This window comes from Silvibacterium bohemicum, assembly GCF_001006305.1.
GTDB lineage: Bacteria > Acidobacteriota > Terriglobia > Terriglobales > Acidobacteriaceae > Silvibacterium > Silvibacterium bohemicum.
In genome coordinates this window covers 56,299-113,969 of record NZ_LBHJ01000007.1, presented here as the reverse complement: position 1 = coordinate 113,969, position 57,671 = coordinate 56,299, and the positions used below count along the sequence as shown (strand labels likewise).

The following is a 57,671-nucleotide window of genomic DNA, read 5'->3' as shown; positions in this document are numbered from 1 at the left end:
CCTGAGCCCTGCACCCTAGCTTTTTGCTATTCTCAAGCGAGTGAACCCCGAGTTTGTCCGTTGGTTTGAAGAGGAGTATCGCGCCCTGCGGCCCCGGGCCCCGATGCCTGCCTTCGAGGTCCGCTTTTACCGCTTCACCAGTCTGAACACCACTATCCGGCTGCGCGAGGGCGGGATCAAGGTGCGGCTCTCCGATCTGCTGGAGGGCGCGCCGGAGAGTGTCATTCGCGCCATCGCGCACATCCTCATCGCCAAGCTGTATCGCAAACCCATTGAGACGGGGCACGCTACGCGCTACCGGCGTTTTGCCGCGAGCGAAGCAGTGATGCGTCAGACTGAGCGCATCCGCCAATCGCGCGGACGGAAACGAATCTCCACGGCGAAGGGCGAGCACTACGATCTCGATGAGGTCTTTGAGGCACTGAACATCCGCTTCTTCCACGGACTGCTTGGCCGTCCGCAGCTCACCTGGAGCGAGCACCGCGCCAAGCGTCTACTCGGCCACTACGATGCCGCGCACAACACCATCATGGTCAGCAGGGTCTTCGACCGGCGCGGCACGCCGCGGTACGCCATCGAATACCTGATGTACCACGAGATGCTGCACCTCAAGCATCCGGTAAAGACGCGCAACGGACGGCGCTGCGTACACTCGCGGGAGTTCCAGGCGGAAGAAAATCTCTTTCCCGAACTCTATCAAGCCAAAGCTTATTTGAAGACTTTGTGACCGCGGCTTCGGCTCTCGCTCAGACTGTTAGACTCAAAGAAATTCGTATTCGAAATTCGTATTCTAAGGAGCAAGTGTGGCAGAGAACGAAGTGAAAATTACAGTGCGTCCCAACGGGCCGTTTCGCGTGGAAGGCTCCATCAAGCTGGTCGACGCCCAGGGTGGCGAGTGGGACCTGACCGGTAAGCCAGCCATCTCTCTTTGTCGCTGCGGCGCATCTGCGAACAAGCCTTTCTGCGACGGAGCCCACAGCAAGATCGGATTCCAGGCGCAGGACTCCGCACCGCCGCCGGTCGTTCCGCAGACTGCTACCGAGAACACTTAGAGCGCGAGGCTTCCTCGTTAGGTACTCGCTACCCTTCACCGTCATCCTAAGCGCAGCGAAGGATCTTAGCGCGTCTTTCGAATCCAAGACTGCCGAGATTCTTCGCTGCGCTCGGAATGACGAATCGGAAATTTGTATCGTAACCGTCATCCCGCCTGTCGCGCCTTTCAACCCCTGGTTTCCACAAAGCTCAGCACCACATCCCGCTCCCGCGGGCCGTCGAGTTCAACCACGATCACCCTCTGCCAGGTTCCCAGCACAAGTGAGTTGTCCTTCATCGGAATCGTCAGCGCTGTTCCCAGGATCGATGACAGGATGTGATCCGGAGCATGCGCCGGATTGTGGGGATGGCGGTACTTCAGCTTGGGCATCATGGCCTCGAAGGCATCGAGCATGTCGAGATCGGTGCCGGGGTCGAGGTCGGCGGTGGTCAGGGCGGCTGTCGTGTGCAGGATATTGAGGTAGCAAATTCCCTCACGCGCGCTGATATCGCTAAGGTTCTGTTCAACGATTTCGGTGATGTCGAGTATCTCGCGCTTTCGGGTGGTTTTGATCTTAAGACGTTTCATTGGCAATCCTTTTCATCTCCCATCATTCCTCATTATGGATGCGGAGATTCTGAACCCTCGCTTTCCATTCAGCATCCATCATGATGCGGTAGAGGGGATTCTTTCTCATTGCCAGATAAGCGTTCAAGTCCTGGATTGAAGTTCGCGTTCAATCTCATTGCAAAATCAGCACTTCAACCGATGCAGGGCGTGCCGCAGAAGCCTCTTCTGGCCAAGCCTGAAGAGCTGGCGGTCACCTTCATCGGACACGCCTCGTTCCTGATCCAGATCGGCGGCCTCAAGCTGCTGGTGGATCCGGTATTTGCCACGCGGCTGGTGGTGATCCGGCGCGTGCGCCGACCCGGCGTGCTGATCCGCGACCTTCCGCCGATCGATGCCGTCCTCTTGACGCACGCTCACATGGATCACCTCAATCTGCCTTCGTTGCGGAAGATCGTCCGTCACACCTTTCGCATGTCGGGTCGATCGCCGGTTGCGGTGGTGCCGGAGGGCGTTGCCGATCTGGTCGACAAGATCGGATTTGAAAGCGTGCGTAGCCTGCGCCCATGGTCTACGTGCAAGCTGCGCCAGGTGGAGGTGACGATGACTCCCGCGCAGCACTGGGGTGCGCGCATGCTGCGGGATTCGCACCGCGGCTTTGGCGGATATCTGCTACGCAGCGGATCGCACTCCGTCTACCACTCCGGCGACAGCGGCTACTTCGAGGGCTTCCGCGAGATCGGCGAGCGCCTTGCGCCACGGGTTGCACTGCTGCCCATCGGGGCCTATAAGCCGGATAGCTTCCGGCGCGTTCACACCAGTCCTGAAGATGCGCTGCAGGCCTTCCAGGATCTGCGCGCGGAGTTCATGGTCCCCATGCACTATGGCACCTTCCGGCTCTCTGAAGAAGAGATGGACGAGCCGCTACCTCGCCTGATGAAAGCCGCAACCGAGGTTGGACTGCAACAGCGCATTCAGGCACTGCGCGAAGGCGACACCACGATTTTTCCCTGACCGGCACCGCAGCTAAAACTCTTTCCTTCAGTAATTCACGCCGATAACGATAACATTACCCATCTTTTGCTACTTTGATGAGAGCGGCAACATTACGCTTGCCCAAAATGGAGGAGAAGTTTCGGTGGAGAGCTATAGCATTGGCGTCGATCTCGGGGGAACGAATCTGCGGATCGCCGCTTATACGCGCGACAAAGGTCTTCTGGAAACCATCCTGCTGCCGACTCGTCTCGAAGCCGGACGGGATGCGGTTGCCGAGGATCTGTGCAGCGCTGTCGAGACATTGGAAGGCCGCTACTCTTCCCAATTGGCGCTGGCCGGCGTGGGTGTTGGGACTCCGGGTCCGCTGGAGCTGCCCGCCGGACGCCTGCATCACCTGCCCAACTTTCCGGGGTGGGATGGCTTCGAGCTCAAGTCCCATCTGGAAGCGCGCTTGAATCGACCGATCATTGTTGAATCGGATGCGAACCTGGCCGCTCTTGCGGAGTGCAAGCTGGGCCGCGGACGCACGCTGGGCTTGGATTCGCTGTGCATGCTGACTCTGGGCACCGGAGTCGGCAACGGCATCATTCTCTGCGGAAGGGTCTGGGACGGCGCGCACGGCATGGCGGGCGAGGCCGGCCATGCGACGGTCTATCCCTACGGACCCGCCTGCCCGTGCGGCAGTAACGGATGTCTCGAACTCTATGCCTCGGCTACAGCAGTGGTACGCGCCGCCAAGGAGCGCGCCGCGGCAGGAAATGCGCCCTCCCTGGTTCAGCCGGAAGATGCTACGCCATGGACCGCTCGCGCACTGGCGCACGCCGCCGACGCAGGCAACGCGGATGCCGCAAAGATCTTCGCGGATGCCGGACGCGCGCTGGGGATCGGACTGGCCGCGCTGGTCAATACGCTGAATCTGCCTCTGTATGTTGTCGGCGGAGGCCTGGTGCAGGCCTGGCACCTGATGCAGGCTGCCCTCTTCGCCGAACTCAACCACCGCAGCTACGTTTATCGGCTTACCGCTCCGGGCAGCACCATTGCCAAGGGGCATCCACGGGGAGCGACCCAGGTGCTTCCGGCCGAACTCGGGCCCGACGCGGGATTACTCGGTGCGTGTATCCTTCCCTTTCTGGATTCGACGCAGCTCAACGGCTACTGCTGATCGGGCAGAACGTGGAAGGAATGCAACTCGAATGCGATTGAATTACTACCTGGCCAAGGGCACTCTAGTCGGCGCGCTCGGCGGCCTGCTCTTCGGCTTCGACACCGCGGTCATCTCCGGCACCACGCAGCAGCTGAGCGATGTCTTCCACCTCAGCCCCTTCAATCTGGGCTTGACCGTCTCGACCGCGCTCTTTGGCACGGTGATCGGCGCCATGACCTCGGGCGAGCTGGGGCAGAAGATCGGCGGCCGCGAAGCTCTGCGGATCATGGCCTTCCTTTACGTGATCTCGGCCATCGGCTGCGCTTTCTCGTGGAGCTGGCCGGCGCTCATCTGCTTCCGTTTTATCGGCGGCCTGGGCATCGGCGGTTCGTCGGTCCTGGGACCGGTCTATATTGCCGAGCTCGCACCGGCAAAATTGCGCGGGCGGTTGGTGGGGCTCTTCCAGATCAATGTCGTGCTGGGCATCATGCTGGCCTACGCGTCGAATTATCTTATCGCCGGAATGAAGCTGGGCGCGGCCGAATGGCGGTGGGAGCTGGGTGTCGCCGGAGCGCCGGCGCTGCTCTTCCTCATCCTGCTCTTTACCATTCCGCGCAGCTCGCGCTGGCTGGTGACGCAAAGCCGCATCGACGAGGCCCGCGAAGTTCTGCGCATGATGGGCTCGCCCAATTCCGAAGAGGAGTTGAAGGAGATCGTCGACTCCATTCACCTGGAGCGGGCGTCACGCTCCGAACCGCTTTTCAGGAAGAAATACTGGCTGCCTATTTTTCTAGCCGTCACCATCGGCAGCTTCAATCAGCTATCGGGCATCAACGCCATCCTTTACTACCTGCCCTCGATCTTCAACTACGCGGGCTACAGCAAACTTTCCGGCGACAAGCAGGCGGTGTTGGTGGGCCTGATGAACCTGCTGGCGACCATGCTGGCCATGACGGTGATCGACAAGCTCGGACGAAAGACTCTGCTGTTGGTGGGATCGGTTGGCACTTCGGCCGCACTGGCCGGAGTTGCGGCTGTGTTCTATACGCAGCAACATCAGGCATATCTGCTCTGGCTGCTGGTCGGATTTATCTTCTTTTTCTCCATCTCACAGGGCGCGGTGATCTGGGTCTACATCAGCGAGATCTTCCCGACACGCGTCCGCGCCAAGGGTCAGAGCCTGGGCAGTTCTTCGCACTGGATCATGAACGCCATCATCTCTCTGGCCTTCCCCTGGGTGGCGAAACATTCCACGGCCACGCCGTTCGTCTTCTTCGCGGCCATGATGGCGCTGCAATTCTTCGTGGTGCTGTTCATGTATCCCGAGACCAAGGGCGTGACTCTGGAGCAGATGCAGAAGAAGCTCGGCATCGACTGAGAAATAGCCTCTCGATCGCTCGAGAGGCTATTTCTTCTTCGCCTCAGTAGGTTTCATATCAGCCTCATCGGGCAGACTTTCTTCCTCCAACGTCTGCTTCTGCGACTTCCCAGGCAGTGAAGACGGTTCGGACAAAGCATCTTTGTCCGCTGCTTTTGACGAAGCGACCTCAACCTTTTCCGACATGGTTTTGTCTGCCTTTGCAGGGACGCCCAGATAATCCTGAAGCTTGTAGCCCGCCTGTTTGGCTTTTGCGAGCTGGGCCTCGTAGAGCTTTCGCACGCCGGAGAGAGTTTTCGGGTCGACAGCTCCGCTCTCCAGCTGCGTAGTCAGAGCGGGAAGCTGCAGCCACCAGAACATCTCTTCCAGGCATTCTTTATTGAAGTAGAGAACGCCTTCCGATTCATTGACGCCGAGCAGCCAGCGAATGTCGGGCTCCTGCCAGAATCCGAGTGCGGCCTTTCCTGGCTCGATCAGTAATCCGGACCCTTTGTAGCTTCCCGAGAGCAGGATGCGAATGCGTGCAGCAGCACGCCACGCTCCTTCGCCTTCGAGGCCCAGCTTCGAGAAGGCCTCCGCCAGGGCGGTGCGGAGTTGAAGCCGGTCGAAGATCTCCAGCACCTCTTCGCTGTCGGAAGAGAGAGAGTGCAAGACGCTCCATGCGATCACCGGCGCCCAGAGCGCACTCGCGCGCTTGAGCGGATGACTGTTGGGCAGAACGGCGCGCGCGGTTGGCGGCCAATCCAGCTGCGAGCTGCTTACCAGGCGGGGCAGATTGGCCACAGCTTCGAGCGACCTCGTCAGACGCTCGGGTGCGGACTCGGCGAGGGTGCGGAGAGCAGGAGCATCCGGCGACAATTCCGCAATGCTGCGGTAGAGCTCCTCCGCATCCTCGGCAATGGCGGCTACGGCACCCTCGATGCCCCGGCCGTCATGGATGAGCTTCCGATGATCGTCCTTGGCGGTGGGGTGGTCGTGCTTATCCTCCGCGGCTTCGATCAGCGGCTCCAATACAACCGGGCTGAGAACTTTCCTCAGAGCTTCGTGGACAGGGCGCAGGCGCAGCCGTTCCAGCGCCTCATCGAGGTTGTACACACCTACGCCATCGAGGATGTCGCACAGCTTGTCCCACGGCTTTTCGGCGGTGCAGATCATCTCGCGCCAATACTGAAGCACCGCATATCGATAGGCATGAAGCTCGATGGTGAATCCGCGTTCCCGGATCGTTTCGGCGCGGTGAAGATACTTGAGGCCGGTCGCGGTGTCTTCGTAAGCCAGCACCGCTCCGCCATCATGCGGCAGAGCCAGCGCATCCGGCAGGGCGATCTGCACCTGTTGGCCGCTTCGCTTGTCCATCATTGCTGCGGAGTGATGCACGGTCCCGCGCGTCTGCCCGTAGCGGTTATTGAAGAGAATCAGCGCACGCTCCTCACCCAGGCGATTTGAATAAGCAAAGACGTTTTCGTCCACGCTGCCGTCGCTGGTCCAAAAATCGTAGAGCGCAAAGTGCGCGCTTTCGGCAAAGACGGCGCGCCGCTTCAGCAGCGGAGCGATCTCGCGCATGTGCCGGGCGACGAGATCCTCGTTGGGAGATTCGTCGTAGCGGGCGCGCTTGTACTCCATGCCGTACTTCTCGGTGAAGGCTTCAATCTGGCCGTGGCCGAACATGGGCAGGCCTGGGATGGTCGCCATCATGCTGCAGACGCCGAAATATTTGTCCCCTGTTCCGAATTGATCAATCGCCGTTCGTTCATCGGGATTGCTCATGAAGTTCACGTAACGCTTGAGGATTTCTGGATCGAATTCGATGGTCTTTTTGAGGTAGGAACGGTACTTCGCGTTCTCCTCATCTCGCAGCATGTTCATGAAGGCGCTGTTGTAGACGCGGTGCATGCCCAGGGTGCGGACGAAGTATCCCTCGAGCAGCCAAAAGGCTTCGGCGAGGAGCAGCGTACCTGGCACTTCTGCCGCGACACGGTCGACAACCTCGCGCCAGAATTCGTTCGGCATCAGCGCATCGAATTCTTCCTGGGTCATGCTGAACTCGGCGCGGGATGGAATCGAGCCACCCGAGCCGGGCAGCGGAAACCACAGCCGCTGCACGTGAGTCTTGGCCAGGGTCATCGCGGCGTCGAAGCGGATGATGGGAAACTGCCGCGCCACACTCAGAATGGTCTGAATCACCTGCTCGCGAACGTGGGCCTTGGAGTAGTCGAGCTGCGCGGTGTCGTTCCAGGCGAAGGTCGTGCCGTCGTTGCCGTGATAAACGTAGGCGGTGTGCCCCGAGGCGCGGTCGCGGCGGCGAAAGACTACGGCGGCATCGGTCTGATCGTAATAGTGATCTTCGATCTTGATCTCGACGCGGCTGTCGCTGGAGACGTCCGGCCCCTCGAAGGAATACACCGGATAGGGGCTGTCGGAGCGCGAGAGAAACCAGTCGGGATGCTCGATGACCCAGTTTGAATCGATGCCCATGTGGTTCGGAACCATGTCGCTGGCCAGCCGGATGCCGAAGCGCGCGGCGCGGTCGCGGAGGTTGGTGTAGGAGAGATAGCCGCCGATGTCCTCGGCGATGGCGTAGTCGCGCAGCGAGTAGGCCGAGGCTACAGCATCGCCTTGTCCACGCAGACGCTTGATGGTTTGCGAGGCGTCGCTGCGCTCCCACAGGCCGATGAGCCACAGGCCGTTGAGGCCGCGGCGGGCCAGCAGCTCCAGTTCTTCGTCGGGGATCTGATCCAGCCGCTCGATGTGCCGTCCGAATTTCTTCGAAAGCTGTTCGAGCCAGACATAGGTGCTCTTGGCGATGAGCACCACATTCGGCATCCAGTCCGTATCGGGGCTAAAGGCCTCATATTCGTGGACCACTGGACCTGACGGCGCAGTAGCCGACCGGCCGTGGCCGAGCCCGACGAACTCGTTGCCCTGGAAGCCTTCGGAGCCCCATCCCTTTTCGCGCGGTTGATGCCACTTCGAAGCGGAGGGGGGATGGAAGCGCATCCAGATGGCGATATCTTCTTCTTTCAGGACATCGATGGCGAGCAACACCTGGCGCAGATGTTCGCCGAGGTAGGGCGCCCACTTTTCCCGTATGTATGCGAGCTGCCCGGTCAGCGAATCGGGCGAAGCCAGCATCGGTTCCTGCAGGGCCTCCAGCAGCGATCCCCCGTCGGGAACGAAAGGCGGCCGGGTTGCGAAGTAGGCTCCGAAGTCAGGCGTGATCCGCGAGTAGACCGTCTTCTCGCGCAGCTCCTGGTCGTCGAAGAATTCGCGGAAGGGTTTGAATGCGGGATTGATGTTGGCCAGCCACGCGAGGATCAACTCCTCGAAGGCGGCTTCGCGATTGGGCAGGTTCGCAGTAACGGCGTTGAGCCATTGTTCGACGGTCTGTTCGCCGCGGTAGATGGCGACATTGGGAAAGAGATCGGTAAAGGTGCGGAGCAGCTTCTCGAGTTCTGTCTGATTCTGCCGCTCTCCGAACCAGCGCAGCGCTTCGGCCAACACGCCCGGGTCGCGCGTTTCGCGGTAGCGGGCGATCATGGCGTGGCTTAGCTCGTCTATCAGCCCCATGGCAAAGAGTGCCGCTGCGTGCATGACGCGCTCGGGTGCGAGGTCCGCGCCACGGACCGCGTTCACGCGGTTCGCCAGCTCGCGGCTGGCGGCCACATTCGCGAAGACGACATTTCCCGTGTAGCTGAACAGCAGCTCGTTGATGCCGTATTTCTTGCGCGAGGCGCGGGAGATATGGAATTCCATGCTCGGATGCCTTTTCACTCGTACCTTAACCCGTTTTGAATTCCTGTAAGTCGATCGTCCGTCCATCGCAAACGCACGCAGTCAAGCAGACGCTACCCTAACAGATGTCTGCACGCTCTTGGCAACTAGCAATTCAAGCATGCGCTCTCCATCTTTTGGAAACCTCATGCGACTTTCGCCGCTTCTTTACATAGATGCGCGCCGGACGATTTCCAGTGCCCCGATGCGCACCAGAAGCGAAGCTGCAAAGCGATGCGCCACGCAGCTAGAACTTGCGCGAGTGATCGCTGGCCCAGCGCTCGACAACGATTTTTTTGTCGGTATAAAACTCGATGCTGTCGCGCCCCTGAGCGTGAAGATCGCCGAAGAAGCTTCCTTTCCAACCGCTGAAGGGAAAATAGGCCATGGGAGCGGCGACACCTATATTGATGCCGATATTTCCGGCAGGCGCCTCGTAACGGAAACGCCGTGCCGCGGCACCGCTCGAGGTGAAGAGCGAGGCCTGGTTTCCATAGGCGCTGCGTTCGAGGAAGGCCAGCGCTTCGTCCATATCGTGGGCATGGACCAGGCTCAGAACGGGTCCGAAGATTTCCGTGTCGGTCAGCTCGCTGGCTGCTGGAACGCCGTCGAGGATGGTGGGCTTCACGAAGTTTCCTGTCAAACCCTTGGGATTGCGCCCATCAAGCACCACCTTTGCGCCCTCCTTTTCGCCGGCCGCAACAAGGGATTCGATGCGCGACTTGCTCTGCGGCGTGATGACCGGACCCATCTGAACGCCGTCTTCCAATCCGTTGCCAACCTTGAGTGCGGCGGCGGCCTCGACGATGGAGTCGCGGAAGGACTTCTGCGCGTCTCCGATGGTCACAGCCACGGAGACCGCGAGGCAACGCTGTCCGGCGCAGCCAAAGGCGCTGTCATTGATGATCTGGGTCGCCATCTTCATCTCCGCGTCGGGGAGCACGATGACGTGGTTCTTCGCGCCGCCCTGGCATTGCGCCCGTTTGCCGTTCGCCGCGGCACGCGCATAGACGTATTTCGCGATGGCCGTCGATCCTACAAAGCTGATGGCACGAATCTTCGGATGGTCGAGCAGCGCGTCGACCGCGGCTTTGCCGCCATTCACCAGATTGACGACGCCTTTGGGCAGGCCGGTCTGCTCGATCAGCTCCATGGCGCGGGCCATGGTCAGCGGGACGCGCTCGGAGGGCTTGAGGACAATGGTGTTGCCCGTGGCGATGGCATAGGGCAGAAACCAGAATGGAATCATGCCCGGAAAATTGAAGGGAGTGATGGCGGCGACCACGCCGAGCGGCTGGCGGATCATCATCTCGTCGATGCCGCGGGCCACGTCTTCAAGGTTCGAACCCTGCATCATCATGGGGATGCCGCAGGCGACCTCGACGTTTTCGATGGCGCGGCGCAATTCGGCCTTGGCCTCGATGAAGGTCTTGCCGTTTTCCCGCGAGATGAGCCGGGCCAGCTCGTCGATGTGATCTTCGAGCAACATCTTGAGTTTGAAGAGCGGCTGGATGCGGTCTTCCGCCGGAGTGCGGCGCCACGCGGGAAACGCGGCGGCGGCAGCCTCAACGGCTGCGTTGACCTCCGCAGCTCCGGATGAGGGAGCACGCGCAATCAGCTCATGGGTGGCGGGGTTCACGACATCCAGCCAATCCGAGGTGCTCGATTCAACCCATTTGCCATTCACATAATTGCTGACTGTGACGGGCGACACCGCGCTCGTTGACATGACATTTCCTCCCGGCTTGAAGTTCCCGATCATAAACGCCGGCACGGCACGCTAGCCATCGTCCGGAGATCCGTTCCCTATCATAGGCCGTCCGGTAAGGAGGCTGACAGTGCCGGTCGGAACGGTCAGCCCATGTTAGCCTTGGTGCGTCTGCAAAACAGGCTTTTTCGAGATGCGTTCCTATCCGAAGCTGGGATTTGTTGAAAAGTCGAGACGGAAACCTTTCATGACGAAAATGCGATTTGTAAGCCTTGGCCTTTTTTTCCTCGGGCTGGTTCCAGCCCATGCGCAGCAACCCTCCCACCCATTCAATGATCCGACAATGCCGATGGAAAAGCGCATCGACAACCTGCTTTCGCAGATGACGGTCGACGAGAAGATCGATTGCCTGGGGACGAAGACCGGCGTGCCGAGGCTGGGCGTTCCCAACTTCGGCAGCTCTGAAGGCATTCACGGTGTGGTGCAGCGCGGCGGAGGGAAGGCTGAACGCTCCGTCATCACCACCACGCAATTTCCGCAGCCGCCAGGCATGGGCGAGTCGTGGGATCCGGAGCTGGTGCGGCAGGCGGGCGGAGTTCAAGGTTACGAGGCGCGATTCATCACGCAGACCGAGAAGTACGATCGCCAGATCCTGATGCTGTGGGGGCCGCAGTCGGACCTGGCTCGCGACCCGCGCTGGGGACGCAGCGAAGAGGTCTACGGCGAGGATCCGTTCTTCAACGGAACCATGGCGGTGGCTTTCACCAAGGGCCTGCAGGGAGACGACCCGAAGTACTGGCAGGCGGCGGCGCTGCTGAAGCATTTTCTCGCCAACAGCAACGAGGATTACCGTACCAGCTCGTCGTCGAACTTCGATGAGCGGCTCTTCTGGGAGTACTACTCGGTTCCCTTCCGCATGGCGTTTCTCGAAGGCGGCGCCAAGGGCGTGATGGCGTCGTACAACGCGTGGAACGGAACGCCGATGGCGATCAATCCCATTCTGAAGAGCATCGTGCGGGACAAGTGGGGCGTCGACGTGCTCTCGAGCGACGGCGGAGCGGTGAAGCTGCTGGTGACCTCGCATAAGCGCTTTGCCAATCAGAAAGAAGCGGTGGTGGCATGCCTCAAGGCCGGCATCAATCAGTTTCTCGATACCTATAGCGACGAAACCAAGGCCGCGCTGAAGGATGGAGAGATCACCGAAGCGGAGATCGACGATCTGCTGCGCCCCAAGTTCCGCGTGACCATACGGCTGGGGCTGCTCGACCCGCAGGCGATGGTTCCGTATTCGAAGATCAAGGATTCGCCGGAGCCCTGGAACACCGACAGAGACCGCGACGTATCGAAGAAGATCGCACTCGAGTCCGTCGTGCTGCTCAAGAACGCCGACAACCTTCTGCCTCTCGATAAAGACAAGATCAAGTCGATCGCGGTGATCGGACCGCTTGCGGATGTCATTCACTGGGACTGGTATGGCGGGAAGCCGCCGTATACGACGACTCCTCTGCAAGGCATCAAGGATGCGGTGGGGCCGAACGTCAAGGTCAACTATGCGGCCGATGAAATCGGCAACGCGGCGTACGACGCGGCGAAATCTTCCGACGTTGCCGTGGTGGTGGTCGGCAACAATCCCACCTGTGGCCCGGATATGGCTCACGATTGGCACAACACCGACTGGGATGGAGGCGGCACGCTTCCCTGCACCGTAGCCAGCGACGGCCGCGAGGGCCGCGACCGCGAGAGCATCGACCTCGAACAGGAACAGCTGGTAAAGCAGGTCTACGCGGCGAATCCGAAGACCGTCGTGATGCTGGTATCGAGCTTCCCCTTCGCCATCAACTGGACGCAGGCGCATATTCCAGCGATCCTGCACATGGCTCATTCCTCGCAGGATGAAGGCATGGCGTTGGCCAAAGTGCTCTTCGGGGAATACAACCCGGGCGGACGCCTGGTGACGACCTGGCCGAAGTCACTCGACCAGGAGCCGCCGATGATGGACTACAACATTCGCGATGGCCGCACCTATATGTATTTCAAGGGCGAGCCGCTCTATCCCTTCGGCTATGGACTCAGCTATACGAGCTTCCGTTATTCCAATCTGAAAACGAGTTCCGCGGAGTTGGCCAAGGATGGAACGGTAAATGTAAGCGTGGATGTGACAAATACCGGCAGCCGGGCCGGGGATGATGTCGTCCAGCTCTATATAAAGTATCCGCACTCGAAGGTGGAAAGGCCGCACGAAGCGCTGAAGGGATTCCAGCGCGTGACCGTGCAGCCCAACGAAACGAAAACCGTGCAGATAGCGTTGAGGGGTGCGGATCTTGCTTACTGGGATGAAAAGACGTCCGGCTTCAAGGTCGAAGCTACGCCGGTGGACGTGATGATCGGCGATTCGTCGAAGGACATCAAGCTGACCGGCACGATACAGGTCCGGTAAGACAGTGTTAGCCCACTTGGTAGCGTCATTCCGAGCCTAGTGGAGAATCTCAGCGGATGTTTATCATTCAACACTGCTGAGATCCTTCCTCCCTCCGGTCGTCAGGATGGCGGCGGATGAATGGCCTTCCACCTAGAATCCCTGCGGCCGTTCGTTGCTGACTCCGAAGGCGCGCTCGAGAGCGATGCCTGCTTCGGCCAACGTGCCTTCATCGAAGAGCCTCCCAATCAGCGTGACGCCGTGCGGTACGCGGCGCGGCGGAGAGAACTTGGGCAACGGGCTTTTCGGGTCGGGCGCCCAATCGCTGCGTGCCTCCGCTACTTCGACGAAGCCGGCGCGCAGCGTGAGCGAGGGATGGCCAGTGAAGTTGGTGATTACCAGCATCTCATCGCGCAACGACGGAATCAGCAGCAAGTCTACCTGCGAGAAGACTCGCGCCATCTCTTCAGCGACCTTGCGGCGAAGCCGGTCTGCTTGAACAAAGTCGACAGCAGAGAGGAAACGCGCCTGGCGAAAGACGTTGGGCCACGCATCGGGCACCTGTGCTTTTAACTCATCGACCTTATGACTGAGAGTCAGATATTCGAATGCAGCTGCGCCTTCGGCGAAGAGGATGAGGTTGAGCGAGTCGTACGGCCAGTCAGGGAGCGAGACCTCGACCGGCTTCATGCCGAGCTTCTTCACCGTTTCGAGCGCGGCGCGGTCGACATCCGTAGCAGGATTCTCCTTCATCCATGCAGGAAAATAACCGACGCGCAAACCAGTTACGCTGGCTCCCGCGTTGAAATCGAGCTTGCTGGGCACGCTGGCAACGTCGCCCGCGTCGGGGCCGGAGATCGCATTCAGCACCAGCATGGTGTCTTCGACGCTGCGCGCCATCGGACCAAGCTTATCGAGCGACCAGCAGAGGGTCATGGCTCCGGTGCGCGGTACGCGGCCATAGGTCGGGCGCAGGCCGGTGACACCGCAGCGCATCGACGGGCTGACGATGCTTCCTCCGGTTTCGCTGCCAATGGCAAAGCCCACAAGACCGGCTGCGGTCGCGGCTCCGGGCCCGGCACTCGATCCTGATGAGCCTTCTTCGAGCAGCCACGGATTCATCGTCTGTCCGCCGAACCAGATGTCGTTGAGCGCCAGCGCGCCGAGGCTCAGCTTGGCGACGAGGATGGCTCCAGCGGCGTTGAGCCGCTGCACGACGGCGCTGTCCTCCAGCGGAATACGATCGCGGTACGGCTCCGCTCCATAAGTGGTGGGAATCTTCGCGGTATCGAGCAGGTCTTTTGCGCCCCAGGGAATGCCGTGCAGCGGGCCGCGGTAATGCCCGGCGGCAATCTCAGCATCTGCCCGGCGCGCCTGCTCCATCGCGTGATCGCGAGTCAGAGTGATGACGCAGCGAAGCTTGGGATCGAAACGCTGCAGGCGAGTCAGATAGATCTCCGTCAGCTGCATCGCCGTCAGCTTGCGGCTTTCGATCCAACGCGACAGCTGGGTGACTGGAGCGAAGGCAATGTCTTCTTCAGTTGCTGGCAGTGGATTCGCGTTCGCGGCGCTGCGCACAAATTCGTTGCGGTCAGGCAATTTGCGAAGGCCGGGCAACGAGGGATTCCACTGCGTGGCCGGTGCGAGCGTCGCCTCGAGCGCCAACTTGCGCGGACCTACGCGGCGCTCGTACAACGGCGCCATCTGCATGCGCCAGTTGCTGGCAGCCTCGGCGCGGTCGGCCGGAGTCATCTCCACTTCGACGAGCCTTTCCGCCTGCGCAAAGGTCTCCGCAGAGACTTCAGGCCCGACTGGAGGCGCGGTTCCAAATGCAGGCGGCGCGCCGGGCTGCGGATTCGTCTGTGCATTAAGCTGGGGACTCGGCTGCTGCGCTGCTGCAGAACTTACCGCTACTCCCAAAAGCCCGACCGAGCCTTGAGTCAGAAACTCCCTACGCGACTTCGACATTTCCGAACTATAAATGACGACACGACGCCGGTAAATTACGGCATTACGCCGGTGAACTACGGGGCGACGTCAGTCGCCGTGACAAAGCTCAATTGATGAATGGCCAGCCAGGTTTGCGCATCGGCGTTCAGCGCATTGAGAGTGGTTGAGCGATTTTCCTGCAGCGCGTTCAGGTAATCGAGCAGCGCCAGTCCGCCATGTTCATACGCAAACTGGGCGATGGAGAGCACATCCTTGGCTTCATCGAGATAGTGTCCGTTATAGCGATCAGCCAATACTTTGGAGGCGGTGTATCCCGCCCACGCCTGATCGACATCGGAATAAACCTGCGCCTTGGCTGCGATCTCGCCGAACCTGCTGGCCTGTGCAACATATTTGCTGGTCTCTTTATTCCCCTGGTTGCGATCGAAGATGCGCAGCGGAATGCTGATGTTGAAGCCCGCAGAATTGAAGGTGCCGACGCGATCGTACTCGCCTTCAAGAGTGGGATCGGTGGTGCCGTTGGCGTAGGCGAGTTTTACGTTGGCATCAGCAACGCGAATCGCATCCTGGGCGGCCTTGTAGTCGGGCCTTGCAGCAAGGGCGCGCTGCTCCAGGTCGCTCATGGTGGTGGCCAGCGCCGGCGGCAGGATGTCTCCAAGGATGTCGAAGTTATCGCTGACGCGGTCCATGCCGATCAGCGTTTGCAGCTGGTAGCTTCCCTGTTTCAGGCTGACCTCGGCATTCGTCTCATCGCTTTCGAACTGCGCAAGCTGCAGGTCGAGACGCTCGTAGTCCAGCTTGCCGATGTCGCCTGCGTCGTAGCGCGCCTTATTGATGTCGAGCTCATGACGGAAATCCTTCAGGTTGTCCTGGGCCAGCTTCAACGCGGCTTTAGCCAGCAGCATGTTGGTGAAGGCCTGCTTCACCGACAAGATGGTTTGCTGCTCCTGCAGCGCATACTGGTCGCGCGTCTGATCTGTTGTGGATCGTGCGCTATCCAGTCTCCAGCGGCGCTTCTCGCCGCGCTCGAAGAGTCGCGACACCTGCACGCTGTAGTTGTAGGGTGAGGCGGGGTTCGATGCGGAGTTGGTAACGTCGGTGCCCAGGCCGGTGAGAACGGGATTGGCCCGAAGCCCGGCCTGAATCTCCTGGGCCTTCACCGAGAGCAGGTTCTGCTGGGCGGCTAGCAGATTGGGGTTCTTCGAGCGGGCCAGGCTCACCACTTCCTGCAAGGTCATCGGCACGGGTGTTCCCGTCTGTGCCTGCAATGCGGATACGCTCGCGAAGATGGCCAGAAGCAGCCATGCGCATCGCGATGCGGAAGTCAGTGCATGAGAGCGGAAAAAAGACTTCAGAAAGAGAGCGCGAAGTTTTCTCATTAGTTCTCGAACTCCGTCTCCGGATTCGGCAGCACGTCGCCGTCTCCCGCGATCCAGACGTAGAGCGTCGGCAGCAGAAACACGTTGATAGCCAGCGCTGCGATCAGTCCGCCCACAATGACGATGGCGAAGGGTCGTTGCGAATCCGAGCCGATGCCGTGCGAAGTGGCCGCCGGGAGCAGGCCCAGGGTGGCAACCAGCATGGTCATCATGATGGGCCGCAGCCTCAGCACCGCGCCTTCCACGGCGGACTCTTCAATGGAGCGGCCGCGAACGCGAAGCTGGTTGATGTATTCGAGCATGATGACGCCGGTCTGCACCGATACACCGAACAGAGCGAGGAAGCCGACTCCCGAGGACACGCTGAAGTTGGTGTGAGTCAGCAGCAGGGCGAGCATGCCGCCGAGCGGAGCCATCGCGACGTTGCCGAGAATCAACAGCGCCCACTTTCCGGACTTGAACATCGTGTATAGAATGACGAAGATCAAAATGATGGTGATCGGAAGCACCAGCATCAGACGCTTCGACGAACGCTTCTGGCTTTCATACTCGCCAGCCCAATCGAATTTGTAACCGGGCGGGAGCTTGATTTGCGAATTGACGTGGCGGATCGCCTCTTCCACCGTGCTGCCCAGGTCGCGACCACGCACACTGTACTTGATGGCGACATAACGCTGCCCGCCTTCGCGATAGATCTCTTCGGCGCCGTCTTCCGTCTTGACGGTGGTGAGCTGCGCCAGCGAGACGCGCTCGCCGGAGGGCGAGAGCAGGCGGATGTTGCCGATCGCCTCCTCGGTATTGCGATATTCCGGCAAATAGCGAACGACGAGATCGTAACGCGCTTCGCCGCGCAGCACCTGACTAACCGAGTTACCGCCCACAGCAGTCTGGATCGCGTCCTGCACATCGGCCACGTTAATGCCGAAGCGTGCCGCCGCCACGCGGTCGACGGTGTAATTCAAGTTGGGCTGGCCGATGACCCGGAAGAGACCGAGGTCGGCGACGCCGCGCACCTTGCTCATGGTGTCGACCACCTGATCGCCTATCGATTCCAGCGTCTTCAGGTCATCACCGTAAAGCTTGACGGCTAGCTCACCTTTTACACCGCTAACCGCCTCTTCGACGTTGTCGGAGATGGGCTGCGAGAAGTTCCAGATCACGCCCGGCATCTTTTCGAGTTCGCGGTCCATGGCTGCGATCAGCTCGTCCTTGTCTTCATGAAAGACAGGCCGCCACTTGTCCTTGGGCTTCAGGTCGACGAAGTATTCGGTGTTGAAGAAGCCCGTCGTGTCGGTGCCGTCATCGGGTCGGCCTACCTGGCTGACCACCTGCGTCACCTCGGGAAAGGTCGCGAGCAAAACGCGCGCCTGATTCATCACGGCAACACCCTCGGTTGGTCCGGCGCTGGGGGCAAGCGTGCCGCGCACCCAGATCGCGCCTTCATCGAGATGCGGCAGGAACTCCGATCCAATGACGCCGCTGAACGACAGGAAGGCGGTGAGACACAGCGCGAGCACCGCCACGCCGACGGTCACATAGCGATGCTCGATGGCCCAGGTGGCAGCGTGGCGATAGCGATTGGTGAGCCACACCATCAGCGGGTTGTGCCACTCCTTGGCGCCGTTCGAGAAGAGGAAGCTCGACAGCACCGGAGCCAGCACCATGGAAAAGAGCAGCGCTCCCAGGAGAGCGAAGGCTACCGTCCAGGCCATGGGACGAAACAGGCGGCCCTCGACAGCCTGCAGCGTGAAGATGGGCAGGTAGGCGGTAATGATAATGCCGATCGCGTAGAAGACCGGCCGCTGCACCTCGTGCGCCGCTTCGCGAATCTGTTCGATGACGGTGCCGTGCTGCTTGTCGGTTCGCCGGCTCAGATGGCGAACAATATTTTCCACCATGACCACTGCGCCATCGACCACCATGCCGAAATCCAGCGCTCCGAGCGAGAGCAGGTTGGCCGGAATGTGACGGAGGTCGAGACAGATCGATGCGAAGAGGAGCGCGAAGGGGATGGTGACGGAAACGATCAGCGCGCCGCGCACGTTGCCGAGAAAGAAAAAGAGGATGATGACGACGAGGACGATGCCTTCGGTGAGATTGTGCAGCACCGTATGCGTCGTGTAGTGGAGCAGATCGCTGCGATCGAGGAACGGAACGACCTTCACGCCCTCGGGAAGCAGGCCCGGCTGAGCCGCTGTGGCAGGCGTCGCATGCTTGTAGAAATGTCCATCCTTGAAGAAGCCGCCGGGGTCCGCAGGCTTGGGTGGAACGCCGTTCAGCTCCTGCAGCTTGGCGTGGATCCCCTCCAGCACCTTGTCCGAATCATCGCCTTTTTGCAGCAAACCGATGCCTTCGACGGTGTCGTCGTCATCGAGCACTTTTCCGTCGGCGCGATGGGTCGCTTTGCCGATCTGGCCGAGGCGGATTTTCGGACCCTGCACGACGGTCGCGATGTCTTTCACACGCAGCGCGGTGCCGGTCTGCGTTTTGAGAACGGTGTTTTCGATATCGGCAACGCTGGTCACCAGGCCGACTTCGCGGACGTTGATCTGCTGCTGGCCCTGTTCGATGAACTGGCCGCCGGCATTGGTATTGTTGCTCGCGAGCTGCTGTTCGACCTGGCCGATGCTCAAGCCATAAGAGACCAGCTTATTGGGATCGATGCGGACCTGGTATTCGCGGGTCATACCGCCGAAGCTCGATACATCGACCACGCCGGGCACGGACTTGAACTGCTTCTCCAGCGTCCAATCCTCAATCGACTTGAGCTCCATGTTGTCGTATTGAGGATTGGTGCTGACCACGGTGTACCAATAGATTTGCCCGACCGGGCTCCAGTCGGTGCCGATCTGCGGCTGCAGATTGCCCGGCAGCGTGACTTGCGAGAGTCGCTCCAGAACCTTTTCGCGATTCCAGTCATTGACCGAATCGTCGTCGAAGATCATCTTCACATCGGAGAGGCCGGCGAGCGAAAACGAGCGCAGGTGCTCCATGTGCGGGATGCCGGCCATCTGAATTTCGACGGGGATGGTGACTTGCTGCTCGACCTCTTCGGCAGCGCGGCCCGGCCACTGCGTGATCACTTCGACGTAGTTATTGGCTACATCTGGATAGGCCTCGACGGGCAGATTGTGGAAAGAGACGATTCCCCATGCAAAGAGCAGGATCGACGTGCCGAGGACGAGCCATCGGTTATTGAGCGCAAAATCGACGAGGCCACGAATCATTATTGCTCCGACGAATTCTGCAGCTCGAGTGCATTGGAAACGACCTGCTGGCCGGGCGCGAGTCCGGTGGAAATCTCCTGCAGGTTGCCGGGCAGCATCGCTCCTCCCTGCACCGCGAGCCGCTTGAAGCTTCCATCGCCGTTAGGAACGTAGACCCAATCGCGGTCGTGCAGATGAAGCACGGCCGATGCGGGCACTGCGGTATGAGTCTCCGCCTTTTTGCCGTGGAAGGTCGCTGTCGCGAACATGCCGATGCGCATCAGGTTGCCGGGATTCTCGACCTGAATGCGCACCTTGCCGGTGCGTATGTTGGGATCGAGAATCGCACCGATGTCGCCGATGGTTCCGGTGAATGCCTTGTCGGGATAAGCATTGAGACGGATGTCGGCGGTCTGGCCGAGATGCACCGTCGAGAGATCGTTCTCATAGACGTCGCAGATGATCCAGACGTGGGAAAGATCGGCGATGGTGAAGGCGTTGGCCGATCCGGAGAGAGCGACACCCGCGGTTGCGGCCTCGGTGACATTCTGCTGAATGATGAAACCGGAAGCCGGAGAGTAGACCTTCACTGTCTCGCCGGGATGATCCTTGTCGATGCCAAGCACATGCAACTGCTCTTCGGTAGCGACCAGATTGGCCTTGGCATCGTCCTCGCCGTCCTGGGCGATTTCGAGCTGGCTCTTGGCGATCGCACCCTTGTCATAAAGGATCTTGGCACGCTCCAGCTGCGTGTTCGCAAGATGTTCGTCGTTAACGGCCTTCAGATAGTTGTTGAAGGCACCGGAGATATCGCTACTCTGCACCTCCATTACCAGCTGGCCCTTCTTGACGTAATCGCCGAGGCGGACATGAACGGCGACCACGCGTCCCGATGCGATGGAGACGATGGGAATCTCGCGCGAGATATCGGGGTTGACGCTGCCGGTCACATTCAATGTCGACGCGGCTTCACGCGCGACCGCGGCTACAAGAGGAAAGCGCTCGGACCGGTCGACGTGGACGACATTCACGCCCTGTTCATGTTGGACGGAAGTCGGTGGAGGCGCTTCCGCTGCCGGATCGCTGCCTTTTTTTTCACAACCGGCCGTGAGCAGAACCAACGTCAGCGCTGCGCAGAACCCCGCCCCGATTTTTAGATTACGCACATGTCCTCACTATGTATGACCCATTACGCGTCACGGCTGCAGCCCAGAAAGCCGGCTGCCCAGCACGGAGCAAAGGACCCCATCACAGCTCTAGTGTATTTGAAATGAGCAAATTCACTTCTTGATCTTTCGATAAACATGACACTATCTTTCGGTCAGTCACGCTGATTCCTCGATGCCTTCGTTTCGTATTCAACTCTGAAACGAATAGGCTATGGGGCGAGGGCTTTCTTTTCCGGCACCACACGATGAACTCCCCTTCCCTTCACATCCGGCGCCCCATCGTTCTCCTGCAAGTGGTATCGCTAATCACCCTGATCGCGCTGGCCGACTGGAAGATCAATTCCGAAGTTCCGGTCGGATTTCTTTACCTGATGCCGATCGTCCTCGCCAGCCGCATCTTGAATCGAGCCCAGGTTGCGCTATTGGGAGTTGTCTGCGCCCTGCTTGCCGAGCTCTTCGATGGATTGACGTGGTCGGCCCAATCGGGGCTGCCTCGCGACCTGCTCTATCTCGCCGCCTTCGCAGGTATTGGACTCTTCGCGCACGAAGTCGGGGCCAGCCGCCGCACGGCGGTCGCTCACGTCGAAGAACTGGAGCGCGAAAATCAGGCGCGGCGGGATGCCGAGGAGCAGCTGGAGGTCCTGGTTGAAAGCAGTCCCATCGCGATCTTGACCACCGATGCGAATGGATCGGTGCTCATGGCCAATGACGCGGCGCATCGGCTGTTCGAGCTGCCATCGGGAAGCCTGGTCGGGCAGACCATCGATCCCTACCTGCCCTCGCTCGTCAATATCCCCGATCTGCGGACGGGGCAGCAATCGTTCCGCACCGTGATGCAGTGCAAAGGACGGAGAAACGACGGCGCGATGTTCATTGCCGACGTCTGGTTTTCAACTTACCGCACCAGTGCCGGTCCGAGGCTGGCGGCGATGGTCGTTGACGCCTCCGAGGAGCTGCGTGATCGCGAGGAGGCCGGTCTGCATCAGTTGTTGACGGGCTCGCGCATTCTGGTGAGCGCGGTCAGCCATGAGATCCGCAATATCTGCGGCGCCATTGCCGTCGTCCACGAAAACCTGTCGCGAAGCGGAACGCTGGCGAAGAATGCCGACTTCGAGGCTCTGGGGACTCTGGTGCTTGCGCTCGAAAAGATCGCAGCCATGGAGCTCCGCCAGACCGGAGAACAAGGCACATCGCTGGAGCTGCAATCCTTTCTCGACGAGCTGCGAATCGTGAGCGGCCCGTCGTTCCGCGAGAAGGACATTGAGGTCGATTGGGTGATTCCATCCGATCTGCCTCCGGTGTGGGCAGATCCGCACAGCCTCATGCAGGTGTTTTTGAATCTGACCAAGAACTGCGAGCGCGCCTTGGAGGATCAACGCAATGCGAGAGTGCTGATCACTGCGACAGCGGAGGCACAGCGGGTGTTGGTTTTCGTGGCGGATAATGGCGGAGGCGTAAAGAATGCCGAGGTACTGTTCCGGCCTTTCCAACAGAATGCCAAGGCCACCGGATTGGGTTTATACCTCTCACGAGCGCTGATGCGGTCCTTCGGAGGAGATCTGCGTTACGAGGCGGCAAATGAGGGCGCGATTTTCATCGTGGAGATTGCCGCGGTACAGTAACCCGGATGTGACCCATGGAAGACAAGATCAGACTGTTGCTGGTTGACGACCATACGCTCTTCCGCGAGGGGTTGGCCAGACTGCTCGAAGCGGAGAGCGGATTGGCGATGGTGGGGAATTTTTCCTCCACCGAAGAGGCGCTGCAATCGCTCGAGCAAAATTCCGTAGATGTGGTGCTGCTCGACTTCGATCTTGGCGAGAAAAACAGCCTTCAGTTTCTCCATAGCTTTCGACAGCAGGGATTCCCCGGGAAGATCCTCATGGTGACCGCTGGCATCTCGGGCGCCGACACGTTTCGCGTTCTCAAAGAAGGTGCGGCTGGCGTCTTCCTCAAGCACAACCCTCCGGCAGAATTGATCACCGCCATCAATCGGGTGGCGCGCGGCGAAGCCTGGATGGACCCAAGCAGCCTCAATTCTCTGGTGGGCTCGACCGCGACCCGGACCCAGACGCCGGCCTTCCCTTCACTGAGCGAGAGAGAACAGGGAGTGCTCAAGGGAGTCTTCGAAGGCCTCACCAATAAAGAGATCGCCGTGTATCTCGAGATCTCCGAGAGCTATGTGAAGGCTGTGTTGCAACAGTTATTCGCGAAAACCGGGGTTCGTACCAGGAGTCAACTGGTGCGTGTCGCGCTGGAGCGGCGAATCGAGTGAGCCGAGCCAGTTTTCGTGTATCTGGAATTTAAGCGGCTTCGCCGGGTTATGTGTAAGTCTATAAGTTACTTTCTCCGCAATCGCGCACAGCCTTGACGCTCTCCAATTGCATCCGACACAGCAAATAAGAGAAAGGCATGTTGAAGGGAGAGAAGATCAGGGAAAGCAGTAACCAATTTTGGTAATTGGCAAACGTCCTTACCGTGGTATATTCTCCTTGGTCCTCTTAAACCTTTTACCCAAATGTCTAATAGTCCAGCACTCAGCGAGTTCATGCCCGCCCTGCTTCCGGAGCCTAGGCTTTTGGAAAAAGCGCTTGGCATTCGGATGTTTGAACAGCGGCTTTTGAAGCTGTTCAGCGAAGGTCGCCTTTTCGGAACCGTTCACACATGTATCGGGCAGGAATGGACCGGCGTAGCGTTAGCCGAGCATCTGACTCCCGGGGACGTCATCTTCAGCAATCATCGCTGCCACGGGCATTACCTGGCCCGCACCGGCAACTATGAAGGACTTTTTGCCGAGATCATGGGACGCGAAGCCGGCATCTGTCGCGGACGCGGCGGCAGCCAGCATATCTGCGACGGCAACGTCTTCAGCAACGGCATTCAGGGCGGCATTGTGCCGGTGGCTTCGGGCATCGCCTATGCCAAGCGTCTGCGCGGGACCGGCGACATCGCCGTGGTCTTCGTCGGCGACGGGACGCTGGGTGAAGGCGCTCTATACGAAACGCTGAACATCGCATCGGCGTGGGGCATCCCGGTGATGGTGGTGCTCGAAAACAATCTCTATGCGCAGAGCACCTCGCAGAAGCAAACATTGAGCGGAGATATCGAGGCGCGTGCGCAGGCCTTCGGCATTCGCACCCTGCGCGCCGATACCTGGGATCCGCTGCAGCTGATCGAAACCATGGGGCAGGCCGTGGATTATGTGCGCAGCGAGACCAGGCCGCTCTTCCTACGCGTGGACACCTACCGCCTGATGGCGCATTCCAAGAGCGACGACGACCGCGAGAAGGCGGAGGTCGAGAGCTACTGGGAGCGGGATCTGGTTCATCGCGCCGCCAAAGATTTCCCTGAGATTATGGGGCCGATCGAAGCGCGTCTGCTGGCAACTCTCGATGCCGCGGTCGAGCGAGCGGAGACTTCTCCGCTCTCAAACACGCTCGAGCAAGTACATGAGGAACCCGTTGCTTCCTGGACCGAGACGATCTTCCTCGGCGGCGAACGCATGGTAAACCGCATCTATGCCGGCCTGCGCGCTGCTCTGGAACGCGACGAGCGCGTCGTCATGCTGGGCGAGGACATTGAAGGTCCATACGGCGGAGCGTTCAAGGCGACGAAAGATCTGAGTCTGCTTTTTCCGGGACGCGTGCGCAACACGCCGATCAGCGAGCTGGCCATCACCGGTATCACCAACGGACTGGCGCTTGCTGGGATGAAGCCGGTGCTGGAGGTGATGTTCGGCGACTTCATCATGCTCGCCTCGGACCAGATCTTGAACCACGCCGCGAAATTCGAATACATGTATGGCGGCCAGGTGAAGACGCCGCTGGTACTGCGAACGCCGATGGGCGGCATGCGCGGCTACGGTCCGACGCACAGCCAATCGCTCGAGAAGCATCTGCTGGGCATTCCAGGCACGCGGGTGCTGGCGCTGCATCAGCGCTTCGACCCGGCCACGGTATACGAACGGCTGTTGAGTGACGAGGTTGAGCAGAAGCCGACGCTGGTCATCGAGAACAAGGTTCTTTACGGCGAGAAGGCTTCGCCGGATGCCGTCGAAGGCTACAAGTGGTTCCACAGCGGGCACAGCTTCCCTCTCAGCTACATGAGGTCTGAGTCGAAGCCCGACGCTACGGTGGTCTGCTATGGCGGAATGCTGCCCAGCGTGGAGCAGGCCGTCGACCGGCTCTTTACCGAGCACGATCTTGTAATCGAAGTGGTCTGCGTGATGCAGCTCTATCCGCTGCAAAAGGCGGCCATGCTGCCTCTGCTGCAGCACAGCGGGCGCGCCCTGCTGGTCGAAGAAGGACATGGCTTTTGCGGTTTCACTGCGGAGCTGATGGCATCCTTCGCCGAACTCGATCGAGGTCTCAAGATGCGCCGGCTGTACTCCCATCCGCAGCACATTCCTTCGGCAAAGCCCCTGGAGCTGGCTGTGCTTCCCAATGTTGAGCGCGTCATTAAGGAAGTATTGGAGCTGGTGCGATGAGCAGCCTGTCGATCCCTGTCGCTCTCGAGCGGGACAATGTTAACGACGAGTCGGTGGTGCTGGTGCGCTGGCTGGCCGACCACGGCGCAATGGTAGAAGCCGATGCCCTGCTGGCGGAGATCGAGACCAGCAAGGCCAACATCGAGGTGCATTCTCCGGCGGCGGGATATCTGAATCATCACTTCGCGGCGGGCGAGGACGTTCCGGTGTCGGAGCCGATCGCGACCATCACTTCGGAAGCTCCCGCGAGTGGCCCCTTCTTGAAGAAGGGCGCAAACACATCAACGGCCGCGGTGATTGCCGAGGCTGAGGACACTCCGAAGAAGGGTCCGAGTGCTCCGCTGCAGATGCCTTCGCGTGAGCCCATCCCAGTCACAGCGGGATTGGCCGCCGAGTTTACTGCGGTGACCGCATACCGGCAGCGCTTCTCGCCGCTTGCAGTGAAGATGATGCGCGAGCATGGACTGACGGAGAAGGACTTCGCCGGCAAGTCCGCGGTCCGCAAGCAGGACATCCTCGACTTCTTGAACCCCGCTGCTGCGAAGCCGTCGCCAGCACCTGCTTATGGTGACGCTGCCCCGCGTGCTGCAGCAGCAGCGTCGCCGCTGCCTACGCAGCCGTACGAAGAGATCAAGCTCTCAAAGGCCAAGCGCCGCGAGGGCATGAATCTGGCCGCGGGAGTGAGCAACGCGGTGCAGAGCGCGGTTGCGGTCACTTGTGTCACCACCGGATTGCAGCGCGCAATTGCGAAGCGCAAGATCGACGGCAACTCCTCCGCGGTCATGCTCTACGAGGTAAGCCGGCTGCTGCGGAAATACCCCGCGTTCAACTCCACCTACCGCGACGGCATGAGGCTTGAATACAAGCAGGTGAATGTGGGCTTCGCCATGGATGACGGACGCGGCCTGAAGGTCGCGGTCGTTCCGAATGCGGATACCCTGTCGCTGGCTGAGATCACGACGCAGATGCGCGAGCTGACCGAAGCCTATCTGGACGACAAGCTGACGACGGCTCAGATCGCCAACGGCACCTTCACCATCAGCGATCTCTCCAGCATGGGGATCTCCGGATTCTTTCCGCTGATCAGCGAAAACCAGGGAGCGATTCTCGGTGTGGGCGCAGAGCAGTTCATCCCCGGGCATCAGTACGGATGGTATGAGCTGGTGCTCACCTTCGATCATCAGTTGGGCGATGGACGAACTGCGGCGTTGTTCCTGAACGACCTGAAGGATCGCATGAAGGCTTATGAGAGCACACTGCAGGAGCTGCAGGAAGAGATGTCTTGCTCGCGGTGCATGCGCAGCGTTGCCGAGCTCAGGGAGAAAGATCAGCACCTGCTGCAATCATCGGTTCCCAACCAGTATTTATGCAGTGTGTGCCTGACAGGATACTAACGCGATGACCGAAACAGATCTGAAAGAGATTGTCGCAACGCTCGGGCGCACGGACGCATCGAGAATTACCGGAGCCACGGCTCTGGATGGAAACCTGGCTGGCTCGCTGGCTCGCGCACGACTGGCAGTGATGCTTCGCTCGAAGTATTCGATCACCGATCCCGCAGTCTACAAAGTCGCCACCTTCGGAGATCTCTGCAGTCTGTGCGGCCTGGGCCACGCTTCAAGCAATGGCAACGGTCATGTCGCTGCGCCATCTGCTCCGTTGAATCTCAAGGGCAGCGGAGAGGTCAGTCTCGGCGTTGATATCGAGAGCGTTGCCGCGATGCCCGAGGCCGTCGATCTTTGGGAAGCACCCTTCTACCAGCAGACGTTCACGCGGCAGGAGATTGCATACGCGCATCTGCAGCCTTCTCCGAAGGCCAGTCTCGCTGCGATGTGGAGCGCCAAGGAGGCGGTCCGCAAAGCGATTCCGGGACTCTACGGCGTGGATTGGCAGCGGATCGAAGTGCTCCACGACGAAAGCGGCAAGCCGAGTATCAATCTTGATGGAGTGCCGCTGGCAGGTGCGCTCAGCCTGAGTCATACGGACGAAGCGGCCTTCGCCGCGTTCGTCTCCGTGCCGGCGCCAAAGCCGGTACCTCCGCCGGTGATTGTAGCTGCTCCAGTGGCAGCTCCCGCTGAGCCGCCGAAGACGAGCAACAAGATGGCTCTGCTTGCATTGTTGGTCGCGATCGTAGCGCTGGTTGTGGCTTTTCTCCGCCACTAGAGCTGCCAATTCTCTTTTCGTCGATTCATTCATCCCTCAGGGGCCAAAGCCCCTGGGGGATGCGCGTTTTACGGCACGGCTCAAGCCTTGCCCTGATACGAAACCATTGATGAACCGGCCACTCGTCACGCGGACATGCGCATGTCAGGAGCCTCTATCGGTATGGTCGGGATGGGCATGATGGACAAGAGATCAATTCCCGGGGATGCCAGGCGATCAGGGGTGCTGGGCAACCCTGATCGCTACGCCAACCGAGAGCTGGGAGGATCGAGAGTCTGGACGCAATTGCGGCCACTTCGTTTTGCCTGATAGAGCGCAGAGTCTGCTTCGGCAATCATTGCTTCAACCGTTGCGTCTCCCTCACTGACGGCGACACCGATGCTGCAGGTGACCTGGATGACATACGGTCCTACGAGGAAGGGTTGCGCGGCAATGGCGTGGCGAAACTCCTCGGCTCGCCGCAGGCCATCCGGCAGGGTGCACCGCGGAAGCGCGATGAGCAGCTCTTCTCCGCCGTAGCGGCCTATGGAATCGTAGGGCCTGGCATGTTTTGTAACTCGTTCCGCTACCTGTTGCAGGACCGCGTCTCCAGTGAGATGGCCATACATATCGTTAATCACCTTAAAATGGTCGACGTCGACCATCAGGACGCAAAGATGAGAGCTTTCCCGGCTGCTGCGCTGTATTTCCTTGTCCAATAGCTCGAAGATGGCGTGACGGTTCCAGAGTTTAGTGAGTGAATCTTTGGTGGCCTGCTCGTGCAAAGCCTCCGTCGCCGCTTCCGCGACCTTGATCGCCTCCTGCAGCTCCTGCGTTCTGAGATTTACTCGATTCTCGAGGTCGCGGTTGCGAGCTTCCAAGTAATGGAAACGCAGCTTGGCAAGAACGATGCACAGCAAGAGAAAGACAAGAGTGCAGACGGCCTTGAACCAGGTTGTCTGCCAGTAGTGCGGCCTCAGGACAAAAGAAAGGACGGCTGAGTTCGGACTCCAGCTCTCGCTACCGTTGGCCGCCTGCACTTGAAATGTGTAGCGGCCCGGCGGGAGCTTGGTGTAGTAGGCTTCGCGACGGCCTGCCACATAAACCCAATCGCGATCGAATCGATCGAGACGATAGCGGAACTGCATTCGCGCCGGGTCAGAGAATTCCGGTGCGGTGAATTGAACTTCGAGATCGTCGCCACCTATACCCACGATGGCTTCCGCCTTCGAAGGCACCGGGTTCTGATTGAGGAGAACTCTCTCGATATGAATTTGAGGCTCGGCAACGAGACGCGGCATGTGATCAGGATTGATCGATGCCACGCCGCCCACGGTCGCAAACCAAAGCCGGCCGCTGGAGCCTTTCCATACCGCTGGATAGGCTGCGAAATTGCACTCCGGCTCGCGCAGTCCGTCGGCGCTGCCGTAAACCACGCTGTGGATGGATCGCGTCCGGCCCTCGGCATAGTCGGTCAACTCTTTTTTCGTGACGCGAAAGATCCCGTTGTTGCAGGTCATCCATAGGTTTCCCAGATCATCCTCGACGATGGCTCCTACGGTTAGATCGAAGAGACCCTGGTTCACGGAATAGGTGGTGACATGTCCGTCCTTGATGCGGTTCAAGCCTCCCGGCGAAGTGCCGGCCCAGACCACGCCCTCGCGGTCGACGTACACGGCCTGCGCAAAATCACTGAGCAATCCTTGCGCGGTGGTGTAGGTGGTGATCGCGCCGTTCTTCATGCGGCTGACGCCGGCGTGATCGCTGCCTACCCAGATTGCGCCGTCTGGAGCCATGGCCAACGTGTTCACCAGGCCAGGCGCGGCGTAGTGTTGAAAATGACCGTTGTGGAAACGAACAAGACCGTTCTCCTCGTGAAATCCAAGCCACAGGTCTCCGCTGGGATCCTGAAGAATTGCCGCGAGGCGACTATCCTTCGCCGCCGGATCGCGGAAGGTAGTAAAGCGGCCTCGATCGAAATGAACGAGCTGGCCATGTTCCAGACCGATCCAGAGGCTTCCATCGGGGGCCTCACACAAACCGAAAATCGTGTCGGCCGTGAGTCCATCGGCGACGGTATAAATACGGACCTTCCCGTCTTTATCGATGTGATTGAGGCCCTTGCCGTTCGTGCCTACCCATACGCTGCCGTCGCGGGCCTGCAGAACGCTCCAGATCATGTTTGAGGAAAGCCCCTCACGCCTGCCAAAGCTGCTGAAGAGGCCATCGCGCAGCTCCACTGCTCCCCCTTCGGACATGCCTACCCACAGGTGTTGGGCGCGATCTTCGAAGAGATAGCCAACTTCATCGGAGGGCAACCCTTCCGCCATGGTGTAAAACTTGAGCTTACCCTGCCACAGAGAGGCAATACCGTTGTGCTCGAAGGCCAGCCAGAGCACTCCATCGTGGTCTTCGAGCATCGACGCAATGCGCGCTTGCGGAGGAAACTCAGATGGCCGCAACTTCTGTAACACACCGCCAGACCAATGAACCAGACCGGCCAGCGTCGCTACCCAGAGAGATCCATCTCGCGAAGGGGTGAGCTTCTGAATCGCGTCACCCGACAATCCATCTTTCGTGGTGTAAGTGGTGAAGCGGTCCCCTACCAAGCTGACCAGACCTTTGGGAGTTCCAAACCACAGGGTGCCTCGGCGATCTTCCGCGATGGCGCGGATCTCTGCGCTGGGCAGGTTGTCGGCCGTTGTGTAGCGGCGTATATGTTCATTCTTTAAGCAGTACAGGCCCTCTGCACTGCCCACCCAGATGCGGCGGCTTCGGTCCTCATGGATGGCAAGGATCGGCGATCCCGGAGTGAAGTAGGTGCGGAATACGCCGTCTTTGTAACGTCCCACTCCGCTGCGCGTTCCTATCCACAAACTTCCATCGCTTGCGGCCGTGAGTACATTGATGTAGTTGTCGACCAGCTTTTTATTCTTCAGAGTATTGAGAACGGTCACGCGGAGCCCATCGAAACGGGCGATACCCTCCTCTGTCCCGAACCACATATAGCCGTCTTTGGTTTGAGCGATGGAATAGACGGAGTTCTGCGGCAAACCATTCTTGTCGTTAAGCTCAAACTGCACATATTGCGTAATAGCTTTGTTAGGATCCAGCGCATGGCAGTATGAAGTCAGGCAGCCGAAAACGAGAAGGCACACGGTGAGCCTTCTCCATCTGGCAGCGAAACTGCGAAGAGACACTAACATTCTGGAAATTCGTAGCTAAAAATGAGCGATCCTCAATCTATCTATTATCGGCTTCTCATGAAGAAGCGCCATATCACCTTTGCGGGAGGGATAGGCTCGCAACTACCACCTGAGATCGGGGTTGTTCACCCACCTAGTTAGGGCGATAGATTGATTTTGTTCGGCCGAACGGAGGTTCATCGCACTGGATTAGACTTCTACATTTCCTGATCGCCCGAGGATAGGCGCAATGAATTCCAACTACGGCTCTCTCCGCATCTTTCTCATCGCGGGTGTATCTTGCTTCGGACGATCGGAATTCCATGGTCTCGATACTCCCATGACTACGCCTGAGCGCCATTCTTCGAGTCTTTGGGAGATGACTTCAAACGACTGAGGACGGCTGAAGTAGAAGCCCTGCAGATCCATCTCGCCCAGCTTCGCGAGCGCCTGGATATCTTCTTCCGTCTCGACTCCTTCTGCGACGATTCGCTTGAGCATCGTCTTTCCCATGCTCACAATCGCTTCAACGATAGGCAGCACGGCCGGTTCGCTGTGCAGTGCGCGAACGAAACTTCGGTCTATTTTCAGCGTATCGATCGGCAGCTTGTGCAGAACTCCGAGGCAGGAGTGTTCCATACCAAAGTCGTCGATGGAGATACGCACGCCTTCGGCGTGAAGCTTGTTGAGTTGGATCATGGCTTGCGCGATATCGCGTGCAATCGTTCGCTCGGTGAGTTCAATCTCTAAACAACTCGCCGGCATTTCACACTCCCGCAACGCCGCGAGAACATCGCCGGCGAAATCAGGCTGCTCGATCTGGCGAGCCGAGACGTTGACCACCATGCGAACTCCATCCATCGCTTGCAGGCCCCATTGGGCCGCATCGTGTAGAGCCTGGCGCAATACCCACGCTCCGACCGGAATGATGATGTCGTTGCGCTCGGCAACACTGATGAAGGCGTCCGGCGTTACGATGCCTAAGATGGGGTCGTCGAGCCGAAGCAGCGCTTCCAATCCCCGCAATTTACCCTGCGCGGAAAACTGAGGCTGGTAATAAAGCTGGAACTGCCGGTTTTCAAGCGCCGCATCTAAATCCGCCGGTGAGAAGATTGTTGTCTCCCCAGCAGCCGACGGCCGGTAATCCTGATCCGCTCCGCGGCGACGTTTCGCGGAGTACATATCGATATCCGCGTGACGCTTCAACTCCTCCGCGTTGGAACCATGATCGGGATAAACAGCGATGCCGATGCTCGCTGAGCCATACACGCGTGCTTCGTCAAGGATGAAGCCATGCTCGAAGCAGCTCTCGACCCTGCGCCGGCATGCTTCGGCATCTTCAAGATTCTCGATCTCAGTAGCTATGAGCAGGAACTCATCGCCGCCGATGCGCGCCAGCTTGTCGCTGGTGCGGACCCTGGAAATGAGGCGGCAGGCGATCTGTTGCAGATAGAGATCGCCGATCTTGTGGCCGTGCTCGTCATTCACTCGTTTGAAGCGGTCGACATCGATGTATGCAACGGCAATGCGGCTTCCCGATTGCGTCGCCGCTTGAATCGCGACTTCGAAATTGAGATCCGACAGTCTTCGATTGGGAAGCGAGGTGAGTTGATCGTGCGTAGATGTGTAGTTCAACTCCTGGTAGATCCGTCTTTGGTTGAGGGCAAGATTGGCCAGGGCCGCACCCACTCCAAGCACCTCTGTTTCAAAATGCGAGAGCATCCGCGGCTCGGTGCCGCACCCCAGGAATGTGCCGATCTGCCGTCCCCTCGCGTCATTCAATGGCTGGGTGAAGACAGTCTGGCCGGACGACAGGTAACAGGCACTGGCTTCGGCGCCGTAGATTTGTTCTTTGTCCGAATCTTTAATGGAACAACAGCAGCGGATTCCGACTACCAGCTCCGCCACCGAGTTGCAGATATCGGCGAGCAGTTCGTCCAACGGTATTTCGGAATTTACTGCTTCAAGAATGCGGCTGCGCACCTTTTCCAAACGGACGGTGCGCTCGATCGTTGCCGTCTGGTCGGCCACTCTTTTACGCAACACGATAGCCCAGATGGCGATGAGGAAAGATAGTCCCACCAGTGCGCCTATCGCGACAAGCAGATGGCCTACTGTCCACCACGAGGGCGAGCTGATAACTCGCAGATCCTCCGCAGTGCGCAGGTCCAGCCGGAAAAGCATTGGCGTGATACCAGGCGTTCCCCAGTCCGCGCCTGGAGTGACGCGGCATATTCCGCTCACCGAAACAGCGGTCCCCGTGGGCAGATTCGGCAGCCAACGGCTTCCCGCGCGTCCTTGCAGCACAGCCGTCACGGCGTGGTTATCGACCATCAGCAAAAGCGTATCCGCGGAATTGGCATGCATCTGCGAGATGACGGTTCCCCGCAACGATACAAGATCGTCGCTATAAGTGCCACCGATTGCTTGCGTATAAGTGACAGGCGTTGGTTGAATAACCTCCGACTGTCCGGTAAGTATAATTTCGGTCTGCGCCAGTGTCGGCGCATATCCGTCGCCTTCCGCGAAGCCGATCAAGTCGACGATCGCTCCAAGAGGAATAGGGTCGACCTGGCGAGTTGAAGCAAAGAGGCTGCGGCCGTCCCGTTGGATGACGATGGCATGGCCCGGCTGATAATAGGTAACTGTGCCTCTTACTCTTACTCGCTGCGATTGATCCTTGATCGAGTGGGTCTGCATGACCCCGTCGATATCGGTGAGAGGCAGGCTAGACGGCGGTATCCGAGGCTTGCGGATAATCAGCAGTTCACTCGGATCGGCGGCATACACGACACTGCGCATGAGCTGCCATTGCGCGTTGAAATCACCGCCGATCACGCCTGAGATCTCGACCTCCGCATCGATCAACTCACTCGGATCGACGCCTCTGAAGTCCTGGAGGTAGGCCTGCACAATGCCCCCGGGCACCAGAACCTCTATTTCCAGAGTGTTGGTGTCGGCGTGAGGCTCAATCAGCGCGGAACGAACCGTTCCATGCAGAACGACATACTGGCAATCCCACTTACCGGCCATTAATTCACGATAACTGAGATAACTCTGAATCTTGGTTCGGGTGAAGGAACCTTTGCCGATGACTTCGATGTGCGGATCGGGGGCGACCGTGGTACGAAAGCTCATCGCCGTGAAGCCATCGATTTTGACCAGATCCCCGCGATGAATGGGATAGAACCGCGTCGTCTTGACGTAGACCGCGCCGCTGGCATCCGCGACAAACAGCGTACGCTCCGAAGGCTCGTAATAAGTTACGGTAGCAATCAGATGGACCGGAATCTTTTTGGCCGCCTGGTCTGCGGGTAAATCATGCACGCGCGCTGCCGTGGTTATCGCCGGCTGCTGGGCATAGAGGTTGGCGTGCCAGAGTAATACCAGTACGATTGGCGCAAGCAATTTGATTCGATCAGCCAGCTTGCGCATCATAAGTCCGCTCCGCCAATCTTCGCCCTTGCCCCAATCTTCTTCTGGAGACTCTAGGTTTGTGCATATTCGATGAGCAATCCCCATCTAGTTGTAGATATTCGTTTTGTATCTGTCCGTATCTGCGACAAATGGAGATTTTTTCTGCTTTTCCATTGATCCGGATCAAGAACGAATGAGACGTTTTTCAGATGCATCCTCTGAAGGGCGAGGCGTGTATCTCGGGTTTTCCTTTGTGACGCCGATCACATCTTCCCGTGATGCGAATCACTGCGGCACCGTTGTTCGCTGTTCGATATTCAAGACAGCGAGGTGTAGCGATGAACAACACAAGCTTGAAACTCAGGACGATCGTAGTTGCGACGGATTTGAGCGATCCGGCCTCTATCGCACTCAAGTATGCGCAGGCTCTCGCGCGGCTGCGGCAATCGTTGCTGGTGATCGTCCACGTCATCGATCCGTTGGCGTATGCGTTTCCAGAGGGCGCGCCTTCGACGCTTGCAGCAGACAAAGCTGCGCGCCAGGAGTTGAGCCGGATCGAAGAAGAAGCCCGAGACCTGGGAATTGCAACTCAATCCGTGGTCGAAAATGGGGTAGTCTGCGAGCGCATTCTGCAGACGATTGCCGATCATCACGCGGATCTGCTGATCCTGGGAACTCGAGCGACAACCGAGGCGGGGCGCGTCGCACTGGGTACGGTCGCACGGCAGCTTCTGAGCAAAGCTCCGTGCCCGATTCTGGCAGTGTCTCCCAGCGCGGAAAGTTTGCTGCCGTGGGCCGGCCATTGGCGTCACGTTCTGGCAGCAACGGATTTCTCACCGGCATCGCTGGTGGCGCTCCGCTATGCCCACCGCATTGCCCACACACAGCTCTTCGCCCTGCACGTTGCTTCCAATGCCAATGAGCATGACCATTCGAGCTGCATGGAGCGATTGCGTTTTCTCGCGCCCTTCAACGAAGCTCACACCGTTCCAGTGGAACATCTGGTTAGCATCGGCGAGCCCGCGAAACTCATTGGCCTCTATGCAAACAAGGTTCACGCGGATCTTATTGTTCTCGGCTCCCCAGCGAACGAACTTGGCGAGAAAGACTTTCCATCAAGCACTGTGCTGCAAGTGGTGTCGAGCGCGACATGTCCAGTATTGTGCGTCCCACCGCTCAGAGCAGCCGCAGCCGAAAAGCCTATTCAGCAAGTAATCGGCGGTTCACAGAATGAGGAGGTTTCACTCCAATGCTGAACGATGTGAAGATTCGCACTGCAGTTCTTAGTTTCCATGGAGCTTTGGCATTCATTCTGGGATCGGCTTTCGTCTATCTCGGCGCCACCATGACCAACCTCTTCTTTGAAGCCGTGTCTGTCGCCATTGCGCTGGTTCTTGCGATGGCCGCGCTCATACTGGCTGGAATTTCGGACTGGTTTGCTGCCCTCGGCGAGGGACCGAGGCGTATGCATCGCTTCATCTTTTACATGATGAGCGGCACAATTCTGGCCGGCACTGGAGTGGTGTTAGGATACTCTCCACTGATTGCGACGCGATGGCTGCTGGTCGCTGCGGCGATTTACGCATGCGTATTTGGAATCTTTTCGATTGTGTCCGCGACCGGACCTGGAAATCAGCTGTCACGTCACTACTCTGTCTATCTCTTCGGTCCCGCATCGATTGCGTTCTCGGGCATTCTGGCGGCATGTGCCGTCGATGACGTAGGCAATTCTCTTGCTACCGCCATCCTGGGGACATACCTCTGCTTCGTCGGCTTGAAGATGTTTGTGTTCGCATGGAAGATGGATTCCGTAGCCTGGGAGGCACAGCAGAGAGTCTATGCAGATGGAGGAAGGTCGATGCCAGCCGATTCCTCATCGCCGCGAAAGGTCACTCCGGTCCGTCTGCGGGAGAAACAGAGATCACCTTAACTCCGAAGCGGCGGATGAGGGAGCTGTAAAGATGCTCTACTGATTGACGCCGCTTGCCATGTAACCGCCGTCGATGACCAAAATTTCTCCGGTGACGAAAGACGCGGCATCGGAAACCAGATAGATCGCGCCGCCGACAATTTCGTTTAACTCTCCGAAGCGGTTCATTGGCGTGCGCATCTTTAATTCACGCCCGCGGTCGGTGTTCCGGACAAGATTGGCATTCAGCGAGGTTGGAAAGATGCCGGGCGCGATGGCGTTCACGCAAATGTTGGAAGGCGCGAGCTCCACCGCGAGCGATTTTGTGAGCGCACCGACACCACTCTTGCTCACTCCATACACGGCTACGTCTTTGAAGGCGACGAAGGTCGAGAGTGAAGCGATATTCAAAATCTTCCCGTGCTTCTGCGCGGCCATGGTTCTGCCGAAGATCTGGCATGAGCGCCATGTGCCGTTCAAATTGATATCGAGCACGCGCAGCCAGTCTTCTTCCGCGCACTCCAGCGTGGGCACTTTCAGCGTGACACCTGCCGCGTTTATCAGGATGTCGACCTTGGAAAACTTCTCGATGACTGCCCGATGCAGCGATTCGATCGACGAGCGGTCGCAAACGTCTACGGTCTGCTGCAGGGTCTTTCTGCCGAGCGCTTCTATCTCAACTGCTGTCTGAGCAGATTCTTCCGAGCGGCGCGAGGCGGCGACGACGTCGGCACCGGCTGCGGCGAGCCCGAGAGCAATCGCTTTTCCGAGGCCGGATGTTCCGCCGATTACCACAGCGCACTTACCGCTTAAATCAAATGGGGCAGTGCTCAACAATTACTCCATGATGCAAATTAATGCAGCGAACTGTAGCGTAACACAAGGCTGGAGAAAGACGAGAAGCTGTTCTTGCAAATTTGACTCACCTTGTATGTGCTCATAAAGCCTCATCAACGCAGGATAGAACGCTTTCAAAGATCAGCAATGACACGTATAAAGAAACACTTCCTGTCGACGTTTGCATCCGCCCCAGAATACTTTGACTTGAAGACAATTATGAATGTAGGGACATAGCCGCGGCGCAGAAGGCCATTGAAAATGGCATAGGGCGACTCGCATCCTGTAACAGAGTTGACGTAGAGAAAGTGCGCTAGAGCGGCGAAGCCAGGCGCACGGCCAGGCTAGCGCAACTTAGGCATATAGATTGACCAGCTGCCCGCTTTCCTGGGTCAACGCTCCGGAATACATCAGGTAATGCGCGGCGGGGCTGTTTGCGGGCGGAGCGGTCCAGTCGGCGCTGGACAGGTAGCTCCAAGAGGGCTGCTGGTATTCGGTCGTGGCATCATCGTTCTGTAGACCCGGTGTCGTATAGACACGGGGTTGCTTGGCGGATTGTGTCCAACCAGAATAGGCACCGGCGGCGGATGTGGATCCGCCTTGTGTATTGATCCGGGTTACAACCGCGACCGGACCGGAGCCGGCAGAAACGGAGGAGACGCCGGGCATTTCCGATGGTGCAGTCGAATCATGCGGCGCGGGAAGAAGTCTGATTACCATTGACGGCCCAACTTACCATGCCTTCTATCGGCAATTCCGTACAAAATATCCTGCCGGAGGCATTTTTAGCGGCAGAAACCGGATATATAGATGTCCGAAATCCAGATCGCGATGCATCATCCCGCAATTCCGAGGTTACTGCGGCAAATCTTCCAGAGTTTATGCCGAACTCGATTCGACATTGAATCCGCCGACAACGATTCTAGGCTTCTCGCCTCGGGTGTCGGCATGCTTGAGCTCCGTGGTAATAATTTTATGCTCGCCCGGCATAAGGGAGACGTAATTATCACTGTAGATGGCGGGGAGGATGCGGTCGCCGCTGCGGTCGCGGACGGCTTTGAGGCGCGTCATCAACGCCGGGGCCGCTGATGCGTTGTTCAGCTCGGTGGTCAGTATCCAGCGGTCGGCCTCCCGTACCGCATTTGTGCGGGCCTTCACCTGCGCTTTGGGCAACGTGCGGATCGAGCGATAATCGCCCTCCTTTATCCCTCGCAGATAAAAGTTAGTTGAAATCGCATCCGTTCCGCGCGTCAATGTCAGGCGCAGGAAGTGTACGGGCGTGAGACCTGCTACCGACTCGAGTTTGATGCACGGCGAGGTGCTGTCCTCGGCGCTATCGAGTGACACGGTCTTCGTCCACGCCTTGGTCCCGTCCAGATTCAAAATCTCGGCCTGCGCACTCAGTCCTTTCGCATCTCCGCCGCTGTAGTTCACTACTTCGATGCTTTCGTCCACGCGGTTCCACTGAATGTGCAGCGGCTCCGATCCTTTTTTGCAGCCGAAGTAAGCAGCAGTGGGCTCGAAGTAATAATCGTAGGTCTGCCATACGAACGAAGGCCAGCAGGGATGGCTCATCCATAACAGCACGCCCATCCGGTATTTGCTCTGGGCCTCGAACATGGCGCGATAGCCCTCGTAGTTCACGAACTGCGCGAGCGAAATCCACTCCTCGCCGCTATCGGCGCCACCGTAACTATCCTTGATGATGTTGAGGAAGGAGCTGCCGCCCTGCGCGCCGGTGAGATTGAAATCATGGAGTCCCCAATCCAATGCCTGCGGCCAGATCGCGCTCTCCGGCATCATGGCGCGCACGCTCTCGATGGGCGGAATGTTGGGCATGCCAATCTCGCTGTGCAGCTTGTTGTCCGCCAACTGAAAGTAGACGGCTGGCGGCAGGGCGTTGTAAGGGCCGTGTCCGCTGACCACCTTATCCGCAGAGCTGCCAATGTAATGCAAGTCAGGATGCAGCTCCGCCAGAATGCTACGTATTCCATCGTCCAATGGCTTTGGGGGAAATCCTTCGTTGCGTCCGCAGTAGAGGCCAATGGATGCATGGCTGCGAATGCGCTGCACGAAGTCGCGCGCATTGCTGAGGAACATTGCGTTGTCATCGGGTATCGGGCCGTCCCAGGGATTGGCCAGCCAGAAATCCTGCCACACCATTACGCCGTGGCGGTCGCACGCTTCGTAGAATGCCTCATCGCCGATCTGCCCCACCCAGTTGCGGACCATGGTGAAGTTCATCTCGCGGTGATAGCGAACTGCCGCGTCATATTCGCGGGCGCGATAGAGCAGCATCGATTCGCCGAAGCCCCAGTTGCCGCCGCGCGCGACAAAGCGGCGGCCGTTGATCCAAATCTTCAGCGCCGAACCCTCTTCGCTGTAGGTCATCTGGCGCACGCCGGCCTTAAACGACTTTTTATCGAGCAGCTTTTTCTCTTTCGACTCGAAGCTCAGCTCTACGTCGTACAGGTGCGGCTCACCGTAGCCAACCGGCCACCAGAGATCCGGTTTTTGCAGGCGAAGCACAGGATGCGTCGAAGGATCAAGCTTGATGGTAAGTCGCGAGGAGCCTGGCAGCGTCACATGCTGCTCGAAATGCACGTCTCCGAAGCGGCCGCGCAAGGTTCCGATGATCGGCTTCGTCCCATGATTGACGGCATCGACTTCAATGCTGACATCGGCGTGCGAGGTATCAGGAAGCGGCAGGGTGGTGGAGACGAATGGATTTTCGAGAGTCGCAGCACCGGTCAGCGTGAGCGAGACGTCGCCCCAGATGCCGGTGTTCCTTCCACGAATGGTGGGAATCCAGTCCCACCCGATCGATGCGTGGTAGGTGGGGTTGTCTGCGCCCAGCGCACCGCCATTCCTGCCGGGGCTCTCGTAGGTTTTTTGTTTCGTGCTGCCCGGTGTCGCATTCTTCTCGACGCGCACGGCGAGCGCATTCAACTTGCCGGCAAGCAGTTTCTCTGTGACATCGAATCGGCCGCGGATAAACCCGCCTTCGATGCGGCCTATCTTTTCGCCGTTCAAAAAGACGTCAGCCTTCCAGTTGATGCCGTCGAAGTTCAACCACGCAATCTGGCCGTGAGCAAAGGACGGAGCCTGAAATTCCGTGCGATACCAAAAGTCCGAATAGAAGAACGAGTCAGAGATGTGAAGCTGATTCTGGCTGTAGTTGGGATCGGGCACTGCACCCACGTTTACGTACGAGGTGAGAACCGTTCCCGGCACGGTTGCGACCACCCAATCGCTATCTTTGAAGCCGGCCTTGGAAAGAGACTCCCCCGCTGCTTCGGTCTGCGTCGAGCGCTGCAGGCGCCAGTTCCCTCCGGCGAGATCGAGCTTTCCATCAGAAGCCGTCATCGATCTGGGCTTGGGTTTGGCGGTGAAGCCGCCTCGGCCGTACACCTCGATCTCGCTCAACAGATAACCTTCGGCTGAAGTGGGACGAGTCATGAGCACGCGCACATAGCGGCCTCGCGCGGGGGACGAAAGCTTGATATCGTCCACTGTGCCGTTGCCCGAGAGCGGCCTCAAGTCACGCCACGTTTGTGCATCATCGGAGACCTGGATTGCACCTTCGGCGGCGGGTGCGATCCAATAGAGCGCAACGCGGTCGAACTCGCATCGTGTGCCGAGATCGACATACACCCACTCTTCGCCGCAGCCGGCGCTCATCCATGCGCTGGTAAAGCTGTACGGGCCGCCGACTTGTACGCGGCGGTCTCCTTCGTAAAACTCGATCTGCCCCATGGTCCAGGGAGACGATCCATCGTTCTCCTGCGACGTCGACAGGCCGCATTTCACCTCGTAATAGCGGCTGCGATAGGCCTCTTTCAGAGAGATGGAGGGGAAATAAAGTTTGGCGCCATGGATCATGTCAGGCGGGTAATTCGCACCATCAACGGCCTGGGGCGAGGAAGCACTGCCGACCTCTTTCCAGGCGCGTCCGTCGTCGGAGACGGAAACCGTAAATGTCAGCTGCTCGGCGTGCACCGCCTCAGACAGAACGACGAAGACCGCGATTCGATCGACAGCGGGAAGGCTTTCGCCGCCGCCGAGTTGGACCTGTACCGATGGATTCGTTCCGCGCAGGGGCACAAGGCTGGCGGGAAAGTGGTCGAGGAGCACTTCACGCTCGGCCTTGGGAAGGTCGCCCATCCGATTCATGGAGACCCCGACCCAGGTGGGAAGATGCGTATCCTTGATGCCGTCGGTGACCAGCTGTGCGGTCAGGTTGTAGTCGTAACTGCTGGAGTGATAGGCCGGCCGCAGCAATGCCAGATTGCGGTAGGCCGTATTGTCGGCTACGAGCTCAGGACTGAAGTTTTCCGATGGTGCGCCGGGATACATGCCGATGCCGCGCGTGTATTCGCCGGTGCTTGCGCCGGCTCTGCCGATCTGGGCTTCATCCATGCTTCCGGTTGCTGCCGATCCCTCAGCAGTGGCTGCAGCGGCAGCGGCGGGCACGGCCATGCCTGCACCCGCGATGATCGTGGTCTTCAGAAAATCCCGTCTTGAGGTCGACATCCAATCCTTTCGGCGTAACGGCCCACGCGAAGATGCGGGCGTGAGATCGTTATCATTGTCCAGCGTCCACACTATCGCCTTTTGCAAGCGGACTTCAAGGGCTAGCGTGCGGGAATAAGGATGGTTCGAGCCGTTATGGCCGGATTCAGAAGCGGCGACTCACCACTGCACGCCGGGATAGAGGCTGGGCAGCCGCTGCGTCCGATAGAGATTCGTCCCCTGCATGTGGAGCTGCCACACCACCTGGGGCTTCTCAGTCGTGGATAAATCGGGCACGGTCAACTCATAGACATTCGAGGCGTGCTGCTGAAAACAGAGATCGGCATCGAGATCGCCATTGGCGAGGGGTGTTACGCTGCCTCCCCACACCGAATATTGAGCCGGCGGGTACGCTTGATGAAAGACCAGCTTCGCCGTTTTGGCGCTCTCGTCGACCTCGTAGACATTGACGGAAGAGTAGCAGGGAGCATTCCCTTTCGTTCCGCAGATGCCGCCGTTGGCCATCACGCGATTGTTTCCGTTGTCCATTATGGAGAGCCGGAAAACTCCTGCGCTGCGCTGACCAACGATCTCCGGATCGTGTTGCGCGTAGCTCCAGTCGACGGGATCGGTTCCGTTCAACAGCCGCAGGTCGCCGTCCTTCCCCATTCTCCAAAGAATCTGGCCTTCGCCCTTGCCGTTGCGGTAGTCGACCTTCATGACCCAGCTCTGGCTGCGGCTGGACACAATGAGGTTTCCATCGTCGGCCGTATACAGAACGGCGTTGGAATGCGTCCAATCGGGAAAATCCATCGGGTGACGATGCACGTCGAGATGATCGAACTCATTCCACACCCAGACCGGATGCGAGTTGGCATCGACATCGACCAACACATCTCCTACGACATGCGTGGTGCCGGGATATCCCGGCAGATCCTTAAAAGATCGCGTGGTGTTTGCGAGAACGATCCAATGGCCATTCGGCAAAATGGCGACGTCGTGGTGAATCACGTCCAGATGAAGGTTGGAATAGCCAGCCGACGCGAGTTCCCTGTTCAGCGTTTCCACTCGCAGCTCTTTCACCGTTTCACCGGCCAGATTGATTTCCCGAAGAACGGTGGGAACGCCAATCGGTGGCGGCCCCAGAAGCTGGGACTGCGCGGTGAGCCCAATCACGAGCAGAACGTCACCATTGGGCAGGAGCTTCGCCGGATTGATGATCGTGCCCGACTTCTGGTCCGGCGGCGCGTTCTTCCACGGATCTGACGGCGACTGGTCATTCGGTCTCGTTACTCCGAATTTGCCGGCCACCCAGTAATAAGTATTAGGGAATATATCGAGCGATGCCTGCACATAGCGCAGGAACTGCACCATTCCCGACGAGCGCCGATCGGAGTAGTCATAGCCCCAGATCACATGCCCATCGAGATCGGTCACAAGCAGCTGCGATGTCGATCCGATGGCAGAATTGAGCAGCTCCACGCCCGGCTGCGGTGTTGCGCCAGAAGCTGTATGCGTCGTGAATACCGGGATCAGCTTCGAGGCGATATGGCTGGTGTGGAAGATGTGATCCGCATCGGTGAGAGTGGGACCGTCGTGAAAGTGAACCACGGCGCGCAGATGATAGTCGCTATCGGCGCGCATTCCTGCGACTAGAAGCGATAACGGATGACTGCCGTCGGCGGCTTGCGTCCAGGTGCGCAGCGAATAATCTGTGCTGGGTCCAAACTGCACCTCAACATCCGCCGGCCGCAGCGGGAAGATAGTGTAAAGGGCCACCTGCGGATTCTTGGTCGATGCAACTGTGCCTGTTTCGGTTACAAAAGGAGCGGCGCCGATTGTGCCCGCCGATCCAGTGCTCTTGCATCCTGAAACCGATATCGCAGCCAATGCGAAGGCTGAAAGAAAAAGAAATATCTGCGCCATGGGGCGCGAGGAGTCTAGCCTCACTTCATCTCCCTGATCTTGCTGAATTCCCAGCCGCCTGCAAAGCAGGCCAGGAGCTGTCTCGCTCCGGAATGGGATTGAGATACTGTTCGTTAGTCAAAAACCGCATCAGTTGCAGCGCGTTGGCGCGCACCGTGGTCTGCTCCGTACGCAAGACGACTTCGGGATGCTGCGGTGGCTCATACGGATCATCGATGCCGGTGAAGTGGCTCAACTGTCCGGCGCGGGCTTTGGCGTAGAAGCCTTTCACATCGCGCCGCTCACATTCCTCGACGGGCGTGTCGACAAAAATCTCCACGAATGAGCCCTCGGGCATCATCTCGCGCACGGCATCGCGCGTTTCGCGATAAGGGCTCACCGCAGCGCAAAGCACAACGCCGCGGTGCCGCACGATCTCCGCTGCGACGAAACCGATACGCTGCACGTTGGTGTCGCGGTCTTCGCGGGAAAATCCCAGACCTTTGGAAAGATGGGTTCGCACCGTGTCGCCATCCAGCAGCGTTACCCGCAAGCCGCTCTCCATCAGCATGATCAGCAGGTCTTCTGCGATGGCGGATTTGCCCGCGCTGGGCAGGCCCGTGAACCACAGGCACAAGCCCCACTCAGAAGGTACACCCAACACCGCGCGAGGCGATGCGGATTTCTTTGCCGACGCAGGCGAAACACTATGACGCCGAGCTGGCGAAGATGAGCCATTCCGATCGGTAGAGAATTTCCGCTCGGTCTGGGATGTACGGCGAAAGATCAGCTCCACTCCAAGTTCCTCGGCGCATTCGAAAAGCTTTTGCGATGGTGTCGAAAAACCGGCGTAGCTTTTCGAGGCTCTGTCCGTATTGCTACATCGGGTCTGGTCGATGACGTAAGTTCCCGCTCCATAATTCCTGTGCACCATTGCATGCCACAGCACGCGATTCTCCGAGGAGAGATTCGCAGAGAGATGGACAAAATTCAGGAATGCCTGGCTGGATGAAAAAAATCTCGAGAAGGCTGCTTTGCATGCCAGCAGGTAGTGAAAATGATCGAAGGCATCGACGCGAGGTTCGGCCGCGGCGAGATTGAACAACAGAGAAGCTCTCCGTTCTTCAGCGAGTTTGCGAAGCCACTCTGTCTGCTTGCCGTCGCGCGAATCCCAGGTGTCGACGGCGATCACAGGATCGCGGCCCAGCAACGCGAGCTGTTCGCGAATCACCGCCGGGTCCTTCCACATGTCGGGTAGTTGAATGTCAGCCGGGATGTTGAAGACCTGAAGAGATCCGCTCAAAGCCAGAGGATCGGTGGAATCCGAGTCTCGCGCTGCGTCGATCAGCTTAGGTTTTACCGATGAGGAGACGCGCGGAATTTCAAATACCTCTTCCACGGTCATGACGGCGAGGGGGCGATTCTGCAGGTCACGCAGAGCGATCCGCGAGCCAGCATCGATGCTTCTGAGATCCCCCGCAGGCAGCATGATGGGCACCGGACAGAGTTGGCCGGTCGTCAGCCGCATAGACTCCACGATGCTCTCGCACTCGCGCTTTCCTACGAATCGGTCGAGAGGCGAGAATGCGCCGGAGGCCAGCATGGCGAGATTCGCCGATGAGCTCGCGGAAATTTGCAGCGAAGGCAGCTCCGCGGATTCCCGCATCAGCTCCTGACGCCGCTCGGGCGGGACCATGAGCCGGACCAATCCCCCGCCATGCGGCGCCGCCAGAAGACTAGGCGACTTGTCCTCGCAGATACCATTGCCCATCAAGAAAGGTGTCTTCATTTACGAAACCTTGAGTTGATAGGCTGGAGCTGCGTGAGAATCGGGAAGGCTTCGATTTTTTGCGAACCGCTCTCGAAGATCGTCGAGGACCGCGGCCGATATGTTGAGATCTCCTCGTCCGCTTCCCAGCTTCACATCGGGTTTGTAGCTTCCATGGAAATCCGAACCGCCGGTGGCCGCCAGATCGAACTTGTCCGCGAGCCCCAAGAGCAGCTGGGTGTCGGCCGGAGTATGTTCCGGGTGGAAGCATTCCATCGCTTCGAGCCCCTGCTGCGCCAGCACGGCGAGAAGAAGATGCAGATCGGATGGATTTCTGTTGATGCGCACTGGGTGGGCGAGAGAAGCGACTCCTCCCGCATTGATCACTCGCGCCAGGGCTTCTTCCAAGGCCGGCTCGTCACGATCGACCCAGGCCAGTCCGCCTTCGGCCAAATAGCGATGAAACGCCTCGGGGATCGAGGCTACATAGCCTTTATCCAACATGAGCTTTGCGAAATGAGGACGTCCCATCTGCTTCTTCCCGATGGCCTCTAATTCGTCCCATGAGATATCCATTCCCAGTTCGCGAAGTCTAAGCAAAAGAGCAACATTTCGCAGCCGCCGGCCTTCCTGCAAGCCGCCTAACCAAGCGCGAAAGCATTCGCCGGGATCGGATGCGAAGTAGCCCAGGAGATGAACGGATCGAGTGCTCGATGGGAAGTGTGTGCTTAGCTCCACTCCGCAGAGTAGATCGAAGCTCCGTGCCTGCGCCTCATCCTTCGCGCAGTCATATCCTTCGAGGGTGTCGTGATCGGTGAAGGCCAGTGCGTCGAGACCAAGACCGATAGCCTGATCCAATATCTCGATTGGACCGGCGCTTCCGTCGGAGTAGTTTGTATGGCAGTGAAGGTCGATCACAGAAAAAACGCGCACCTCTAGTACGGAAATGGGGGACAAAATCCGGTTGCCAATCTAATGTATGACTGCATCAGGTAAAAAAAAGTTGCACTGCGGGACAACAGTCCCGCAAAAATCGTCATCGGAGCACGCGCAACAAGGTAAACCCTGCGCGATAGCGTTGGCATTGCGCAATCATTCGCGGCTCGGATTGTTTACGAAATAGCTATGGGTCGCATACTCTCAGAGATATGCTGCTAGCTGCATCGGTATACACAACGAATAGCGAAAAACTTCGCGCAAGATGGAAGCTCGAATCAGGACTTCCAGCGGTTCCCGGCCAGAAAGTTCATACTCCTGCTGTCACCGGACCGAAAACGACGTCATCGCCTCTTACCTGGACGAAAGACGACTACACCTTTCTTCCAGTTAGCGAGCTCGGCCCTTCTTTGAATCCCGATCAGAACTACATGGGCGCCTTCGTCGTGTACGACTGGGACCAGCACAGTATCATCTGGCAGGCCGATTGGGGAAACTATCTCGGCAACCCCGCGGGAGTCTGCTTCGCCGATGGCCAGCTTTACGTCAGCGACTTCGAAGCTTCCAACATCTTTGAAGTAAGCCTCGATGCTGAGCCGGGCAAGTTGCTGAAACGAATCTCGCACCCTTACTTCAACGATTTGCATAGCCTGGAGAGAACGAAGCGCGGACTACTCTCCGCCTCTTGCGGCACCGATCTCATCATCGAAGTGGATCGCGATGGCAATCTGCTGTGGGAGTGGTGGGCTGCGGAGCACGGATACTCCGTTACGCCTTCCGGCGAACCGCGTGCCAGCGGCCGCGGCGGTGAGCATCGCGACAAGTACTATCACACCAAGTTCCAGGCCACTCATCTCAATTGCACTACAGTGCGGGATCGTGATGAAGAGCGCTACATCCTGTGCCTGCTCTTTCACCAGGGGCTGCTTATCCAAATCGACCGGAGCCTGCCTCCCGAGCAACAGAAGGGCGAGATTATTCTCGAAGGCCTGGCTCGTCCTCATGCTCTCGAAAAAATTCCTGGCGGATGGATTCTCGCCAACACTCTTGCCAAAGAGCTGATCGTCCTCGACGACAATTTGAAGCGCAAGGAATCCATCGAGTACGACGGCGGATGGATTCAGGACTGCACTCGTTTGCCCAACGGCAATATTCTGCTCAACGATGTGGACAATCACGTCCTGGTGGAATTTGCCGGCCCGCAGTGGAAGATCGTTCATAAGACCGAATATCCGGAAGCATGGCGCATGGGAGAATTGGTGGTCGTTCCTGTGGAGCATGAAGCTGCCTTCCTGGCGGCGCAGACACAAACTACATCGGTTTAGCCGACACACACCCTCCAACGCGTGGCGCAGCCTCAAGCGCCACGCAACTTATTTCGCTTCGCAGAGACGGAAGCTGGAGGTATCTTTATGGACACTCATTTCCAGTGGAGTTGCCCGTGAAGAAGCTGCTGCTGTCTGTCGTTGCCCTCGCCAGTACGATCGGACCCCTTGCCATGAATGCTCAGCAACCGCCTATCATCGACCGCAAGCTCTTCTTCGGAGAAGTTGAAATCTCCGGCGCGCAGATCTCTCCCGACGGACAATACATCTCGTTCCTCAAGCCTTACAAAGGAACCCGCAACATCTGGGTGAAGAAGGCGGACGAGCCCTTCAGCGCAGCACGCCCGGTCAGCGCCGAGGCAACGCGTCCCATTCGCGCCTACTTCTGGAGCCGCGACTCAAAATACGTTCTCTATTCGCAGGACGCGGGCGGCGACGAAAACTTCAATATCTACGCCATCGACCCGAGCCTGCCTGCCGATGCCAAGACCGGTGTCCCTCCCACACGCGCGCTGACTAATCTCAAGGGTGTAAGGACGGCGATCTATGCCGCGCCCAAGTCGAAGCCGGACATCCTGTTCATCGGCCTGAACGACCGCGATCCGCGCTGGCATGACCTGTATGAACTGCACCTGTCGACGGGTGAGAAAACGCTTCTCCGCAAAAATACGGAAGAGATCGCTGGATGGGATTTCGACAACGACGGCAACTTACGCCTGGCCGAGCGCACCAACCAGGCAGGCGATACGGAGATCCTGAGCGTCACCGCCGAGGGCTTTAAACAGATTTATAGCTGCACCGTGCTCGAGGGCTGCGGCGTCTCAGGCTTCGATGCCGCAAACAAACAGGCATATCTGGTGACGAACAAGGGTGCGCTGGATCTGAGCGAGCTTGAACTGCTCGATCCCGCCACAGGCGCAACCATCAAGGTGGAAAGCGACCCCGAAAACCGCGTCGACCTCAGCAGCGTCCAGACCTCCGAAGTCGACTATCGCATTCTCTTCACCCAGTACGAGGACGATCGAGTTCGCCTCTACTTCAAGGACAAGCAATTCGAAAAGGAATATCAGTGGCTGCAGACCAAGCTGCCGGGCAAGGAGATTGGCTTCGGTGCGCGTTCCAAAGATGAGAACATCTGGATCGTCTCCGCGCATAGCGACACCGAACCGGGAGAGACCTATCTATGGAACCGCAGCGCCAAAACGCTGGTGCTGCAATACCGCATCCGCGAAGAGCTGCCTCGCGAGTCCTTGTCGGAGCGCAAGCCGTACCACTACAAGTCATCCGACGGACTGGACATCCCGGCTTACCTGACGCTGCCCAAGGGCCTGCCGGCGAAGAATCTTCCGCTGGTGGTCTTCCCGCACGGCGGTCCGTGGGGGCGCGATTCGTATGGCTACGATACCTTCGCGCAGTTCCTCGCCAATCGCGGCTATGCCGTGCTGCAACCCAACTTCCGAGCATCGACTGGCTACGGCAAGAAGTTCCTCAATGCCGGCAATGGCCAGTGGGGCAGGACTATGCAGGACGACCTTACCTGGGGCGTGAAGGCGCTAGTTGCCGACGGAACGGTCGACCCCAAGCGGGTGGGCATCTTCGGCGGATCGTACGGCGGATATGCAACGCTGGCGGGCGTCGCGTTTACACCTGATCTCTACGCCGCGGCGGTGGCCTATGTCGCGCCGTCGAACCTTATCACGCTGCTCGATGCGATTCCGCCGTATTGGGAGGCGGGGCGCAAGCAGATGTACACCCGGATGGCCGATCCCAACACGCCTGAGGGCAAGGCGCTGCTGATCGCGGAGTCTCCGCTGACCAAGGCCACCGCCATCGTCACGCCGCTGATGGTGGTTCAGGGCAAGAACGATCCGCGCGTCAATGTTCGCGAGAGCAACCAGATCGTGGCCGCGGTGCGCGACAACGGCAAGCCGGTCGAGTACCTGGTCGCTCCTGACGAGGGCCACGGCTTCGCTCGCCCGATCAACAACCTGGCCATGGTCACGGCGATGGAGGCATTCCTTGCGAAATATCTGGGCGGGCGCTACCAGCAGGACGTCCCCGCCGATGTCGAAGCCAAGCTGAAGGAGATCACGGTGGACCCGAAGACGGTGAGCGGTGCGGTCACGTTGAACGGAGCCTTGGCACCGGCTGTGAAATAAGAACGAAAGCGAAGAGCACGGGGATGGGCCGGGATCGCAGTGGGCGTTGCATTCGCCCGGCCTTTGCCGGTAGGCTAGGATCAGAGCAACCAGCCCCTCGCCGCGGCAGGTTGCTGCAATGGAATGCGGGAGTGGCGAAATGGCAGACGCACTTGGTTTAGGTCCAAGCGGAGCAATCCGTGGGGGTTCAAGTCCCTTCTCCCGCACCATCCTTTCCGTGATTCCACCTGCCAGACGGCTCACAATCTGAAACGCCAGCCGATACAAACGCTCAACCGAGAGAGCGCACTTCCACAAAACCTTTACTCCGGGGACCCGGTTTCTTTCGGGAATTGCGATACCCTTGAACCACTATGACTTCGAATCATTCGCAGCCCAAGATTCAAATGAGCAAGGCCGCTGAGTATCAGGAGAGCTACGCCAATAGCGTGCAGGTTCGCGTAAGCGTCTGGGATTTCTTTCTGGCCTTCGGGGTGGTCCATCAGGAATCGCCGGACATCGTCGACATTGAGAATACGCACGGCATCTATCTCAGCCCCCAGCAGGCAAAGGCACTATGGAATCTTCTCGGCCAGAACATCGCACAGTATGAGCAGACGTTCGGGACGCTGGCCATCGAGCCGCACCCGCATCCGGTGCCTGTTCCCTCTGGACCGGTGCACTAAGGGGCGCTCACACTCATCAGGCGAATCGAAAGATCGCCCAGCCCATCCGGCAGGGCGTTTGATGCCTGGATCAGGCGGCGTCCGGTCTTCTATGACACAGAAGCCCAACTCGGCAGTCCTAGATAGAGTCGAAGAGCGTTCCCTGCTTCTCGATCGCCGCGATGACCTGAGTCAGAGCCGCCTGCTGGGTCTCGGCCGAGCTTAACTGGCTCGCGACCTGGGCAGTATTGGTTTGAAGCAGCAAATCCTGCGCTGATTGCAGTTGAACGGATTCACTCGCGCTGTAATTGCTGGCGGCGGTCATCTGCGTAATCGAGGCGTCGAGCACCGTCCGCTGCTGGTCGACATAATTGAGCGCCTGATTAAGCTGGCCAAGATCCGCAACCGAGGTTGGAGCTGCAGTGCCGGAAGAAAAATCGGCGATCAGCGCATTCAAACTGCCCAGGACACTAGCACCCGGAGCATTGAAGATCTGGTCGCCGGGAAGATTGGTCTGAATCGTGTGACCATTAGGCGTCTGCACGTAGCTGATGTCTTCGTCCCCTTGATAGGTGACCGTCGCCGGCGTGGTCGAGGTGTCGAGTGTAAAAGGCGACGTCGCTCCCTGACTTCCGGAGAAGATGTAGCTCCCAAGATAGGATGAATTGGCTAGCGAAAGCACCTCGTCGCGTATCCCAACCAGTTGGGTTGAAATGGTCTGGAGGTTGGCCGCATTGAGGGTGCCATTGTTGCCTTCGGTAGCAAGCGAGATGGCCTGGGTAAGCTGGCTCACCACGCTGCCCAGCGCGGTGTCGCTCACCTGAAGGAGGCTTTGCGTCGAGCTGGCGGTCTGGGCAAAGGTATCGTCCGCACTCAATTGCGAAGAGAGAAGCACGTTCTGCGCAAAAGCCACCGGATCGTCGCTGATGGAATTGACCTTGACGCCGGTCGAGAGCTCGTTGGTCAGATTTTGCTCGGTAGCAGTCGCCGCGTCCAGCGCGGCCACCGTGTTGTTGATGTACAGCGGATCGACTCGCATGAACCTGATCTCCTTCGGGGATTTCATCTAGTAATTTTCCCGAGACTCTTTCCATCTCCCGCCGCTAGCTGGAATATGTGGTCTGAACGCCGAGGTTGAGCGCAGACGTCATTACCAAGTCCAGCGTGGTAAAGATTCGGGAGGCGGCCTCGTACGATTGCTCGAAGGTTTCGAGCGATGCCGCTTCTTCATTGAGGTCGACGGCGCTGAGAGAGTTCACCTGGGACTGGAGCTGGGTGAGAGAGGCCTGCTGGGCGGTGTTCTGCGTCGTAACGTCGGAGACGAGCGTTCCCAGCGAGGCAACGAACGACGAATAGTAATCAGTGGGCGTTGATCCGGCGATGACGGTCTTACTGGCGAGGTTGGCCATCGCGAGAAGATTGGTGTCGTTCGATGACCCCTGTCCCGCCGCGGCAGCGGCAATCTGCGAAGGGCTGGTGAGGGCTACGGAGATCGCCGCCGACGCCCCGGCCGCCGTCGAAGGCAGATTGAAGATCGCAGTTCCAGTATTGCCATTGACGTCGGAGCCGGCCTCGTTCACCGTATTCACCTGCGTTCCGAAGTCATAGGCCAGGGTGTCGAGGGCGCTCAGTATCTGAGGAATATCTTGATTTCGGGCCGTCAACACGCCGCCGATTTGCCCTCCGCCGGAGGTCAGAGAAGAAGTGATGTCGTTGCCTTCCGAGTCGTAGACATGCGTCGACCCATTCAGAGGGCCGGCGGTCAGTGCATACGATGTGTTCTGCGAGACTAGCAGCGCACCGCTCGAGGTGGTGATGCTCAGGCCGTTGTTCTCGGTCTGGATCTGGTGAACGCCGACCAGCGATGACAGCTGCAAGATATCCTGCTGGCGCTGATCCTCGAGGGTTCCGGCATCGGCGTGCGGGCTTCTCGATTGAATCTCCTGGTTCAGCTGCGCAATGGACTGCGACAGCGAGTTGATCTGCGAAACCACAGAAGCGGTCTGCTGATCGAGCGCGCTTTGCTGCGCGGTGAGCTGCGAAGAGGCGCTCTGAAAGTCGCTGGCCAGGGTTGTGGCGCTCGAAAGCACGCCCTCGCGCAAAGATGGATCAGAAGGGTTCGATTCGAGGGAGGTCAGCGAATCGAAGAAGTTGCTCAGGTCCTGGCTGATGCCGTTGGTGGCATCGGTCGAGCTGCTGGAGTTGGCGTTCGTCGCCTGATTGAAGACGGTTTGAACTTGATCGAGAGCGCTTAGCCGCGCAGCCGATGCGCTCACGTTCTGATTCTGCTGCTGGAGCTCCTGGTTGAGCACGTTGTCGCGCTGCGAGACATTTGCCGGGATGCCAACTCCGTCGCCGTAGCTCTGTCCATCAATGGTGACGGGATCGTTTTCCTGAAAGACGGCGACCTCCCGGGTGTAGCCGGGGGTATTGGCATTGGCGACGTTGTTTGAGACGATGTTCAGAGCGGCCTGATCCGCTTCCAAAGCTCCCGTGGCAATGCCGAACGCCATGCTGAGTGCTGCCATAAGTCTCCCTTCGCGCGAGACGCAACCAGAAGTTGGAATTACCGGTAAAACGGTCTATAAAATTCACGGCTATAGGATTGACGGCTACAGAATTCGCGGCTGTGCATTCCCGACGCCCGCCGCCAGACCCGCAGATTTCGCCGCGATTCTTGCAGGAGCGCTCCCAGCAGCCGATGCAGTGACTGAACCTCGGCCAGTGCAGAGCCAGTGGACAGCGACGTCCCATCTACGATCGAGAGCGACAGTTGCTGCAGGCGTTCGGCGTCGCTTTGCGTCAGTGCGTCGATGACGTTTCGCAGAAGCAAAGCCAGATTCGTATCTGTATTTGTATTTTCTTTCGTATCTTTGTTCGTGCTTTCCTCTGCCAGCGTGTCCGGCTGTTCAGCCTGATTGCTGCATTTCATACATTGCGTGGCCTGCATCACTTGCCTTCTCCCAGCATTTGATCGATCAGCTTGCCAGCTACCTGTGCGGAGCTTACCTGATAACTTCCACTGGCAAGCGCGGCCTGCACCGACGCCACTTTGTCCATACGCACATCCGTCTGACCGGCCGCCTGACTCATGATGTTGGCTGCCGCGCTTAGGTGCGCCTGATCGATGGCCGATTCCGCCGCAGCGGGCTGCGATGCCGTGGTCCTCGCCGCGGTCGATGCCGTTTCTGTCGTTGACGCTGCTGGAACTGTCTGAAAAGCTTCGAGTGTCTGCGGAGCGCGCTCGATTCCACCTGAAATGTTCATGCCGTTCTTCCTCTTACTTACTCAATCGGCAATGATTAAGGGCACTTTAGTAATGGAATCGCGATTTGTTTCTGTTCTCACAACTTAGTCGCACTGCCGCGATGATCGGAGCCGGCTGCTGTCCGGAAATGATCCAGTATCTTGGTGGCGATACCGAAGCCTCCGCGTTCGGAGATGGCCCTGGCCATGGCCTGCGTGCCGAAGCTCATCAGCGCACCGCCGCTTCCCGCATCTTCGTCATCATCCTCTGCCTTGAATCCTGCGGCATCGGAGCTCGAAAAAAGCGAGTCGTGCTGTAAGGGCTTCAGAAATTCCTGCATGAGGCTGGCCTCGAATTCATGAGCCGCCGACTTCAGACGCGGACTCAGAGAGTCGCCCGCTCCAGGGGCTAAGGCGTTCAACGGAGACACGTCCATCGCACATCACCTCCATCACATTTATCCCATCACTTCTGTCACATTAGCTCTGTTACATCACTTCAAGGTCGGCTTCGAGGGCTCCGGCCTCCTTCATGGCCTGCAGAATCGAGATCACATCCCGGGCCGTGGCACCAATCTGCTGCAGGTTCTGCACCAGGTCGTCGACGGTCGCGCCGGAGCGCAGCTCGATGCGGTTGACTGGCTTGTCCTGGGTCTGAAGGGTGGTCTGCTGCACTACCTGAGTCGTTCCCTGGCCGAAGGGGTTGGGCTGCGAGACCTGAAACTCGCTGACCACATTGACCGAGAGGCCGCCGTGCAGAATCGATACCGGCTGTAGGCGCACGTCGCCTCCAATTACCACGGTTCCGGTTCGCTCATTGACCACCACTTTGGCCCGCGGATAGACATCGACTTCGACCGCTTCGATCTCGGCCAGCAGCTCGGGAATGTCCTCGTAATCCCGGGCTTCGATCTCGATCCTCCGGCTGTCCACGGCATGTCCCACTTCGCGATGCAGCTGGTGGTTGACGGCTGCGGCCATCATCTCCGCGGTGCGAAAGTCAGGATCGTTGAGCAGCAAGGAGAGATGACGCATGTGGGCCAGATCGAGTGGCACGGCGCGCTCCACGATGGCTCCGGAGGGGATGCGGCCGGTGGTGGGGTGATTCAGCGACCGGCTGCTGCCGTTGCTGGTCACCGAGTAACCGCCCAGCACCAGCGGCCCCTGAGCTTCGGCGTAGATCTGTCCATCGGGACCATAGAGCGCCGCCATCAGCAAGAGGCCGCCCTCGATGCTGCGCGCGTCGCCGGCCGACGAGATGGTCACATCCAGGCGGTTGCCCGGGCGGGCAAAGGGCGGCAGGGTCGCGGCCAGAAAAACGGCAGCCATATTGCGCACCTGGAGCGAAGCGGTTGTGGAATTCTGAGGAAGCGTTACCCCCATGCGCTGCAACGTAGTGATCAGTGTCTGGATGGGAAAGACGGTCTGCGAGCTGTCGCCGGTGCCGCGCAATCCAACCACGATCCCATATCCCACCAGCTGGTTGTCGCGAATGCCCTCGATGCTGGCAATGTCCTTTACCCGGGCCAGCCGGGAGGGTGCAGACGATTCGGTCCGCGGAAAGGCTTGCGAAGGAAGAGCGACTCCCAAGATGGGGACACCATTAACTTGACCTCTCGAAACCAGAGCGCCGGGTGCCGCTGCCTTTGGGGCGTGGGAGGGGGGAACTGCGGCTGGATAAGCAACGGCGGGCTGCGCCTCAGAGATGCCGGACGCCAGAAAGAAGCCGGCAAGCAGCATGAAGGCGCAGCGAGCATTGGGGGCGGACGGTATTGAATTTCTTTGCATAACGTCTTCCAGAGTCACTCGATCAGTTAGAAAACCAGAATCTTCTCCAGGAAGCGCACTACGGGATTCTGGCGATAGGTGTAGTCGTTGATGATGCCCTTGCCGACCACCTCAAGCTCGAGATCGGTGATGGTGGTCGAGAGAACTTGGTTCTGAGCGCTTACGTCGTCCGGACGCACAAGTCCGCGCAGCCGGATCAGCTGGGTCTGCTGGCTGAACGAGACCTGGCGCACCGCCTGGATCACCAGCATGCCGTTCGGCAGCACATCGATGACCTCGCCGCCCAAGGTCGTACTCAGGCTTGAATCCGTGACAGATTGCCCCTGGGCATTTAATCCGGAGCTTGAACTCTGATTAAGCAAGTTATTCAAAGCATTGCCGCCGCCAAATTTGCCGAAGAGGGCCGATACCTGCGAGCTGGCATTCGAGGCGCGCGAGTTTTTCACCGTTCCATCGGTTGAGGCGGTCAGGCTCTCGGAGATGACGATGGCAATGGGATCGTGCAGGCGCGAGGCCTTGAGGTCGCTCGTCAACCTGGTCATTCGTCCCTCCGCGATCCAGATCGAGCCGGGGGTGGCGACAGATGCGGCATTCTCCGCATGAACCCGGGCGATGTAGGCGTTCAAAGCCTCGTCGGGCGGAGTCGTTTTCGGAACCGCTTTTTTCGCCGGCTTCTGCGACCATCCCGGAGATCCGCTGCAAACAAGTATGAGGAGGATCGCGAGACAAGGCGCGATACGCCGGCGCGGGTGCAAACCCGTTCGCCGCGATGTCCGCCCCACCGGCAGAAATACGCTTTCGATGGCAGCCACTACTGATCCTTCCATTGGCCTGCCTGTCTCCCGGCGCGGTTTCCGGCCCCATTGTCTACTCGTTCCTGGGTTACTCTCGGGCTCCAGCCGGGAACGCTGGGGAGGAGTTCTACGGAGTAGGTGTTACGAACGATGCCTCGCAGAAGCACGCCTGCCGATCCTTCTGTCAGCGCCGCTACACGGACGGTCACCTCTTGTCCTAAGGGTGCAGAGCGGGTGGCGATGCCGGAGAGCTCCAGATGGCCTTCGTTTTCTTCACCGCTCCAGACGCGGACCGATGAGCCAGCGACGACCCAGATCGGGGATGACAACGAATCGGCGACGGAAGCTCGTGCGCTGTTGTCATCTATAGCGCTTTTAGAATCCAAAGGCTCTTTAGAATTCGCGGACCACTTCCCGGCCGGGAGGTAATTAGAGACCGGCACCAGCGACGGCGGCCGTTCCGGATGGCGGCAATCGACGAGCACAGCCCAGGAGCGCTTGAGCACGGAGTCGAAAAGATAGTGATCAACAGCGTAGTGATTGGATAGCGGCCGCATGGCGGGGCCATCCGGTGAAGTTGTGAGAGGTCGCGCGGAGCACTCAGTAGCTAGAGCAATGAAACTGCCGGAGCAGGAGAGGGAAAGCAGCAGAATCGATCGACATATCCGGGGTGATCTTCGGGCAAGACTTTTCATCGACAGACTCCGATCAGCGGGCTATCAGCGGACCATGTTGTTAACCTGGCTGTACATGTCATCGGCAGCGCGGATGACCTTGGAATTGCTCTCATAGGCACGCTGGGCCAGCACCATTTGCACGAAGGCCCCCACCACGTCCACATTCGAGTTTTCGAGGTAGCCCTGCTGAAGGGTCCCCAGACCTTCATTCCCGCCCGGATTGCCCAGTACGGCGTCGCCCGAGGAGAGGGTGGCGGCGAGCAGGTTCGATCCTATGCTCTCCAGGCCGCCGGGATTTGCAAAGGTGGCCAGCTGGAGCTGACCGAGCTGTTGAGGATTCTGCTGGCCGGGCAGGGTGGCGTTGACCACGCCATACTGGGTGATGGTGATGGCCGTAGCCGTCGGCGGGATGGTGACGGCGGGTATCAGCTGGTCGCCCTGAGGGTCGACGATCGTACCCTGATCGTTGAGGAAGAAGTTCCCGGCGCGAGTATAGGCAATCGTGCCGTCGGGACGCTGGACCTGGAAGAAGCCGCTGCCCTGAATGGCCAGATCATAGGGATTGTTCGTCTGGTTCATGTCCCCCTGAGTCATGATGATCTCGGTGGCGGCGGACTTGGTTCCGAGGCCGATCTGCAAGCCCGCCGATACTGTCTGCTGGCTTTGCGCCGCGCCGGGTGTGACCAGATTCTGATAGATCATGTCCTGAAACTGCAGGGCGCGCTGTCGAAAGCCGACGGTCGAAGAGTTGGCCAGGTTGTTGGCGATGGTATCGAGGTTCAGCTGCTGCGCGCTCATGCCACTGGCGGCCGTGTAAAGAGCTCGGATCATTTTTATCTCCCTCGGTCGTATCGTTCTCAGGTGGTATCTGCTCTCGGAAATTGTCCGTTCTTGCCGTCCGCGGTGCTAAACCTTGGGCAGGTCCTCGCTGGCCGACTTGTCGAAATCGTTGTTGAAGACGGTGAGAGCCTTTTGCATCATCTCCGCCTGGCGCTGCACCAGGACCAGCTGCAGCGTGCCTTGAATCACGTCCTGATTCGATCCTTCGACAGAGCCCTGGTGTACCGCGGGCGTCGCAGCGATCGGTTTGGTTTCGGCAGTAACTGTGTAGCGATCCACTCCCTCCGGGCTGAGCGCATCAGCGGAAGCAAATTTCCACAGGCCCAGGGTGGATACGGCGGCTCCCGCGATCGACACCACTCCATCGGAGCTGATCGCCACATC

Annotated in this window: 41 protein-coding genes and 1 tRNA gene (1 of these 42 running past the window's edge); 17 read left to right on the top strand and 25 right to left on the bottom strand. The window is 58.9% G+C overall.

Annotated elements, in window-relative coordinates:
* The first annotated feature begins 103 nt into the window (after positions 1-103).
* Entirely contained in the window at positions 104-727 is a 624-nt protein-coding gene (locus tag XX99_RS15105) for a M48 family metalloprotease (RefSeq protein ID WP_231581400.1), read from the top strand.
* A gap of 76 nt (positions 728-803) precedes the next feature.
* A complete protein-coding gene (locus tag XX99_RS15100) occupies positions 804-1,052 on the top strand; it encodes a CDGSH iron-sulfur domain-containing protein (protein ID WP_050060241.1) in 249 nt (82 codons plus the stop codon).
* 167 nt (positions 1,053-1,219) lie between these two features.
* On the opposite strand, the gene XX99_RS15095 is transcribed toward XX99_RS15100, so the two are convergent.
* Positions 1,220-1,621 (bottom strand): secondary thiamine-phosphate synthase enzyme YjbQ, encoded by a 402-nt coding sequence (locus XX99_RS15095; protein ID WP_050060240.1) that lies wholly within the window; start codon positions 1,619-1,621, stop codon positions 1,220-1,222.
* Positions 1,622-1,801: 180 nt separating this feature from the next.
* On the opposite strand from XX99_RS15095, the gene XX99_RS15090 reads away from it, so the two are divergent.
* The 3 genes from XX99_RS15090 to XX99_RS15080 all read left to right on the top strand — a co-directional run bounded on the left by XX99_RS15090 (position 1,802) and on the right by XX99_RS15080 (position 5,118).
* Complete coding sequence (locus tag XX99_RS15090) at positions 1,802-2,614, top strand: MBL fold metallo-hydrolase (RefSeq protein WP_082125616.1); 813 nt, start codon at positions 1,802-1,804, stop codon at positions 2,612-2,614.
* Positions 2,615-2,738: 124 nt separating this feature from the next.
* Positions 2,739-3,758 carry an ROK family protein gene (locus tag XX99_RS15085; protein WP_231581398.1) on the top strand — a complete coding sequence of 340 codons (1,020 nt, stop codon included), beginning with the start codon at positions 2,739-2,741 and terminating at the stop codon, positions 3,756-3,758.
* Between the two features lie 31 nt (positions 3,759-3,789).
* Positions 3,790-5,118, top strand: coding sequence for a sugar porter family MFS transporter (locus tag XX99_RS15080; protein WP_050060237.1), 1,329 nt, complete (start codon positions 3,790-3,792; stop codon positions 5,116-5,118).
* 27 nt (positions 5,119-5,145) lie between these two features.
* Here the strand turns inward: XX99_RS15080 and XX99_RS15075 are convergent, their stop codons facing one another.
* A complete protein-coding gene (locus XX99_RS15075; protein ID WP_050060236.1) occupies positions 5,146-8,871 on the bottom strand; it encodes an alpha-amylase family protein in 3,726 nt (1,241 codons plus the stop codon).
* Between the two features lie 265 nt (positions 8,872-9,136).
* Complete coding sequence (locus XX99_RS15070) at positions 9,137-10,618, bottom strand: CoA-acylating methylmalonate-semialdehyde dehydrogenase (RefSeq protein ID WP_050060235.1); 1,482 nt, start codon at positions 10,616-10,618, stop codon at positions 9,137-9,139.
* Between the two features lie 226 nt (positions 10,619-10,844).
* Here XX99_RS15070 and XX99_RS15065 point away from each other — a divergent pair, with 226 nt between their 5' ends.
* Complete coding sequence (locus XX99_RS15065; protein WP_082125607.1) at positions 10,845-13,034, top strand: glycoside hydrolase family 3 C-terminal domain-containing protein; 2,190 nt, start codon at positions 10,845-10,847, stop codon at positions 13,032-13,034.
* A gap of 132 nt (positions 13,035-13,166) precedes the next feature.
* Here the strand turns inward: XX99_RS15065 and XX99_RS15060 are convergent, their stop codons facing one another.
* Genes XX99_RS15060 through XX99_RS15045 form a run of 4 tightly spaced genes read right to left on the bottom strand, consistent with a single transcriptional unit; the run spans position 13,167 to position 20,714 of the window.
* Positions 13,167-14,981: an amidase gene (locus XX99_RS15060; RefSeq protein WP_050060234.1), complete on the bottom strand. Its 1,815-nt coding sequence runs from the start codon at positions 14,979-14,981 to the stop codon at positions 13,167-13,169.
* A 56-nt stretch (positions 14,982-15,037) separates the two neighbouring features.
* On the bottom strand, positions 15,038-16,342 hold the full coding sequence (locus XX99_RS15055; protein ID WP_082125606.1) for a TolC family protein: 1,305 nt from the start codon (positions 16,340-16,342) through the stop codon (positions 15,038-15,040).
* Positions 16,342-19,569: an efflux RND transporter permease subunit gene (locus XX99_RS15050; protein WP_050060233.1), complete on the bottom strand. Its 3,228-nt coding sequence runs from the start codon at positions 19,567-19,569 to the stop codon at positions 16,342-16,344. Before XX99_RS15050 ends, XX99_RS15055 begins: the two co-directional genes overlap by 1 nt.
* Positions 19,569-20,714, bottom strand: coding sequence for an efflux RND transporter periplasmic adaptor subunit (locus XX99_RS15045; RefSeq protein ID WP_082125605.1), 1,146 nt, complete (start codon positions 20,712-20,714; stop codon positions 19,569-19,571). The genes XX99_RS15050 and XX99_RS15045 overlap by 1 nt, the downstream gene beginning before the upstream one ends.
* Before the next feature lie 248 nt (positions 20,715-20,962).
* On the opposite strand from XX99_RS15045, the gene XX99_RS15040 reads away from it, so the two are divergent.
* The 5 genes from XX99_RS15040 (at position 20,963) to XX99_RS15020 (ending at position 27,366) form a co-directional block, all read left to right on the top strand.
* The gene (locus XX99_RS15040; RefSeq protein WP_050060232.1) at positions 20,963-22,339 is read left to right on the top strand and encodes an ATP-binding protein; all 1,377 of its coding nucleotides are present in this window, start codon (positions 20,963-20,965) and stop codon (positions 22,337-22,339) included.
* 14 nt (positions 22,340-22,353) lie between these two features.
* The gene (locus tag XX99_RS15035; RefSeq protein WP_050060231.1) at positions 22,354-22,992 is read left to right on the top strand and encodes a response regulator; all 639 of its coding nucleotides are present in this window, start codon (positions 22,354-22,356) and stop codon (positions 22,990-22,992) included.
* A 303-nt stretch (positions 22,993-23,295) separates the two neighbouring features.
* Positions 23,296-25,203 carry a dehydrogenase E1 component subunit alpha/beta gene (locus XX99_RS15030; protein WP_184085292.1) on the top strand — a complete coding sequence of 636 codons (1,908 nt, stop codon included), beginning with the start codon at positions 23,296-23,298 and terminating at the stop codon, positions 25,201-25,203.
* Positions 25,200-26,597, top strand: a complete 1,398-nt coding sequence (locus XX99_RS15025; protein ID WP_050060229.1) for a 2-oxo acid dehydrogenase subunit E2 — start codon at positions 25,200-25,202, stop codon at positions 26,595-26,597. Before XX99_RS15030 ends, XX99_RS15025 begins: the two co-directional genes overlap by 4 nt.
* Before the next feature lie 4 nt (positions 26,598-26,601).
* Positions 26,602-27,366, top strand: a complete 765-nt coding sequence (locus tag XX99_RS15020; protein WP_050060228.1) for a 4'-phosphopantetheinyl transferase superfamily protein — start codon at positions 26,602-26,604, stop codon at positions 27,364-27,366.
* Positions 27,367-27,608: 242 nt separating this feature from the next.
* Here XX99_RS15020 and XX99_RS15015 read toward each other — a convergent pair whose 3' ends face one another.
* Both XX99_RS15015 and XX99_RS15010 read right to left on the bottom strand, forming a co-directional pair.
* Complete coding sequence (locus tag XX99_RS15015) at positions 27,609-30,503, bottom strand: ligand-binding sensor domain-containing diguanylate cyclase (RefSeq protein WP_050060227.1); 2,895 nt, start codon at positions 30,501-30,503, stop codon at positions 27,609-27,611.
* A 288-nt stretch (positions 30,504-30,791) separates the two neighbouring features.
* Positions 30,792-33,968 (bottom strand): putative bifunctional diguanylate cyclase/phosphodiesterase, encoded by a 3,177-nt coding sequence (locus XX99_RS15010; RefSeq protein ID WP_050060226.1) that lies wholly within the window; start codon positions 33,966-33,968, stop codon positions 30,792-30,794.
* A 317-nt stretch (positions 33,969-34,285) separates the two neighbouring features.
* On the opposite strand from XX99_RS15010, the gene XX99_RS15005 reads away from it, so the two are divergent.
* Together XX99_RS15005 and XX99_RS15000 are read left to right on the top strand one after the other, a co-directional pair.
* Positions 34,286-35,203 (top strand): universal stress protein, encoded by a 918-nt coding sequence (locus XX99_RS15005; RefSeq protein ID WP_050060225.1) that lies wholly within the window; start codon positions 34,286-34,288, stop codon positions 35,201-35,203.
* Complete coding sequence (locus XX99_RS15000; RefSeq protein ID WP_050060224.1) at positions 35,197-35,877, top strand: hypothetical protein; 681 nt, start codon at positions 35,197-35,199, stop codon at positions 35,875-35,877. The genes XX99_RS15005 and XX99_RS15000 overlap by 7 nt, the downstream gene beginning before the upstream one ends.
* 36 nt (positions 35,878-35,913) lie before the next feature.
* On the opposite strand, the gene XX99_RS14995 is transcribed toward XX99_RS15000, so the two are convergent.
* The 6 genes from XX99_RS14995 to XX99_RS14970 all read right to left on the bottom strand — a co-directional run bounded on the left by XX99_RS14995 (position 35,914) and on the right by XX99_RS14970 (position 45,796).
* Complete coding sequence (locus XX99_RS14995; RefSeq protein ID WP_050060265.1) at positions 35,914-36,690, bottom strand: SDR family NAD(P)-dependent oxidoreductase; 777 nt, start codon at positions 36,688-36,690, stop codon at positions 35,914-35,916.
* 357 nt (positions 36,691-37,047) lie between these two features.
* Positions 37,048-37,413 carry a hypothetical protein gene (locus XX99_RS14990; RefSeq protein ID WP_050060223.1) on the bottom strand — a complete coding sequence of 122 codons (366 nt, stop codon included), beginning with the start codon at positions 37,411-37,413 and terminating at the stop codon, positions 37,048-37,050.
* A 159-nt stretch (positions 37,414-37,572) separates the two neighbouring features.
* Complete coding sequence (locus tag XX99_RS14985; protein ID WP_050060222.1) at positions 37,573-41,226, bottom strand: glycosyl hydrolase 2 galactose-binding domain-containing protein; 3,654 nt, start codon at positions 41,224-41,226, stop codon at positions 37,573-37,575.
* Between the two features lie 159 nt (positions 41,227-41,385).
* Positions 41,386-43,155, bottom strand: coding sequence for an aryl-sulfate sulfotransferase (locus XX99_RS14980; RefSeq protein ID WP_156186005.1), 1,770 nt, complete (start codon positions 43,153-43,155; stop codon positions 41,386-41,388).
* A gap of 1 nt (position 43,156) precedes the next feature.
* Positions 43,157-44,899, bottom strand: a complete 1,743-nt coding sequence (cysC, locus tag XX99_RS14975) for an adenylyl-sulfate kinase (protein WP_082125600.1) — start codon at positions 44,897-44,899, stop codon at positions 43,157-43,159.
* Positions 44,900-45,796 carry a PHP domain-containing protein gene (locus XX99_RS14970; protein WP_184085289.1) on the bottom strand — a complete coding sequence of 299 codons (897 nt, stop codon included), beginning with the start codon at positions 45,794-45,796 and terminating at the stop codon, positions 44,900-44,902.
* 230 nt (positions 45,797-46,026) lie between these two features.
* Here XX99_RS14970 and XX99_RS14965 point away from each other — a divergent pair, with 230 nt between their 5' ends.
* The 4 genes from XX99_RS14965 (at position 46,027) to XX99_RS14950 (ending at position 49,963) form a co-directional block, all read left to right on the top strand.
* Positions 46,027-47,139, top strand: a complete 1,113-nt coding sequence (locus XX99_RS14965) for a hypothetical protein (protein WP_050060218.1) — start codon at positions 46,027-46,029, stop codon at positions 47,137-47,139.
* Between the two features lie 116 nt (positions 47,140-47,255).
* Entirely contained in the window at positions 47,256-49,298 is a 2,043-nt protein-coding gene (locus XX99_RS14960) for a S9 family peptidase (protein ID WP_050060264.1), read from the top strand.
* Between the two features lie 125 nt (positions 49,299-49,423).
* Positions 49,424-49,507: transfer RNA gene (locus tag XX99_RS14955), tRNA-Leu, on the top strand.
* Positions 49,508-49,651: 144 nt separating this feature from the next.
* A complete protein-coding gene (locus tag XX99_RS14950) occupies positions 49,652-49,963 on the top strand; it encodes a DUF3467 domain-containing protein (RefSeq protein WP_050060217.1) in 312 nt (103 codons plus the stop codon).
* A gap of 118 nt (positions 49,964-50,081) precedes the next feature.
* On the opposite strand, the gene flgL is transcribed toward XX99_RS14950, so the two are convergent.
* The 10 genes from flgL to XX99_RS14900 all read right to left on the bottom strand — a co-directional run.
* Positions 50,082-51,008, bottom strand: coding sequence for a flagellar hook-associated protein FlgL (gene flgL / locus XX99_RS14945; protein WP_231581396.1), 927 nt, complete (start codon positions 51,006-51,008; stop codon positions 50,082-50,084).
* Between the two features lie 37 nt (positions 51,009-51,045).
* Positions 51,046-52,470, bottom strand: a complete 1,425-nt coding sequence (flgK, locus tag XX99_RS14940; RefSeq protein WP_050060216.1) for a flagellar hook-associated protein FlgK — start codon at positions 52,468-52,470, stop codon at positions 51,046-51,048.
* Between the two features lie 38 nt (positions 52,471-52,508).
* Positions 52,509-52,895 carry a hypothetical protein gene (locus XX99_RS14935; RefSeq protein ID WP_184085286.1) on the bottom strand — a complete coding sequence of 129 codons (387 nt, stop codon included), beginning with the start codon at positions 52,893-52,895 and terminating at the stop codon, positions 52,509-52,511.
* Positions 52,892-53,209 carry a flagellar biosynthesis anti-sigma factor FlgM gene (flgM, locus tag XX99_RS14930; RefSeq protein WP_050060214.1) on the bottom strand — a complete coding sequence of 106 codons (318 nt, stop codon included), beginning with the start codon at positions 53,207-53,209 and terminating at the stop codon, positions 52,892-52,894. Before flgM ends, XX99_RS14935 begins: the two co-directional genes overlap by 4 nt.
* A gap of 77 nt (positions 53,210-53,286) precedes the next feature.
* A complete protein-coding gene (locus XX99_RS14925; RefSeq protein WP_050060213.1) occupies positions 53,287-53,625 on the bottom strand; it encodes a PH domain-containing protein in 339 nt (112 codons plus the stop codon).
* A gap of 52 nt (positions 53,626-53,677) precedes the next feature.
* On the bottom strand, positions 53,678-54,976 hold the full coding sequence (locus tag XX99_RS14920) for a flagellar basal body P-ring protein FlgI (RefSeq protein WP_231581395.1): 1,299 nt from the start codon (positions 54,974-54,976) through the stop codon (positions 53,678-53,680).
* Positions 54,977-55,002: 26 nt separating this feature from the next.
* Entirely contained in the window at positions 55,003-55,803 is an 801-nt protein-coding gene (locus XX99_RS14915; RefSeq protein ID WP_082125598.1) for a flagellar basal body L-ring protein FlgH, read from the bottom strand.
* Positions 55,788-56,327: a hypothetical protein gene (locus XX99_RS14910; RefSeq protein WP_050060212.1), complete on the bottom strand. Its 540-nt coding sequence runs from the start codon at positions 56,325-56,327 to the stop codon at positions 55,788-55,790. Before XX99_RS14910 ends, XX99_RS14915 begins: the two co-directional genes overlap by 16 nt.
* A gap of 162 nt (positions 56,328-56,489) precedes the next feature.
* Positions 56,490-57,278 (bottom strand): flagellar basal-body rod protein FlgG, encoded by a 789-nt coding sequence (gene flgG, locus XX99_RS14905; protein ID WP_050060211.1) that lies wholly within the window; start codon positions 57,276-57,278, stop codon positions 56,490-56,492.
* Between the two features lie 75 nt (positions 57,279-57,353).
* Positions 57,354-57,671, bottom strand: the final stretch of a protein-coding gene (locus XX99_RS14900; protein WP_050060210.1) for a flagellar hook-basal body protein. 417 nt of this gene lie beyond the right edge of the window; the window shows 318 of its 735 coding nt (coding positions 418-735); its start codon lies beyond the right edge, outside the window; it ends in the stop codon at positions 57,354-57,356.

Excerpts from the sequence above, each read along its gene's own strand:
- XX99_RS15035 (WP_050060231.1), top strand. The coding sequence starts at position 22,354 with ATGGAAGACAAGATCAGACTGTTGCTGGTTGACGACCATACGCTCTTC.
- XX99_RS15065 (WP_082125607.1), top strand. The coding sequence starts at position 10,845 with ATGACGAAAATGCGATTTGTAAGCCTTGGCCTTTTTTTCCTCGGGCTG.
- XX99_RS14910 (WP_050060212.1), bottom strand. The coding sequence starts at position 56,327 with ATGCGGCCGCTATCCAATCACTACGCTGTTGATCACTATCTTTTCGAC.
- XX99_RS15050 (WP_050060233.1), bottom strand. The coding sequence starts at position 19,569 with ATGATTCGTGGCCTCGTCGATTTTGCGCTCAATAACCGATGGCTCGTC.
- XX99_RS14990 (WP_050060223.1), bottom strand. The coding sequence starts at position 37,413 with ATGGTAATCAGACTTCTTCCCGCGCCGCATGATTCGACTGCACCATCG.
- XX99_RS15010 (WP_050060226.1), bottom strand. The coding sequence starts at position 33,968 with ATGATGCGCAAGCTGGCTGATCGAATCAAATTGCTTGCGCCAATCGTA.
- XX99_RS15000 (WP_050060224.1), top strand. The coding sequence starts at position 35,197 with ATGCTGAACGATGTGAAGATTCGCACTGCAGTTCTTAGTTTCCATGGA.
- XX99_RS15095 (WP_050060240.1), bottom strand. The coding sequence starts at position 1,621 with ATGAAACGTCTTAAGATCAAAACCACCCGAAAGCGCGAGATACTCGAC.
- XX99_RS15005 (WP_050060225.1), top strand. The coding sequence starts at position 34,286 with ATGAACAACACAAGCTTGAAACTCAGGACGATCGTAGTTGCGACGGAT.
- XX99_RS14965 (WP_050060218.1), top strand. The coding sequence starts at position 46,027 with ATGCTGCTAGCTGCATCGGTATACACAACGAATAGCGAAAAACTTCGC.
- XX99_RS15020 (WP_050060228.1), top strand. The coding sequence starts at position 26,602 with ATGACCGAAACAGATCTGAAAGAGATTGTCGCAACGCTCGGGCGCACG.
- XX99_RS15090 (WP_082125616.1), top strand. The coding sequence starts at position 1,802 with ATGCAGGGCGTGCCGCAGAAGCCTCTTCTGGCCAAGCCTGAAGAGCTG.
- XX99_RS14985 (WP_050060222.1), bottom strand. The coding sequence starts at position 41,226 with ATGTCGACCTCAAGACGGGATTTTCTGAAGACCACGATCATCGCGGGT.
- XX99_RS15070 (WP_050060235.1), bottom strand. The coding sequence starts at position 10,618 with ATGTCAACGAGCGCGGTGTCGCCCGTCACAGTCAGCAATTATGTGAAT.
- XX99_RS15040 (WP_050060232.1), top strand. The coding sequence starts at position 20,963 with ATGAACTCCCCTTCCCTTCACATCCGGCGCCCCATCGTTCTCCTGCAA.
- XX99_RS14950 (WP_050060217.1), top strand. The coding sequence starts at position 49,652 with ATGACTTCGAATCATTCGCAGCCCAAGATTCAAATGAGCAAGGCCGCT.
- flgK (WP_050060216.1), bottom strand. The coding sequence starts at position 52,470 with ATGGCAGCACTCAGCATGGCGTTCGGCATTGCCACGGGAGCTTTGGAA.
- XX99_RS15105 (WP_231581400.1), top strand. The coding sequence starts at position 104 with ATGCCTGCCTTCGAGGTCCGCTTTTACCGCTTCACCAGTCTGAACACC.
- XX99_RS14925 (WP_050060213.1), bottom strand. The coding sequence starts at position 53,625 with ATGGACGTGTCTCCGTTGAACGCCTTAGCCCCTGGAGCGGGCGACTCT.
- XX99_RS15025 (WP_050060229.1), top strand. The coding sequence starts at position 25,200 with ATGAGCAGCCTGTCGATCCCTGTCGCTCTCGAGCGGGACAATGTTAAC.
- XX99_RS14920 (WP_231581395.1), bottom strand. The coding sequence starts at position 54,976 with ATGCAAAGAAATTCAATACCGTCCGCCCCCAATGCTCGCTGCGCCTTC.
- flgG (WP_050060211.1), bottom strand. The coding sequence starts at position 57,278 with ATGATCCGAGCTCTTTACACGGCCGCCAGTGGCATGAGCGCGCAGCAG.
- cysC (WP_082125600.1), bottom strand. The coding sequence starts at position 44,899 with ATGAAGACACCTTTCTTGATGGGCAATGGTATCTGCGAGGACAAGTCG.
- flgM (WP_050060214.1), bottom strand. The coding sequence starts at position 53,209 with ATGAACATTTCAGGTGGAATCGAGCGCGCTCCGCAGACACTCGAAGCT.
- XX99_RS15060 (WP_050060234.1), bottom strand. The coding sequence starts at position 14,981 with ATGTCGAAGTCGCGTAGGGAGTTTCTGACTCAAGGCTCGGTCGGGCTT.
- flgL (WP_231581396.1), bottom strand. The coding sequence starts at position 51,008 with ATGAAATCCCCGAAGGAGATCAGGTTCATGCGAGTCGATCCGCTGTAC.
- XX99_RS15055 (WP_082125606.1), bottom strand. The coding sequence starts at position 16,342 with ATGAGAAAACTTCGCGCTCTCTTTCTGAAGTCTTTTTTCCGCTCTCAT.
- XX99_RS15075 (WP_050060236.1), bottom strand. The coding sequence starts at position 8,871 with ATGGAATTCCATATCTCCCGCGCCTCGCGCAAGAAATACGGCATCAAC.
- XX99_RS15080 (WP_050060237.1), top strand. The coding sequence starts at position 3,790 with ATGCGATTGAATTACTACCTGGCCAAGGGCACTCTAGTCGGCGCGCTC.
- XX99_RS14915 (WP_082125598.1), bottom strand. The coding sequence starts at position 55,803 with ATGGAAGGATCAGTAGTGGCTGCCATCGAAAGCGTATTTCTGCCGGTG.